The following is a 57671-nucleotide window of genomic DNA, read 5'->3' on the forward strand; positions in this document are numbered from 1 at the left end:
GTTATTATGGTTCATTTAAAGATATGTTTGTTAATGCTCATTTAGCTCAGAATATCAAGCATGATGTTACTTCTCAAAGAGACTACTCTAATAGATTCCTACTTCAAGCTGGGTGGGTGTTTTAATAAATAAAAATAAACTAAAAAGCGAGCCTAATCGCTTGCCTTTTTTAGTTTTACTTCAATTTAGATAGAATTCCAAATAAAAATTAGGACAAAAAAATTGAATAACCCAAAAATACTATTTCCACTAGCTTTAATAGGAATCCTTAGCACATACTTTTTTGTATTTGGACAAGAAAAAACATTAGAAATAATAAAAGGTGAATATCTTTTTATCTTAGGCTTAATCCCATTATCACTTGCTTTCATATTTTTTAAAATTAAATTAAAAGATTATGAGTTAATAGACTTTAATAAAAACTCAAACTTATCTTTTAAATCTATTGTTATGTTTTTCCTTATCTTTCAAGTAGTTGACTACTTTAGTGAAGGAAGTTTTGAAGGTATGATTTCATTATGGTTTTTATATTGGGTTATGGGTGTAATTGCTCTACTTTTAATGGAAAATATAAACTTCTATAAAAACTACAAAATGATTTTTAAAAAAGTTTAGTAATAGTTAGAAAAATCACTATTGATAAAACTATCACAATAAAAAGAATCAAATACTCAAAAGCCTTTAACTTAGTAGAAATTAGCTCATCGATGAAGACACGAATATAGTGGTGAACTATCGCAAGTAAAGAGATAAAAAAGAACTTTGTATATATCCAATATCCACTTTGTAATAAAGCACTATTTTGTGCAATTAATACAACCCCTAAAATCACAGCAAAAACAAAAGAAAAAGAGGAAACATATCTATAAATAAAAATCTCTTTTTGCTTTAGTTTTTTTATTATTTGCAACTCTTTTATCTCAAGTAAACTTTTATGAAAAAAAAGCGTTTTTAGTAGGTAAATACTACTTGAAAACCAAATGATAATACTGATTAAATGAAATGCCTTTATTAACTCATAATAGTGCATTTTAAATCCTTTTTGTTTAATTTTTTTATTGTACAATCAAAACTAAATATAGTTTATATCATTTCACGAACAAAGGCACTTTTTGAATGCAAACTTTCCTTTAATGCTTTTTAACCTAATTTCTAATCTTTTAGAATCAAAATTTAACTTTGATAAAGAAAAATATTTAAAAGAAAATAATCTAAATAAAATAGATATCAAAGAGCTTAATGATTTATTAGATTTTTGTATTCAAGAATATAAAAGCTATGAAATCTTGATAGAATTATCAAAACAGGCAAAACCAAAAGATTTAGGAATTTTAGGATACTTAGTATTAAATTCATCCTCAATAGCTCATTGTTTAAAACTTCTTAGTACGTACTATTGTCTAATAGGAAATAGCATAAAACCTACTCTTTTAGAAACTAATGAATACTATAAGTTAAGTATTTATTCAAACTCGAAAGAAGAAGGTCTTTTAAATATTGAACACAATAAAATATTTATTCATCTATTTGCTTTTTTACACTTACTTAATGAGTTAAGTTCTAAAGAGATAGTTCCCAGATATATAAATCTAATGCAAGGTAAACTATTTGATACAAAGTACATTTCAAATATAAAAATCAACTTTTCACAAGATGAAAATGCAATTTATTTTGATAAGGATATTATAAATATCAATCTAATTTCAGCAAATAAAAATAGATTTGAATACTACAAAAATGAAGTAGAACAGCTACTAAATTTAAATCTAAACAAAGAAAGCTATGAAACAAAGGTCTCTGCTCTTGTTTTTTCTTCTATTATAGAACTTGATATATCTTTAGAGACTATTTCTAAAAAACTTGATTTACACCCAAGGGTTTTACAAAAAAGATTAAAAAAAGAAAATATAAGCTACTCTCAAATAGTTGAAGATATTAGAAAAAAACTTTGCTTGTATTACTTAAAAAAGGGACTTGATACAACTACTATCGCTATATATTTATGTTATAAAGAAACAAACTCTTTTTTTAGAAGTTTCAAGAAATGGTTCAATCAAACACCTAAGCAATATAGGAAAAAGTTATTGAAAAATAGATAACAATATCCAAGCTTTTGATTTAAATTTATTTAATTTTAATTGGAAGTAAAGATAAAAAGCTAAGTGCTTCAGGTAAAGAGAAACTTGCATCTTTTAAATCATTTGATTTAGGATCTATAAAATAGTTTCTTGATGTCTCAAAGTTTGCTTTTATTAAACTATTACTTATAAATGAAGAAAGCTCCAAGTCACAGTTATCAAAAATAGAACCTTCTAGGTTACATTCCTCAAAACCACTATCTTTAATAAGAGAGTTTTTAAATACTATTTTTCTTAAGTCTAAAAGATGAAAAGAGTTTTGTGAAATATTACAAGAGTCAAAACTAATATCAAAAGGTTCTTGACAAGAACTCCATGAAACACCTATAAGTTTTGAATTCTCAAACTTTACATCATTGAAAGTTGAAGACTTTAAAGTAATTAAAGATAAATCACAATTTATAAAAGTACATTCTGTAAATTTACAAGAGTGAATAAGTGCTTTGGAGAAGTCGCATTCTATAAAGGTACAATTATCAAAATAGATTTTGTACATCTCTTTTGATTTATATTCAATAAACTCTTCTTCCCAATAATCGTCAGTTTTAAACATGTTTTTCTTTTTAATTTAGATTTTATCATCATTATATTGAAAAATAAATTTTACTTTAAGATTAAATAATAGAAAAGTACAGTATAATGCACGCAATTAAAAAAGATGGTTCGAGTTACATCTTTAGTCTGCGTTATATTGATAGCCTTCGTTATACAGTACATCCAACCTATAGAGAACCTCATATTATGCTTTTAGAAATGATTTAAACAAAAAGGAATTACAATGGCAACATTAGTAAACGGAACAGTAAAATGGTTCAACAGTGAAAAAGGTTTCGGTTTTATCGAACAAAAAGATGGTGGAAAAGACGTATTTGTTCACTTTAGACAAATCAACAACCCAGGATATGGAAGAGTTTCTTTAGAAGAAGGTCAAGAAGTTTCATTTGAAATCGGTGAATCTGATAAAGGTCTTCAAGCAGAAAACGTTACTATTTTATAGTAATACTTTATAAAGTAGCAAATGCTACTTTATAAAACTTACTTTTTACTAATTAAAATTCCCCCAACTACAATCAAAACAATACCAATAAACGTAAAAGAATCAGGAAACTTATCTCCTAACATAACCCCAAAACCTAATGCAAATGGAATATTTGTGTAACTAACAACCCCAATAATACTAGCCTTGCTTAAACTATATGCCTTTGTTAAAAACCATTGTGAGCCTGTAGATATAATTGCCATAAAACCAATTAATGACCAAATAAAAGGGTCTGTATGTATTTGAAACTGTACATATGGAGTAAATAAAAACAATCCTAAAGGAATAAGCATACCAATTAACATGAATGAAAGCATGATTATTCTTGCATCATAGATATCTTTTACTTTTTTTATTGTGGCATATGCAGCAGCTGAGAAAAATCCACTTAAAACACCAAAGATATGGTCTATTGATATTTCTATTCCAAAAGGTTTCATAATAAATATAACTCCTACAAAACCTATAATAAGAGCAAAAAAAGTAGGTAAATTAACTTTTTCTTTCATAAGATAGTATGCAAGAATAGTTACAAAAAATGGCGATGTCTTATTTAAAACAACTGCTTCACCTAAAGGAATTGTAGAAATAGTATAAAAGAAAAGAACCATTGCGGTCCCACCAAATAGTCCTCTTAAGAAAAGTAGGTGAATTTTTGAAGGATTAAAAGATACTTTTATTTTCTGTAAACTATATAAAACAATCAATCCTCCTAGTAAGTTTCTATAAAAAACCACCTCTACAGGATCCATAGAATCAGATAATATTTTTGCGATTGCACCATTAAGTGCTCCAAAAAGAGAACTTAAAAGCATAAACAAAATACCTCTATCTATAGATTTCAATTTTTCTGACATTTAATTCCTTGATTATATTCTAAGCTTATAAACCACAATTTACATATTTGATTATAGATATTCTTGTAACAATCAAGTTTTTTTATATCTTTTTTTACTATTTTTCTAAAATAAGTTTTAAGTAAAATTCTTTCTTCTTTTTTAGTTAAATCAAATTCACAACAGATAGTTGCTAAATCAAAAAAACAATCACTAATTGAAGTATATTCCCAATCAATAAATTTGATTCTGTTTTTATTAAAAATTATGTTTTTGGGATTTAAATCATGGTGAGAGCAAACTAGCTGTTTTTTATAAGCTGTTAAATTTTTTATCTCTTTATTTAAGGCTAATATACTCTTTTTAGCTTTTTTACTGCTTAGATGATTATATTTTTTTAACTCTTCTTTCAAGTTAAGCTTTTTTGTTTGTACTTTTATACTGTGTAACTTTTTTATTGTTTTTACTAAATTTTTTAATTCTTTTTTTGATAACTTATATTTATGAACACCATTTAAATACTCACACACCATAAAAGTTTTATTGTTATCTAAAAATTGTGGCCTTCCTGCTATACCTTTTTTAAAAGCTTTTTTTTGAACTTTAAACTCAAACTCTCTACTTATATTTACTGTAGAGTCATTTTTAAAAACTCTTACTAAGTATCTCTTTTTTGAAGTTTTTAGTAGATAGTTTATATTACAAAAGCCTTGATTTTTAAGAAGTTTAAAACTTAAAAGCTTTTCATTTTCAAAGATATTATGCTGTTGTAGTTGCTTTTTTGTCATACTCTTCTTTCCACTTTTTAAAAGCTACAAAAGCTAAAACTGTATAAATTACAAATAAGATAGCCGTAAGATTAAGTCCTTTTTGAATATAGATATAAATAGAAACTACATCAATAACTATCCAATAAACCCAGTTTTCTAAAATCTTTTTTGCAAGCATATATGTTGCAAATACAGCAAATACAGTTGTAAAAGAGTCAATATATGCAAAATCTGCACTTGTATAATTTGCCATTACATAACCAAAAGATAAAGATATCAAAGTTAATACAAATATGATTTTTATATTTTTTATTAAACCGTAACTTGATACTTCAAGCTCTTGTTCTTTTAGTTTTCCACCATATTTCCAAGAGTACCAACCATAAACTGCCATGATAAGATAATATGCATTTAAAGCTGAGTCCATAAGTAAAGAGACATCAAAAAATAGTATTGTATAAATAAGTGTTGATATAAATGCAGCAGGCCAACACCAAAGGTTTTGTCTTACAGCAAGTAGTATATAAGCTATTGCTAAAAGCATGGCTATAGCTTCATAGGTACTCATCACATTTAGTGAATCAATAATTGTTTGTAAAAACTCTAAGATAACTTATCCTTCATATTCTTTTTAGTTTTATTTGTAGCAATTGCTTCAAAAGGATTATCAGGCCAATAGTGTTTTTTATACTTTGAAAACAACTCTTTTTTAACCTCAGCATATGAGTTTTCCCAAAAGCTTTTCAAATCATAAGTTATTTGAATAGGTCTTAATGCAGGACTTAAAAGATGAACTTGCAGAGCTATTTTATTGTTAAGTATCTTTGGAGTTTCATGCATCCCAAACATCTCTTGTATCTTTACTGCTAAAACAGGTGTAGCACTATCACTATAGTCTATTTTGATATTTGAACCACTAGGCACTTTTATATGAGTTGGAACAAGTGTGTCTAAAAGCTGTTGTTTATCCCAAGGAATGTATCCAAGTAGTATAGAGTATGTATCTAAAGACTCTAACTCTTTTACTGTTTTGATATCATGTAAATATGGCTCTAACCATGTAGAGATATCTTCTCTTAAATCCTCTTCTTTGAAACTTGGAAACTCTAAATCACTATTTTTATTTATAAAGTTTACTCTTTGTCTTAAGGCTTTTGCTTTTTTACTCCATGGTAAAAGCTCTAATCCCTCCTTTTTCAAAAGAGAACAAAGTAAAGTTGAAAAGTCTTGCTTTTCATCATTTATAGGTTTTGAAAAGAGTTCTAATTCGTAAAAGAAGTATTGCTCTTTTATATCAAACTTTTTATTCTCTTTATTATAAGTGATACTCTTTTTTATATTTATATCATCTTCAAACTCTTTTAAAATAGTATCTAAAGATATTCTTGATGCAAGACTTATATATGAATCTTTGTTCTTTGCATTTAGACTTGGTACTACTAAAAAGCTTTCATTAAATAGTGTATCTTCACTATTTAAAATTGCTCCCTTACCATTGCTTAGTTTGTATCTATTGTCATTTTTGCCTCTTTGCTCTGCAAGTCTATCTGGATATGCAAAAAGAGTTAAAACAGCTACAATCTGCTCATCTATTTTTTTATTTGGCTTTTCTATACTCTGTACTGCTTTTAACTTGCTAAACAGAAACTTTGCCCCTGCTAGAATATTTTTTGCTCTATGTTTATTTATAAAAGAGCTATCTATATCATTTTCATGTAAGTGTACGAACCTTGAATAGATATTTGTATCTTGGAAACTGCTTTTAAAAATATCTTTTTCAATTAAAAGTGAAGCTAAAAGACAAGCTTCATAGGCAAAGCCTATTTTATTTGCTCTTAAAATCATATATGCAAACCTAGGATGAACTCTTAAAGCAAGTGCTTTTTTACCTATAGTTGTTATCTCACTTTTCTCATCTAACATCTTTAGTTCTTGTAAAACTATTCTTGTACTATCTAAAACTTCTTTTGAAGGAGTATCTAATAGTTTTAGTTCACTAATATCTTCGCCCCAAAGAGCAACCTCAAGTAAAAATGAACTCAAATCAGTCCTTAATATCTCAGGTTTAGTTGACTCTTGCAGTATCTTACCCTTATGCCATAACTTATAGCACTTTCCATTACTTAGTCTTCCTGCTCTACCTGCTCTTTGAGTAGCTGAGTCTTGTGAGATAAAAACCTGTTCTAAATGGTTCATTGCATTTGAGTAGTTATAAAAAGATTGCTTTTCTAAGCCTGTATCTATTACTACTTTTACACCCTCTATTGTTAAAGAGGTTTGAGCAATATTTGTTGAAAGGATGATTTTTCTTTTATTTGATTTTAACTTTAGTATAGCCTTATCTTGTTTCTCTTTACTCAAACTTGAATATAAAGGTAATACTTCTATTTCTCTATCTTTTAGTTTTTCATTTAAAAGCTCTTGTAAACTATTTATCTCTTTAGCTCCTGATAGAAAAACTAAAATATCTCCTTCATCTTCATTTACTGCTTTTTGTACAGTATTTAATAAAACAGTGTTTATAGTTTTAAAATCAGGCTGTTTGATATTTGCATCTAAAAACACCTCTTCTACTTCATAAGATTTACCCTTTGAGCTTACAACTGGAACATCATCACCTAATAGTTTTGTTAGCTCCTTAGAGTTTAAAGTTGCAGACATAATAAGAAGTTTTAAATCCTCTCTTAGTAGCTCCTGTACTTGCAAGGATAGAGCAAGGGATAAATCACTATGAATACTTCTTTCATGGAACTCATCAAAGATGATTAAACCTACATCTTCTAAAGCTTGGTCACTTTGTAGTTTTCGTACCAATATTGCTTCTGTTACAACTAGAAGTTTAGTTTGCTTTGATTTACAACTATCCATCCTAACTTGATAACCAACAGTTTGCCCTACTTCTTCTCCTAGTAGTCTTGCCATTTGCTGGGCTACCATTCTTGCAGCTACTCGTCTTGGTTCTAACATGATTATCATTCTATCTTCAAGCCAAGACTCTTTTAAAAGTGAGATTGGCACAACTGTACTTTTTCCAGCTCCTGGTGGTGCTTGTAGTATAAGTGTTGAGTTTTGATTTAGTGTTTGTTTGATGTCATTTAAAACATCATAGATAGGCAAGTTCAATAAATCACTCACCATTTAATACAGACATAACAGTAGCTCTACTTGTCTTTAGTTCTTGTGTTATCTTACTTATATTTATATCGCCATTTTCTGTGTAGTACTCTTCATCATCTAGCATTCGTAAGATTTCATCTTTTTTATCAAGTATCTCTTGGGGAGTTTGTCTTTTTTGAAAAGTGAAATCCTCTTCACTCATAGTCTCCATAGCCGCTAAGTCTCTTTTGATAGTAGGAACTGTTACCTTAAGCTCTTTTGCTAAATCCTTTGGGTCTTCAATTCCTCTTTCAAGTAGTTCTCGTAAGGCTATTCTTCTAGTTTTCATTTTACGTCTACGGTGATATGAGATTTTCACTATTTTTCTTATCTATAATTTATTGTTTATACAAACTTTGAAGATAGTTCATTTAAAATCTTAGTTGACTCAAAAGAATCACCATTGTATTTTACAAGTTTTATTCCTTCACTTGTAAATGATTTTGCAGTATTTTTACAAGCTTTTTTAACTACAATATAATCACACTCTTTTAAAGCTCTTCCCATTTTATTGTGTTGCTCAATATGTTCAGCATCATCATGTGAATGGTCACAGGCATGGTCTTCTTCTGGATTACTATGGTCGATATCACTTCTAGGGTTTTGTTTTATTTCATCTAGATTAAAAGATTTGAACATTCCTGAGCCACTCATTGTATATACAGCAAACTTAGGAGTATGTCCTGCATTTGGGAAAAAGCTTAAATTTTCATCTTTTACTGGTATTGCTATTTTCATTTTATTCCTTGAAATTTTTATTTTTAAATTATTCTTCTATATATTGAAGTAAATCAGGTCTTTCTTTTGAACCCCATTTACACATCTCATCTAAAATAGGTATTAAAGACTCTCCTTTTTTTGTCAAGCTATATTCAACTTTAGGAGGTATGGAAGGATACTCTTTTCTATTTATTAACTTACTTGTTTCTAACTCTTTCAATTGAGAACTTAGCATTTTATAAGTAATTGAACCTATTTTTCTTTGTAATTCATTGTATCTTATGACCTTATATTCATCTAATAAATACAAAATTACCATTTTCCATTTCCCTGATATTAGAGATAATGTATAGCCAAAAGGTGTGTCTATTAGGGGCTTAAAGTCTGATTGTTTCATTTTTCTACTATCCTTTTGTATAGTATACTACAAAAAAGTACATACTTACATTTTGTTTTATTTTACAATACAATTCGCTCAAATTATATTAAAAGGTTTAAAATGAAGAAAATATTAGTAAATGTAGTACATCCAGATATTGAAAAATCAATAGTAAATAAAAGATTAATTGAAGGTATTCAAGATATGAAGAACATAACAATTAATAACTTATATGAAAAATATCTTGATTTTAAAATAGATGTAAAAGAAGAACAAAAACTACTTTTAGAACATGATACTATTCTTTTTCAGTTTCCGATGTATTGGTTTAGTTCTCCTTCTCTTTTAAAAGAATGGTTTGATGCAGTATTAGCGCCAGGTTTCGCCCATGCAGGAGCATCTATGCTAAAAGACAAAACTTTCGCAGTTGCCGTTTCTTGTGGTGGAGCTAAAAAAGCATTTTCTGCAACAGGAAAAGATAAAAAAACAGTTGAAGAATTTTTATATCCTTTTGAGATTACAGCAGAATATGTAAAAATGAATTATAAAAAAGCTTATATTACTTATGATACAGAAACAGTTTTAAGTGAAGAGACTCTTAATAAATATACACAAGATTATATTACTTATGTAAAAGAGTTATAAAAAGGGTTTATTCCCTTTTTAGTAACCCTTTTTTGTATCTATAAAAGGTGGAATAATACCTTTTTCAAAGTATTCTAAAATATTTTTTGAAGCTATCCTTGAAGCTGTTTTCATATTTGTAGGAGCTGAGATATGAGGTAGTACTGTTATATTTTCATTTTCCCAAAGAGAAGAACTACTAGGTAATGGCTCTATATCAAATACATCTAAAACAGCATGGCAAAGCTCTTTGTTATCTAATTTTTTAGATAAATATTCATAATCAATAATTGCCCCTCTAGCAAAGTTTATGATAGAAGCTTTATTATGTAGTAAGTCTAGCTTTGACTTATCAAGTAAGTTTTTTGTTTCATCTGTAAGAGGTAAAAGGCAAACTACGATATCAGCACTTTTTAAAGCTTGTGTTAAACCGTCATTTCCATAAAAAGTTTCAACACCTTTGATTTCTTTTTTACTTCTTGCCCACCCTGATACACTAAAACCATTCTCTTTTAGTTTTTTTGCACTTTTCTCTCCTAGATTACCTAAACCAAGAACTAAGATATTTCTCTCTTCTGGCAAAGTTTCTATATGCTGTTTCCATTGCTTTTGTTTTTGTTGTTTTAAATATAGTGGCATATTCTTATGCAAATATAAAGTCCATGCTAAAACTGATTCAGCCATAGTATTTGCAAGTTGTGGGTCAGTCATACGAACTATTTTAAAAGAAGAGTTAGGAAGGTCTTGAAGAAGTTTTTCAACTCCAGCCCAAAAGCTTTGTATCCATTTTAAGTTTTTTAGTTGAGCAATGTCTTTTGGATTTGGGTTTGCTACTATTGCTACAGTAGAAGATAGTTTTTGTTCTTCTGATAGCTTTTCAAAAAGTACTATTTCGTATTCACTCATTTGTCCTTGTAAATGCTCTAACCATAAATTTGTAGTCTCTTCATCACAACCACTTACAAAAGGTACTATCTTTTTCATGAATACTCCTACTTTATAAAATCTTTTCTATATCTTCTTTTAGTTTCTTTGAACTTTCATCTAATACTTTATCACTATTTTTAGAGATAAACTCTTCTAAGCCAGTTGTTTTTATAGGAAACTGTTTTGAATACTTTATAATCTCTTCTTCTAGTGTACTAACCCCTGCTTTTGTTTGTATTAAATAGATAGAAAAAGTGTTATCTTCTATACTAAATTTTACATGATTGAAATACACTTTTGCGTCTTTGAATATATAATCTAAAGTCAAAGTATCTTTTCTAAAGAAAGGAAATGCCTGTTTAGCCTCGCCTAAAATCTCAGTTATTAGAAAGTATCCTAAAGTATCAGCTGCCAAGTTATCACAAGAGATTCTTTTATCTTCTTTTTTAAAGTATTCATCAACTAATCTTACAAAAAAACTAGGAGACATAACTCCTATATCTTTTAGTAGTTCTTTATTTGTGTACTCAAATATTAAGTGTGAGTTTTGCTTTATAAAAGCTTTTAGTTCATTTTCTTGCATATAAGTACTCCTTTTAATCTTTTTTAGGAGCAAATGCCCCAGTTAAACTATCCAAGGCTACTACTTCAGTTGGTTGAAGGTTTTCGATATGTATATTTCCTATTCGCACTCTTACAAGTCTTAAAGTAGGAAATCCAGCGGATGCTGTCATCTTTCGTACTTGTCTGTTTTTGCCTTCGTTGATTGTGATTGATGCCCAAGAAGTTGGTCCGTGTCTTGACTTACGAATATTACGAGCACGTTCTGGCAAAGGTGGTTCACCTTCTATTTTTCTTACTTTACAAGGAAGAGTCATATATGTATTGCCTTTTACTACAATTTCAAGACCATTTTGCATTTTTTCTATTGCTTCATCTGTAATGATTCCATCTACTTGCACATAGTACTCTTTTTCAACACTTTTATCTCGTACTTTGTAACTTGCCATACCATCAGTAGTAAGTAATAGTAAACCTTCTGAATCCATATCTAACCTACCAATAGCCATAGTATCTTGCGGAAAATCATAATAATCACCCAATAGGGTTTTACTCTTTTTGGGTTTTGGTCTAAACTGACTTACACAGCCCCATGGTTTAAACATTTTGAAGTGGTGGTGTTTTTGAGATGATTGATATTGTTTTGTTAAGTTTTCTTTATTAATTGTAGTCATTTATAAATCTTTTAGTTCTTTTATCAAATATTATATTTTTGTATTAAAGTAGTGACAGGGGAGTGATGAATTCCCCCTATCGTTAATATGCTCTTACTACAAGAATAAAAAACAATATCAACAGTATCACTACAAACTTTTTTGACAATGTAGGCTCCTTTTAAGAACACTCCCACCCAGCACTACCCGCATTTTTTACAAAAAAAAAGGCAGAGCTTAAAAGCTCCACCTTCTCAGTGCCTTTAATCAGGTCATCACTCCTGATAGAGGTACATTGTCATTAAGTTGTAAAAGTATTTTAACAAGAAAGCTATTTTTTGTCAAATAATTAAATTTTTGTAATATTATAAATATTTAATACTTACTTGATTTAAAATATATTCTGTAAAATCTTTAGATTTTGCAATATTTATTAAATTTTTATCAGGATTTTGCTCTAAATAAGAATCAATAACTAGTATTAAGAACTCAATTGTTTTATTAAAAAGTTCTTCATTTATTTCCTCTATATTTAAATTTGATATTTCATTAAAGTTCACTTCCCTTTTCTGATAATACTCTTTTAAAATTGTACAACCTAAATGTAACTTAAAATTTGCAGTCTTTAGTTTAATCTCAGAATTATTATATTTACTCCAATAATAATGACATTTTTTATTAATTAAACAACAATTTAAATATCCTTTAAAATCTTTTTCTGGATTAAAAATCTTATTATATGTATTCTCTTTTTTAAATAATGAAGTAGGTGAAGCCCTTGCAGTATGGGGCTCATTATAAATAATAGATTCTATTGACTGAGCTGCATATTGAATACTAAATATTTTAGAAGAAGGCTTACCTAGATTTTTATAATAATTTTTTCTTCTATCATAGTAATATCCTTTATTTTCAAAGAATAATTCTAAATTACGCTGAATAGGTTCTGTTGCTCTTAAAATAGTTGCAGAAACTGGATTTTGACTATTAGTTGATGCAATAATATTATCAGTTGTTGCTTTATTATTGTTTATTACTACCTTAACCAAAACAGATCTATTATCATCTTCATTTGAATTATAATTATTAAAAATTGTATATGAAGTCTGCAAACCATTTACTATTTGGATATTTTCAATTGATAATTGTTTACCAACTTCATTTGGATTTTCTGCAATAATTGTTATACCATTATTAAGCCACCAAAAGTCTTCATCAGTTATATTTTCAATTGTTTTTTTTATCTTTTTATTTACATCTACTGCTCCTTGGAAATGTCTTATATTACTTTCAAATAAGTCATCTCTAATTTCACCACTTTCTGAAGTTAAAAATTCTTTATACTTAGATAATCTTACAGTACCAATATAACCTATACCTTGATTATTATAATCAGTAGATAATGGTCTATCTTTAAACTCAAGAAGAAGTCTATTTACTCTCTGTTTCTGATATAAAGAAAGTAGCTCTGCACTACTAAAATTATAAAAGGCAATTCTTGGTGAAGATAAACAGGCTTTTGTTACCTCTTTTAATTGAATTACCTTCTCTTCATAAACATTATTAATCTCTACTCTTGGTGCATTTGTAGCATACATATAATCTACAGATATTTGACCACCACCGATAGCAGTTTTTTTCCAAGTCTCAGTTAAAAGTATAACTTGGTTAACTAAATCTGAATTAAATCTACTCAATAATGCTTCTTCATTTTTTTCTAAATCCAAAATTACAGGCATTGTTGTAATTAGTTTATCTAAAGAACTTTCTTTAAATGAATTCTCTTTTTTACACTGTGTAATTATAAATTTACTTTTTGTTTTATTTGAAAATTCGAAGCTCTCCAAATTATCTAAATTTTCTATATATTCATCATCAATAAAAATCATTACGGAATCAATTCCACCATCATTACTACCGTCAACGATTGACTGTTCAATATTCTCAAATGTAATGTTTCTACTCTTATGAATTTGTGATAATGCAAATAATTCAAAAACTTCACTTTGATTTAAGTCAAGTTCATTCAACTCTGCGAAAGTATTAATACAGCCTTCTAATATAATTTTATTATTACTCATAAAATAAACTCCTTATAAAAAGGATATCATAATTATGTCACATATATGTCACAATTCAAAAATAAAATAAGTTAATAAAATCAATTATTAATATATTTTTATTCGGATTATATATTGATATTCTAATTCTTTAACTTACGATATAAATTTTGATTACGCAAAATTCGTCCAACGCAGTCCTGAAACCCCATCATAATGTGATAAGCATTATGATTATGGTACTGAATCATTTCTTTATGATTTGCATACTTAACTAAAAAGCCAACAAAAGTGGGGAACTTAACTTCAATTTGATTAAATGATTCATCATGCATTAATGAGTGTTTATATCCATTAAAAAGATTATTTAAAATTTCAAGGAATTTCGTTCTATCTTTTTCATATATGTCATTTCCTATAATAATATCTTTTATAATCGAACTCTTTAACTTTGGAGAAAATATTGAACCAATAGATTCACAACTAAGTTTTTTAGTTTTTTCAAAAGATGCGAAGTTTACCATTAAATCTGTTAACTGAACTAAGGAATCAAGTACTCTACGCATAATAAAGATTATTGTTTCCATCTCAGTTTTAAACTCATATATAAGAGAAGGCTCAAATATATTAGATTCTTTAATTGGTGAAAATAAAATATTATTTCCATTGCCTTGAAATATTGAACGATGCATTTCAATGCATTGAGAAAACTTTTTATTGATAACTATAAGAGATTGATAAATTCTTGTACCTACTAAAGCTGAACTACATAATTGAGGCATACTTGGGTAATGCATAAAATCATAGATATTTGGTTCTAAAAACACAAATGTATTCATTTTACGACCTGCATCATAATTAATTTCTATCCAAGTAGGTCGCCAAAATCCATCTTTTACTATTTTCCATTGATTATTTTCAAAAATAGGGATTTCATCATCCTTACACTGTTCTAAAGGTGGCTTTTTTATAGTTGATCCAAATGGAATTTCTAGCCCTTTTTCAGCTTTTTCTTTATGCATATCATTGCTATCTTCAGAATAAAGATAAAATTTATAATATGGATCATAATGATGAAGTTGCATTTTTACTCCAATCTAAAACACATGTTTTATATAGTCTTGTTTTTATTAATTATTAACTTTAAGTTGCTTCTATTATATAAATTAATAAGAAATCTTACTTAATTTTGGTATAACAGTAGATTTTTAATTTAGATAAAGAAGAGAAGAAAATTAGCGAGGGAGTTTACAATTAGTAAATGACCGACGCTAATTTTATTTTATGATGCAGTATTAATTAAAAAGATACTGTTTTATTTTATTCCCACTCGATAGTTGCTGGTGGCTTAGAAGAGATATCATAAACAACTCTATTAATCCCATCAACTTCATTGATAATTCTTCTAGAAATAGTTTCTAAAATATCATGTGGAATATGTGCAAATGTAGCAGTCATACCATCAGTAGCTTCTACGATTCTAACACATACAGTGTTGTCATAAGTTCTGTTATCACCCATAACACCTACAGATTTTACGTTTAATAGTACTGTAAATGCTTGCCAAGTTTTATCATATAATCCAGTTGCATGTAATACATCTAACATGATAGTATCAGCTTTTCTAAGTAGCTCTAAATCAGGCTTATTAACATCACCCATAACTCTAATAGCTAGTCCTGGTCCAGGGAAAGGATGTCTTCCAATCATATCTTTTGGTAATCCAAGCTCTAATCCTAAAAGTCTTACTTCATCTTTGAAGATTTCTCTTAATGGCTCGATTAATTCAAATGTCATCCAATCAGGTAATCCACCTACATTGTGGTGAGATTTGATAGTTTTTGAAGGTCCTTTTACAGAAACTGACTCAATAACATCTGTATAAAGTGTACCTTGAGCTAAGAACTCGATTCCATCGTGTTTTTTAGCTTCTTCATCAAATACTTTGATGAAAGTTTCACCGATGATTTTTCTTTTTGTTTCAGGGTCTGTAACACCTGCTAATTTTGAAAGGAACTCTTCAGATGCATCAACAGTGATTAAATCTACACCTCTAGATTTAAACATAGCTTCAACTTGTTCTCTTTCATTTGCTCTTAATAATCCATTATCAACAAATACTGGAATTAGTTGGTCACCGATTGCTTCAGCTAAAAGTGTAGCAACAACAGAAGAATCAACTCCTCCTGATACACCACATAGTACTTTTTTGCTTCCTACAGTATCTTGGATTTTTTTGATTTGCTCTTTAGCAAATGAACCCATATTCCAAGTTGATTCACAACCACAAATGTGTTTTGCGAAGTTTTTAAGGATTTTTGCACCTTGCTCTGAGTGGTAAACTTCTGGGTGGAATTGGAATGCATAAATTCTTTCTTCTAAATTTGCAATTGCTGCAAATGGAGAGTTTTCAGATGTACCAATAACTTCAAAACCATCAGCTAGTTGGTCAACTTTGTCACCGTGAGACATCCATACAGTTTGTCCATCAGTAGTATCTTTGAAAATATCACTTTGACTTTCAAAAGTTAATTTTGCTTTTCCATATTCATGATGATCAGCTGGAATTACACTTCCACCAAAGAATTGAGAAATAAGCTGCATACCGTAACAGATTCCTAAAATAGGAAGACCTAGATTAAAAATCTCTTCATCTGGGTGATATGCATCGTTTGCGTAAACTGAAGCTGGTCCACCTGAAAGGATAATACCCTTTGGTGTTCTTGCTAGAATATCTTCAATTCTTTCATTGTAAGGTACAATTTCAGAATAAACACCTGCTTCTCTAAGTTTTCTTGCAATAATTTGTGTATATTGACTACCAAAATCTAATACAACTATTGGTACATGTTTCATTAAACAGATTCCTTTGTTTTTAAAGTATCCGCGATTATATCTAAAGTGTGATTTGAAATTAATTAATAGAAGAGAAAAAAATAAAGAGAAAACTGTATGAAGGGAAAACCTTCATACAATTATATTTGGTAGTTATCCGATGTGATAGAAACCTAAAACTTCGTATTGTAAGTACCAAACTGCAACAGATACAAAGTATCCAATTACAATAGTCCACGCTAATTTCATGTGTGAACCGAAAGTATAAATTCCATGTAATTTACCCATTACACCAACACCTGCTGCTGAACCAAATGAAATCATAGAACCACCAACACCTGCTGTAAGTGTTACAAGCATCCATTGGTCAAGTCCCATTTCTGGGCTAGCTTTAAGTACTGCTGACATAACTGGTACGTTATCAACGATAGCTGATAAGAAACCTACACCGATATTTGACCAAGTTGGACCTAATACATCTGGTTGGTAAACAACAACTGCCAAACCTAACCATCCGATGAAATATAAAGCACCAACTGCTGCTAAAATACCAAAGAAGAACATTAATGTATTGTTTTCAATTTTAGCCATTGAGTGGAAAATATTGAAGTGATCAGTACCATATTTTCTTTTTAAACCATAAGAATAAACTTTAAGTAAAGAAAGACCGAACATCATACCCCACATTGCTGGTAAATGTAATACTTGGTGAGACATTACAGCACAAAAGATTGTAAATACACCAAGTCCCATAACTACTTTAGCACCTTCAGCCATTTCTGGTTTTTTCTCTTTAGATGCATCAAATTGAGGCTTATCATCAGGAACAAACTTAGCTAATAAATAAGCTGTTACTAAATAACCAGTTACTGAAGCCGGGAATAAGAATAAAAAGTCTGTAAATGTTCCCTTACCTGCAGTCCAAGCCATAAGTGTAGTAATATCACCAAATGGAGACCAAGCACCACCAGCATTTGCTGCAACAACAATATTAATAGCACCTGGAACTAAGAAATCTTTTCTTGTTTTTTCAATTGTAATTAATACTGTAGAAAGAATTAATGCAGTAGTTAAGTTATCTGCAATAGGAGATAAGAAGAATGCGATAAAACCAGTTACCCAGAACATTTTCTTATAACTATAACCTTTAGATACAAGATTATATTTTAATCTATCAAATACACCCATATGAATTAATGACTCAATATAAGTCATAGCAACAAATAGGAAGAAGAAAATTCCTGCAATTTCTAAAATTAAGTGTTGTGCTTCAATGTGTACAAGACCTAAGTCTAGACCATTTAGCGCATAATATAAAGCAACTAACATAAACATAAAAGTACCAATAAATAAAGCAGGTTTCGCTTTATCAATCTCATACTTTTCTTCAGCTGCTACAAAATAATAACCGACAACAAAAATAAATAAACACGCAAACCCAACCCATGTCATAGTTAAGTCAGGTGCAACTGCTCCTGCTCCCGAAGGACCACTTGCAGCAAATAATGTTATAGATGACAGAACCAACACCATCAACAATTTCAACATTGTTACTCCTTAATAAAATGAGCTCCAATCGAGACTTGTCTCTCAATTGCAGCTTTTAAAATAGATTTTGCCGTAAGTAGTCTTAAATATAGCAGTCTTCCTACATTTTCTTCTAAAAATTTATCTATTTTTTCAAGTGTAATTTTAAGTGAATCTCTGTCTCTTACTATTGCAGCGTTATCCCACATTAGTTTTCTTAAAGAGTTTTTGATTTCTTTATCTATCTCTTTGTTTCTTGTATATTTTTTCATATTTTTTGTATATTTTGTTTCATCAATTTTAAACTCTTCTTCTAAACTCAATTCAACTGCAATTTTAGAAAATACAATTCCTTCAAGTAAAGAGTTTGATGCAAGTCTATTTGCTCCATGAATTCCATTGCAAGCTACTTCACCAACTGCATATAGGTTTTTCATACCTAGAACTTTTGCATTTATGTCTGTTTCAACTCCTCCCATTGCATAATGGAAAGCAGGAGAAATAGGAACTTTCTCAAAAGGAAGTTCAAAACCTAAATCTTTTAGGTTTGAGTAGATATTTGGAAATCTTTTTTTGAAGAAGTTTTTTTCAAACTTATCAAATGATAAATATATAGAAGAGTTTGTTTTTTTATGATAATCAAAAATTGACCTACTAACTACATCTCTTGGAGCTAGTTCACCATCTTTATGATAATCAAATAAAAATCTTCTATCATTTTCATCAACAATATAAGCACCCTCACCTCTTAAAGCTTCACTTAAAAGTGGTTTTCTAGCAAAGTGAGTTCCTTTTACAACTGTTGGATGAAACTGCATCATCTCCATATCTTTTAATTTAAGTCCTTTTTCAACACATAAACCTTGAATCTCCCCTGCAATAGCAGTAGAGTTTGTATGGTATTTATATATTGAACCAACACCACCACTTGCAATGATAGTATTGTGAGCATAAACTATTTCTTGGTCTGTTTCATTGGTGAAAAATTGAACTCCATAACAAATATCATCTTCAATAAGTAAATCATTTACTACGATATTTGTTCTTATTTCATGGTCACACGTTGAAAGTAAAAATAGGTGAACCATTCTACCTGTAGCATCACCATCTGCATGTAAAATTCTATTTCTACTATGTGCTGCTTCTTTTGTAAAAGCTAGTTCACCATTGTCATCTAAATCAAACTGTAATCCTGCATTGATTAAATCATCAATACAAGCCCTTGAGTTTTCACTTAAAACCCTAACGGCTTCTTTACTGTTTTGATTAACTCCTGCGGTAAGAGTATCTTTTATATGTGGTTCTATATCATCTTTATCGACAGCAGTTGCAACACCACCTTGAGCCCAAAATGTATTGCAGTTCCAAGGGGATTTTTTACAAAGTACTAAAACTTTTTTGTCTTTGGGAATCAGTCTTGCAGCATTTAATCCTGCAACTCCTGTTCCTATAATAATATAGTCATAAACCATTATTTTGATACTTCTTGTTTATTGTCTTCAACATAAGTTGGAGGTGCTTTATAACCACACCCACTAAAAGATAATAAAACTCCTGCTATAATTAGCGTATGAAAAAAATTAACGAAATACTTAGTCATCTTAAGAAAAGTCCTGAATTCAGAAAGATTAATACACAAAAAACTATTCAAGATTTTATTGATTTATTACCACCAAGTTTAAAAAAAGGTGTTAAATTTGCTTATGTAAAAGCTAATATCTTGTATTTTGTATTAACCCATCCTGTTTATAAAATGGAGTTTGAGTATAACAAAGATTTAATAAATACACTATTAAAAAAATATCCCCTAATTGAAGTGAGTCAATTAAAGTTTTTCGTTACAAATAAAAGAGAGAAAAAAGAAGTAAAAAAGGAAGAAAAGTCTTTTTTTACAGAGCGTTCACATGGGATTTTTACAAACTATATTACTGATGAAAAACTTCATGAAAAAGTAGAAGAGATAAGAGCTATTATAAAAAACTCTTGAGAAGCTTTTCTCTTTGCTTATAATCCTTGCAATATCTTTTAACTAAAGCCCAAAAAGCTTTTGAATGATTTTTATGTTCTATATGAGCTAATTCATGTATTACTACATATTCAATTACTTCAAGGGGAAACTGCGTAAGTAAGATATTAAAATTTAATCCATTTTTATAATTACAAGAGCCCCAAGTTCTTTTGTTTTTTCTATATTTTATTGAAGTTGGATAAAGACTCATCTTATTTGCAAACTCTTCTACTAGTTTTGGAATTATTTTTTGAGCTTTTTCTTTATATAATTTATCTAACTCTTCTTCTTTGATATCTTCTAAAGAGTATCTTTCTCCAAGCAATAAATAACTGTTTTTATTTTTTTCTTTTCGTAAAAAAACATCTCTTCTATTTACTATCCACTCTTTTTGTCTATTTATTAAATCAACTGCATCTAATTTTGAAAAATATTTATTAGATGATATCTCTAATAGATTTTTATCTTTAAGTCTGAGATATACGTGTTTATTGGATATTTTCTTCTTGACTATAACATTATAAATTTCATAATTAATTTTAACTTTAAACTCTTCTATCACCTTAAACTGACCACTTTCTAAGTAAACTGTAGTTATAATCATACTTTAAATTTACTAAAGGACAAACATAAAATGAAAATTGCAAGTAGAATGGAAAACCTATCGCCATCAGTTACAATGGCAATTACAGCTTTAGCAAGAGAGCTTAAAGCACAAGGTAAAGACATTTTAAGTTTTAGTGCGGGTGAGCCAGATTTCGACACACCTGAAGTTATCAAAGAAGCTGCTATCAAAGCAATCAAAGACGGTCACACAAAATACACTGCTGTAGAAGGTACCATTGAAACGAAAAAAGCAATTATCAAGAAGTTAAAAAAGGACCACGGATTAGATTACGAGCTAGATGAAATCATCGTATCTAATGGAGCGAAACACTCTTTATTTAACCTATTTCAATGTCTTATCGAAGAAGGTGATGAAGTAATTATTCCAGCTCCTTACTGGGTTACTTATCCTGAGCAAGTAAAATTCTCTGATGGGGTTCCTGTATTTATTGAAACAGACGACTCAACAGAGTTCAAAATCACTGCTGAACAATTAAAAGCAGCAATTACAGATAAAACAAAAATCTTACTTTTAAATACTCCATCTAATCCAACTGGTGCAGTATATTCAAAAGAAGAGTTATTATCTTTAGCAGAAGTACTTAAAGGTACTGATATTTTAGTATTTACTGATGAAATGTATGAAAAAATCATGTATGATGGAAAAGAGTTCACAGCAGTAGCTTCTGTAAGTGATGATATGTTCCAAAGAACAGTAACTATTAATGGTATTAGTAAAGCTGTTGCTATGACAGGTTGGAGATACGGATATATCGCAACTCCACATAAAGCATTAGTAAAAGCTATGACTAAACTTCAAGGTCAAGTAACTTCAAATGTTAACTCAGTAACTTTAGAAGCAGCCGTAGCAGCTTTAGATGGAAGTGCAGATGCTGATATCGAAGTTATGAGAAAAGAGTTTGAAAAAAGAAGAAATGTTGCAGTTGAATCTTTCAATGCAATCAATGGAATCTCTTGTGTTGTACCACAAGGGGCATTCTATCTTTTTGTAAACATTAAAGATATTGGTGGAGACTCAATGAAATTCTCTGCTGATTTATTAGAAAAAGAAGGTGTAGCAGTTGTTCCAGGTCTTGCATTTGGAACAGAAGGTTACTTTAGATTCTCTTTTGCAACTGATTTAGCTACTATCGAAGAAGGTATTAGAAGAATTAAAAAGTTTGTAGAGGAAAATTACTCTTAATATGACCCCACAAAAAAAAGCAACGGTTGTATCAAGTAGCGTTGCAGCAATTCTTACACTAATCAAATTAGTAGTAGGAATTGCAAGTGGTTCAGTTGCTGTTCTTGCTTCTGCCATTGACTCTGTACTTGATATGTTTGTATCTATCTTCAACTATTTTGCGATTAGTAACTCTGAAAAACCTGCCGATAAACACTTTAACTATGGAAGAGGAAAAATTGAAGCCTTAGCTTCTGTTATTGAAGGTACGATTATTTGTATCTCTGGTCTATTTTTACTTTACCAAGCAATTAAAAAAGCAATCAATGGGGAAACTTCACAATACTTAGAGATGTCATTAATTGTAATGACTATTTCAATTGTTATTACAGTAAGTTTAGTTATCTATTTAAATCGTGTAGCAAAACAAACTGGAAGTATGGTTATCAAAGCTGATGCCCTACACTATAAAACAGATGTCTATACAAATGCAGCTGTTTTTGTATCTCTTATTTTAGTAAACTTCACAGGAATTGAACTAATTGACGTAATTGTTGGTGGAGGTATTTCACTTTTTATTATCTATTCTGCTTATGAACTAATCCAAGATGGTGTCTTAGTTTTACTTGATAGAGCTGTTGATGAAGAAATAGTAAAAGAGATAGTTCAAATCATTAAAAATGAAGAGAAAGTAAATACACACCATTTACTTAAAACAAGAGAAGCAGGAAGCCAAACTTTCGTAGAGGTTCATTTAGTATTTGATTGTGTCATTACTCTTATGGATGCCCATAGAGTTTCTGATAAAATAGAAGAGAATATAAAAAGACTGGACCCAAAAAAAGACTGGATTATAAATATTCATATGGATCCTTATGATGACTTTGAAATCAATGAAGAAAAATAGTATACTTATAAAATAAAAAAGTAAATGACTTCTTCATTCATAAGGATTTTAAATGAACTACTTAAAAATACTTGGAGCAAGTGGTAGTAAAACAAAACTTAAAGGAACTACCTCTTTTCAAGTTTTTAAAAGTATTGTAGTTGATGCAGGAAATGTAATCAACTCATTAAGCGATGAAACTCTTTTAATAAATCACATTTTTATTACTCACTCTCACTCTGACCACATAACTGATTTACCTTTTATTATAGAAAGCTTTTATGAAAAAAGAGAAGAGACACTAAAAATATATGCTTCAAAAGAGACATTAAACTCTTTAAAAAAGCATACTTTTAATGATAAAATCTGGCCAGACTTTACAAAAATCAATCTACTTAACAGTGATAAAAAAGCTTTAGAGTTTATTGAAATCCATGAAGAGGAAACAATAAAAATAGAAAACTATGAAATAACTGCAATAAAAGCTAATCATATAGCTGGTGCATATGGATATCAAATTATAAAAGATGATGATACAGGATATCTAATAAGTGGGGATACTTATTCAAACCCTAAAATGTGGGAAATTATAAATAATAACACTAAGATTAAATGTCTTATTGTAGAGTGTTCATTTCCTTCTTATTTAGAACAACTAGCTCAAACAAGTATGCATCTAACTCCAAAGCTATTAAAAGAGGATTTAAAAAATCTAAAAAGAGATGATGTACAAATATTCTTATATCACATTAAACCCTCATATTTTGAAAAGATGGTTGAAGAAATCAATGAGTATGAAATATTAAAAAATGGAGGAAAGATATTAAATGAAGGTGACATAATTCATATTGATACAAAACAAATTGAGTCTGATATTATAAGCCAAAATAAATTTGAAAGAATTATGGATATAAACCTTCAACTTTCAAGTGAACTTGATAAAAGTGTACTTTTTGAAATGATTCTTACTCTTACAAGAGAACTAACTCACTGTGAAGCAGGTACACTATATATTCTATCAAGGGATAAAAAATCCTTAGAGTTTAAAGTAGTTCAAAATGATCCATTAAATATTTTTATGGGAGGAACAAAAGATAATCTAACATGGGATTCTCTACCCTTATATTTAAATGATGGCTCAAAAAACAAAAGTATGGTTGCAGTGGTTGCAGCTTTAGAAAATAGAATTATTAATATTCCAGATGTTTACAATAATGAAGAGTATAACTTCCAAGGAACTAAAGATTTTGATAAAACAACTGGTTATGAATCAAAATCGATGCTTGTAATTCCATTAGTAAATCATGAAGAAGATGTAATTGGAGTACTTCAACTTATAAACAAAACAAAAATCTCAAAATCAAAAATTCCTTTTAATGAGGAAGATGAAAAAGTAATTAAAGCCTTAGCTTCACAAGCAGCAATGGCTTTAACAAATAGTTTTCTAATAAATAGTTTAGAAGACTTTTTAAATGCTTTTGTGGCAACTATTGCCCATGCAATTGATGCAAAATCGAAACATACGAGAAATCATATTGGAAGAGTTGCGAAAGTTGCAAACTATCTTGCTCAAGCAATACATGAAGATAAAACTATCTATAAAGATGTTAGTTATAGTGAAAATGATTTTAGACAAATTGAACTTGCAGCATGGATGCATGATATTGGTAAAATCTCTATGCCTGAATCTGTTATTGACAAATCAACAAAACTAGAAAAAATGATAGATAGAATTGAATTTATAGAAGAAAGAATTGAGATTTTAAAAAGAGATGAAGAGATAAAACTTCTTAAAAATGAAATTACACAAGAAGAGTATGATAAAAATATCAAGAACTTCGATGATGATATTAAGTTTCTAAAAAAAGCTAATATTGGTGGTGAGTTCATGAAAGATGAAGATGTTCAAAGAGTTAAACTAATAGCTCAATATAAATACCAAAAAGAAGGAAAAGAGATAAACTTCTTATCTGAAGATGAAGAGTTTAACCTATGTATAAAAAAAGGAACTCTTACAAATGATGAAAAATCAATAATGAACTATCATGCCCAGCTTTCACTTGATATGCTGTCATCTTTACCTTTCCCAAAAAAATATAAAGATGTATTAAATATAGCTGCAAACCACCATGAAAAACTAAATGGAAAAGGATATCCAAGAGGATTAGATGAATCTCAATTAGCCTTAGAAGATAGAATTATGATTTTAGCTGATATCTTTGAAGCATTAACATCTAATGATAGACCTTATAAAGATGCTAAAAAACTATCTGAAGTATTTAAAATACTCTCTTTTATGGCAAAAGATGGAGAAATAGATGGAGAGCTTTTAAAATTCTTCCATGAAAATAGTGTTTTACTAAAATATGCAAAAGAAGAACTATTTGATTATCAAGTTGATGAAAGTAAACTTTTATTTTAATGAATAAACATAGAAGAAAAGCAATAAAGAAATTTTTACTATACTTTTTTGTATCAATTATTATTGCAGTTTTTTCTTCTTCAATTTATATCTTCTTGCCTAAACTACCTGATTCTATTGATAATAGATTACGAGATACTCTTTTTAATATAAGAGGTGAAATTCCAAATACAGATAATGTAATTATCATAGACATAGATGAAAAATCATTGAGTAAACTAGGTCAGTGGCCTTGGCAAAGAAATAAAATCACTAAAATATTAGAAAACCTAACAGAAAATGAAATAGGACTAATAGCCTTTGATATTGTTTTTGCAGAAGAAGACAATAGTTCTCCCCACAAAATATTTGAAGAGTACAATATTAAAAAAGAAAATATTCCAAACTATGATTTAGAGTTTGCAAAAACAGTTGCTACAACTCCAACAATACTTGGATATATTTTTGAATTAGAAGAGAAAGAACACTTAGCTCAAGGTTCACCTGAAATACCAGCCATAATTGTTGAAAGAAATAAACAACTAGGAGTTGAGTCTTTAATTAAAGCCCATGGAACAATCTTAAATATTCCAATTTTACAAAACAACTCTTATAGTAGTGGCTTTTTTAATAATATCCCTGATAACTCAGGAATTGTAAGAAGTGTACCCCTTGTTATCTCTTATGATGATGTAATCTATCCTTCATTATCCTTAGAAATTTTAAGAGTAATAACTCAAACAAATAAAGTAGTTGTTAATTATGATGAGCAAGGAATTGAAAATATCTCTTTAGGCGATTTACAAATTCCAACTGACAGGCATGGAAGAATTTTAGTTAACTTTAGAGGGAAAGAAGGTAATTTTAAATACTACTCTGCAATTGATATTTATGAAAATAAAATTGATAAAAAAGAGTTAGAAGGTAAAATTGCACTTATAGGAACTTCTGCAGCAGGATTGCTTGATTTAAGAGCAACTCCTTTTGAATCTATTTACCCAGGGGTTGAAGTTCATGCAAACGTTATTGACAATATTATAAAAGGTGATTTTATTTATAAAGCTTCTTGGATAGATGGGGCAAATATCACTTTAATATTTTTCCTTTCTATTATCACTGTGCTTATGATTACTTATACTGCTTTTTGGTTTAAACCTATAGGTACTATTTTTTTACTATGTGGTTTTGGAGTATTTAGTTATTATGTTCTATTCACCCAAGGAATTGTTCTAAATATATTTTTTCCATTGGCTACAATTATTTTTGCAGCTATTATTAGTACCTTGTTTGACTACTTTTATGAGATAAAGCAAGAGGAAGCTATAAAAAAGAAATTTGCATCAAAAGTATCAAAAGAGGTAATGGACAACCTTCTTAAAAATATTGATAGCAATGAGTTTCAAGCTATGGAAAAAGAAGTAACGGTCTTTTTTAGTGATGTAAGAGGCTTTACAAATATCTCAGAACAAATGAATGATGCTAAAAAACTTATTTCATATCTAAATCAGTATATGGAACCTATGAGTAATATAATTACAAAATATGAAGGAACTATTGATAAATATATTGGTGATGCAATTATGGCTTATTGGAATGCTCCAGCAGAGGTAAAAAACCATGCTGACAAAGCTGTTAGTGCATCTTTATATCAAATAAAAGAGCTTGAACCATTAAATAAAAAACTACAAGAAGAGAATAAACCTTTAGTAGATATTGGTATTGGGTTAAATACTGGTCTTGCTATCGTTGGAGAAATGGGAAGTTCTTTAAGAAGTGACTATACTGTTATTGGAGATACAATTAATCTAGGTGCAAGATTAGAGTCACTTTGTAAATATTATGATTCAAAACTAAATATTTCAAACTTTACAAAAGAAAAACTAAAAGAAAAGTATATCTTTAGATTCTTAGATTATGTAAAAGTAAAAGGTAAAAACAAACCTGTAGAGATTTGGCAAGTTATTGATTTTGGAAATGCAGATAAAGTATTACAAGAAGAGTTAGACTTACACTACAAAGCAATAGAACTATATAAAAACTCAAACTTTAAAGAAGCACTAAAGATATTTGAAAAGTTAGAAAATAATGAAAATAAGACAAACAAAAAGATATATAAAATATATATAAAAAGATGTAAAGAGTTTATATTAACTCCACCAAAAGATTTTGATGGAGTTTATAAACACAATACCAAAGCTTAAAAGCTATAAGACAAGTTTGTATTTAAGATATATTTATCATATTCGTATGAATCATGATTTGAGTTAAGGTCTATTATTTTTCCACCCACTTTTAAAGATAAACTTTCAGAAATAGGTTTATGAAACGCTACAGAATAGTTGTAGCTTTTATTTTCTCTTTTTGATTGATAATTTATATCATCATCTAAGTAATCAGTTTTTTTATACGAGATTGATGTTCTAAGAATTGAGTCATCAAAAATATTATAACTATTTTGAAGAGATAAAGAATAAAATTCTCTAGATACATCTGTTCTTTCAGTATATAACCTTAACTCTTTTCCTAAAAGAAGACTAAAGTTAAAAATACCAAATTGTTCACTTGAATATCTTAATGAGTTTAAAAAAGAGTAATGATTGGAACTTCTCTCTTTTTCACCCGTATAGTTAACTTTACCTAGTTTTAAAGAGGTAGTATAAAGTAGGTCTTCAGATAAAATCTTTTTGTAGCTAGGATTTAAGTAATAATTACTTTGGTATTTTTCATGTCCAGAATAAACTAAATCATATAAAACACCTAATGAATAACTATAATCACTTTTATAAACTGTTGGGCTAACATTTAAAGATAATACATGTAAATCTTTTTCTTTAAAATTGTTATACTTCATAAATAAAGGAACTATAGTTGTGTTTAATATAAAATCATCTGATACTCTATATCTATGTAATATAGGTGCTGCAACTTGAAAAATAGTAGCAGACTGCTCTTTTGAATTATTGTCAACTGTGATATTTGTATCTAAAATAGGACTATAGATATCAAAAGTTTTTGAATCTGAACTTGAATTTACATTTGAGTCATACATAATTCCAAATAGAAGAGAAGTATTTAAAGTAGAGTTTTTATTAGTTGATTCAAGGGATTTTATCTTTTCGTTTACTACTTCTTTAAGATTAAGAGGTATATCTTCATTAGATACAGACTTGAACTCATTTAAAGCCTGTTCATATAACTTCATCTTTAAATATGTTTGTGCTAACTCAATTTTAACCTCAGCATTATTTGGTTCATTAAATAAAATTCTTTCATAAACACTTGATGCATACTCATAGTTACCAAGTTCATAAGCACTTCTTCCTAAATAAAAGTTAACAAGAGTATTATTTGATTTTTCATAAGCTAAAGAATCTAATATTTCATAAGCTTTTTGATAATTTCCTTCTTTAAAACTTTTTAATGCACTATCATAACTTTGGTTTGTATTTGCATTTACAAAAGTAAAAAGAAGGGAACTTATAATTAATATTTTTTTCAATATATTTCCTTAATTAATTTTAACATTCTTGACTATATGGATCAGTACATTCATTCTCTTGAATCTCTTCAACTTTATCATCGATGTTTAGATCTAAAAGTTCTCTATTATCTTCAAAATTTTGTTGCTCTGCTATATCTTGAATAGGTATTGTATTATCAAATAAAGGTACTACTGTTTCTCTTTTTATTTTATTAGTTGGATTAGCTTTTAAAAGCTGCTCTCCTTCTAGTTTAAAGCCTTCATCTAATCTATCAAGAGCGTCTTCATTAAATGGTTTTACTTCTAATTTAGTAACTGAATTACCTTTATCAAGTAGTTCTACAAAATGACCTTGAGGAACAAATACACTTTCACCTGTTCTATTGCTAGTTATTATAATCTCATTTCTTAGACAACTTATAATCTCTTCATTACCCAAAATAATAGTTCCTCGAATACCAATTGTTGCATTTTTTGTTCTTAGTTTAAACTTCTCTCTATTTATTTTCCCTATATTTCCAGAGATTGTTTTAAATGCACCCTTAAAAAAATTCAAGTCTGTTTTTGAGTTTTTTGGATTATTTGTATCATAGACATATTCATTTATATCTAATGCAGAGTTCTTACCAATAGTAACAACTGTTTTATCATTAAAAACAATTTGTACTTTTGCATTTTTCTGAGTATAGATAATGTCTTTTTCTTCCAAGACTACGCCCACTTTTGCCGTTATACTATCATTTCCTCTTTTAACATTGGCATCTCCAACAACTGCTGAGATTTTACCAATATTTGCAAAAGCTGAAATAAATAGTAACATCAGTCCTATTATAATTTTCAATTTGTACCCTTTTTAAATAAATACATTATTTTATCTAATTTTTTCAAAAAATAAAAATTTCATAGGTTATTTTATAATTAGTTTAATAATTATTCTTAAAATAGTATATTATGAAGCTTTACAATAATATACAATTTTAACTACTTTTTAGATATTATATCTACCTTTAAATAGATTATTAAACAGACTTAAAACTTAAAAAGTCTTAGGAGAAATATAAGCTTATGGCGTTAATAGACTTACAAAACATTTCAAAGCAATATGATGTAAAAACAATACTTAAAGATGCAAACTTCACTTTACTAGAAGGTCAAAGAATAGCTGTAATTGGTCAAAATGGACAAGGGAAATCAACACTTTTTAAAATCATTATGAATCAAGTTGAACCTGACCATGGCGAAATATCTATTGACAAGTCTTTAAAAATAGAGATGCTTGACCAACAACCGAAATTTAAAACAGGTCTTAAAGTAAGAGATGCCATTGAAGCACAACTTGCAGAGATAAAAGATGCAAAAAAAGAGTATGAAGAATTAACTTTAAAACTAGCAACAGATTATGAAAATCAAGAATTAATAAAAAGACAAAGTCAACTTGCTACTTTTATTGACTTCCACAACGCTTGGGATTTAGATAATACAATTGAAAGAGTGTTAAAAGAGTTTCAGTTAAAACAGTATGAACACAAAGATGTAAATCTTTTAAGTGGAGGAGAACAAAGAAGAGTAAGTTTAGCTGGTTTACTTCTTAAAAAACCTGATATTTTACTTCTTGATGAGCCTACAAACCACCTTGATGTTTATATGGTTGAGTTCTTAGAAAGTCTTCTTTTAAAAAACAACTTTACTCTACTTTTCATTTCACACGATAGATATTTTATTGATAATATTGCAACTTCAGTTGTAGAAGTTGAAGGTGGAAATCTAAAAAGATTTGATGGTGGGTACTCTTCATATTTAGAACAAAAGCAACAAATGCTTGAGAATATGCAAAAAGACCATGAAAACCTTCTTCGACTTGTAAAAAGAGAAGCTCACTGGATGCAAAGAGGTGTTACTGCTAGAAGAAAAAGAAATGAAAGAAGAAAAGCGGAATACTTTGATTTAAAGAAAAAAGCGAAATCAAATCCTGCAGCTATTAAAAAGATGAGCCTAGAACTACAAAGGGAACAAAAAGCATTTAACAACGAAGAGAAACAAAGAAATAAAAAGAAAATGCTTTATGAGTTAGATAATATCTATAAAACTTTAGGTGATAAAGAGTTAATAAAAGACTTTACTACAAGAATCTTACAAAAAGATACTATTGCAATTGTTGGACCAAATGGAAGTGGAAAATCAACTCTACTTAAAATCTTTATGGAAAAACTTGAAATTGATAGTGGAAGACTTAAAAAAGGTGATTTCAATATTGGCTACTTTGACCAACAAAGAGATATGTTAGATGACTCTAAGAACCTTATGGAAACTTTCTGTCCAAATGGTGGGGATAGAGTTGTTTTAGATGATGGAAGAACTATGCATGTATTCGGATATTTAAAAAACTTCCTTTTCCCAAGAGAGTATTTAGACAAAAAAATTGGTGTTTTAAGTGGTGGAGAAAAAAATAGAGTTGCCTTAGCACTTTTATTTACTAAAAATGTAGATTGTTTAATCCTTGATGAGCCAACTAATGATTTAGATATCCCTACAATCAACATCTTAGAAGAGTATTTACAAAACTTTCAAGGAGCACTTATCTTTGTATCTCATGATAGATATTTTGTGGATAAAATTGCTAAAAAACTATTTGTATTTAAAGGAGATGGATTAGTTGAAGAAAGCTACCAACCTTATACTGAATACTTAGAGATAGAAAAAGAATTAAGAGAGTTAGAGTCTTTAGAAAAAGAGAACTCAAAAGAAGAAAGTAACACAAATACAAAATTAACAAACAAAGAGAAAAAGCAAACAAAACTATCATATAAAGACCAAAGAGATTATGACTCTTTGCCAAAAGAGATAGAAGAGTTAGAAGAGCAAATAGAAAAGATAAATGAATGTCTTGCAACTCCTTCTTGTTATGAACAAAAAGGAATAGTAACTGTTTCAAAAGAGCTAGAAGAAGCAGAAGAGATATATGAACAAAAAGTTGAAAGGTTCTTAGAGCTTGAAGAACTTGTTGAAAGTTTTAACAAATAGTTTAAAATAGTTAAGATATAATGAAATATAAATAATTGATAAGGGAATTTTTATGAGTTTAAAACAAAAATTAAAAGATGATTTAAAATTAGCTATGAGAGAAAAAAACATAGTAAAAAGAGACTCTATTAGATCTATTAATACAATGATAAAACAAATTGAAGTAGATGAAAGAAAAGAGTTAAATGATGAAGATATTTTAAAACTTATTCAAAAGGGTATTAAACAAAGAGAAGAAGCAATTACTCAGTATAAAGAAGCATCAAGAGAAGATTTAGTTGAAAAAGAGCAAGAACAAGTAGATGTTTTCAAAGAGTATATGCCACAACAATTATCAGATGAAGACTTAGAAACAGCGATGAAAGAGATTATTGCTGAAGTAGGAGCAACTACAATTAAAGACATGGGTAAAGTTATGGGAACTGCATCTAAAAAACTTGCTGGCGTTGCTGATGGAAAAAGAATTAATGAAATGACAAAGAAACTATTAGGGTAAAACTGTAGTAAAAATTTTTAGGAATAGTACTTATGGAAAAAAATATAAACAGCATTGTAAAAGACACATTAATTAACCTAAAGAAAAAAGGTATTGATGCTACTCCAAATGAGTATCATAAAGAGTTTTGCAAGGTTTCTAAAACTTATAACCTGTCAGTTGCAGAGTGCGAACAGTTTAAAGAATTAATTAGTAAACTTAGCAAAAATGAACAAATCGAGATTGAAGCAAAAGGTATTCAAACTTTTGAAGATATGATTCCTATTTTATTAAATAGAGTTTCAAAGGACAATGTAAATACATTAGCCAAACTATTCCAAGAAGCAGTTACACCATCAATTAGTATTGATGTTGATGAAAACCTAAAAAACTTCTCTATAAAAATAGGAAACTCTCCTGCTTTACTATTTGAAGAAGATATTCAAAAAGAGATGCAAAAGTTTATTACAAAAAGATTTGAGGCTGACAAAAAAGTAGTTAAACAAAAGACTTCTGATATAGCTAAACTACTTACTCTTATGGGGCAGTACTTCAATGATGCTATTCATAGTAGTGGAAAAGGTTCACAAGAAGTTTCTAATATCAAAACTCAAATTGAATCAATTGATATGCAAAAATCAACTGGATTTGAAGAACTTTCTGAACTTCAAACAAAACTTATTGATGCAGCACTAACTATTGAAAGTGAAATGTCTAATGTTGGAGAAAAACTGTCTTCTGGTAAATCAGAAGTTGAGTCCCTAGAGCAAAAAGTTAAAAAACTAGAAGAAGAGCTTAATAAAACAAGAGAACAAAGTGCAAAAGACCATTTAACAGGTGTTTTAACTAGAGGTGCATATGAAGAAGCTATCAAAAAAATAGAGAGTGAATTTGATAGAAATAATACACAATATGCAATTATCTTCTTTGATTTAGACCACTTTAAAAAAATAAATGATACATATGGACATCAAGCAGGAGATATTATACTTTCTACTTTTGCAAAGGTTTTAAATAAAAACACAAGAGAGTTTGATATTGTAGGAAGATATGGTGGTGAAGAGTTTGTTGCAATTGTTCACTTTAACCTAAAAAGAGAACTTCTTAAATATTTAAAAAGAATAAAAACAATCATCAATGACAACGACTTTATCTATAAAAAAGATAAAATCCATGTAACTTTCTCTGCTGGAGTTGCTATTAGAAATAATCATTCCTCATATGAAAATGCTATACAAAAAGCTGATATGCTACTTTATGAAGCAAAAGAAAGTGGAAGAAATAAGATTATAATTGAAGATGGTACAGTTATTTAAACTTCTTTTTGTACTCTCTTTTTTATTCTCTTTTTTAGTTGCAAAAGAAAACTATAAAGATGAAGAGATAAAAAAACTTATAGGAAGAACTATCATTTTAGGTTTTGATAGTTTTTCTTTAAATACTCAATTAAAAAATGATATTAAAAAATATAATCTCGGTGGAGTAATTTTATTTAGTAAAAATTACAAAACTAATGAAATTAAAAATATACAAAACCCCACCCAACTTAAAGCTTTAACTTCAAGTATTCAAAAATATTCAGACTATAAAATATTTATTTCTATTGATCAAGAAGGTGGCAAGGTTCAAAGACTAAATAAAAATAATGGTTTTACTTCTTATCCTACTGCAAAAGTGATTGCTAAAAAATCAAAAGATGAAATAAGAACTATTTACTCAAACCTAGCAGGTGAGTTAAAAGAGTATGGCTTTAATCTAAACTTTGCACCAGTAGTTGATTTAAATATTAACAAAGCAAACTATGTAATAAACAAACTTGAAAGGTCATACTCAAAAGATAGTAAAGAAGTTGTAGATATAGCACAAATATTTATAGAAGAGCAAAAGAAAAATGATATTTATTCTGTTTTAAAACACTTTCCAGGACATGGTTCTTCAAAGGCTGATTCACACAAAGGGTTTGTAGATATTTCAAATACTTGGAGCAAAAAAGAGTTAACTCCATATAAAGAATTAATAGCTAAAAAGAAAGCTGATTTTATAATGACTGCCCACGTTTTTAACAAGCATCTTGATAAAGATTATCCTGGGACTTTATCTCATAATATAAATACTAAACTTCTAAGAAAAAAACTTAACTTTAAAGGTATTATTGTAAGTGATGATTTACAAATGAAAGCAATAGCTAATCACTATACTTTAAAACAAACATTAGAACTAGCTATTAACTCAGGAGTAAATATTTTAGTCTTTGGAAATCAGCTTGGAAATACAAAGCTTGAAACAATAGTTAATACAACTTATGAGTTAATAAAAGAGAAAAAAGTACCTCTTTCAAAGATTATTGAATCAAATAGACTAATCAATAATCTTTTCTTGCCCAATCCTGTATAAAGCAAAATCATATTTTATAGGATCAAAATTATCAAACTCTCTTAACTTTTCAGTGATTAAAATAGCTGATTTTAAATCATAAGTTTTCCTATCAAGTAACCTAAGTTTTTGAGATACTTTAAAAGTATGTGTATCAAGGGGAAGAATTAAATCTTTTTTATCTATACCTTTCCATAAACCTAAGTCAAGATTATCATTTCTAACCATCCATCTTAAGTACATCATCCATCTTTTATATGGAGCATTTCCTATCTCTTTTATCTGTCCTTGTTTATCTCTTTTTAATGGACTTGATACTAAAAAAGTGAAACCTTGAGAACTATAATCTGCTATTTTATGTATTTTTGAAATAAGAATATCAAGAGCTTCTAATATATTATTCTCTTTTTTGTAACTTTGAAAGAATATATCATTTAAACTATCTTCTTGTCTCATACGTCTAAAAGTTTTAAAAATAGTTTTTACATCTTCACTATTTTGAAATCTATAATAAAAACTTTCAAGCTCTTTATCAATAACTTCTTCTTTTTCATTTAGTAAGTCAAAGTTTAAACTATCTAAAAACTTTACTATCAATGAAGCTTTTCCATACCCAAATAAGGCACATAAAAGTATTATATATTCATCTTTATATCTACTTGCAACTAAAAGTGGATCTGGTCTTTCATAAGAAAGCTCACAATTATTATTTCTACTACAAACTTCTTTATCTAAAAGTTCTTTTATATTTTGCATTTTTTTCCTATATTTTAACTTTTGGTATAATACCATCTTAAAAAAAATAAGAAATAAATTGGACAATAAATGCAAAATATTTTTATAACAGGATGTTCCACTGGAATAGGATTTCAAACAGCACTTACTTTAAAAGAAAATGGCTACAAAGTTTATGCAAGTGCTAGAAAAGAAGAAGATGTACAAAAACTAAAAGAGCTAGGCTTTGATGCACTTAAAGTTGATGTGACTATCAAAGAAGATATAACAAAAGCTTTAGAATATATTTTAGAAAAAGATGAAAAACTAGATGCTATCTTTAATAATGCTGGATATGGACAACCAGGAGCTGTTGAAGATATCACAACTGAAACTTTAAAAGAGCAGTTTGAAACAAACCTTTTTGGATTATATGAAGCTACTATCCAAGCTATGAAAATCTTTAGAAAACAAGGCTTCGGAAAGGTTATTCAGCACTCTTCTGTGCTAGGTATTATTTCACTAAAATTTAGAGGTGCATACAATGCTTCTAAATATGCTATTGAAGGACTTGCTGACACTATGAGACAAGAAGTTAGTGCTAGCAATATTTATATCTCTACAATAAACACAGGACCAGTAACTTCAAAATTTAGAGAAAATGCTCTTAAAAAGTTTAATCAAAATGTAGATATAGAAGATAGCTTCTTTACTCCTATATATAAAAAAGAGTTAAAAGATAGGCTTGAAAATGATAAAGATACAACACCTTTTAATCTTCCAGCAACTTCAGTTGCAAATGTTGTATTAAAAATTATGCAGACACAAAAACCAAAACCAAGATACTATGTTACAAAGGCTACTTATATTTTAGGTTTTGCAAAAAGAGTATTAAGTACAAACTTACTTGATAAGCTTTTAAATAGAATATAAAAAAGAGGTTTCCCTCTTTTTTATTAGTTGTTCATATAAGGTTTTCCGTAGAATCTTATTACTAAATAAATGATTGCTAATCCAAGAGGAAGCAATACATAAACAGACACACCAAATGCTGCTGGTAAATACCCACAAACAATCGCTACAAAACCTACAAATAACGCATATGGTAACTGTGTAGAGATGTGGTCCATATGATTACAAGAAGATGCCATAGATGATAAAATAGATGTATCAGAGATTGGAGAACAATGGTCTCCAAAAATAGCACCTGTTAATACAGCCCCAACATTTAATACAATATAACTATGTAAATCAGTTCCCTCTAATCCAGTATGAATTCCGATTGCACTTGCTAATGGAATAGTTAAAGGCATTAAAATACCCATTGTTCCATATGAAGTTCCAGTTGAGAAAGAGATAATAGAACCAAGTACAAAAATAATAGTTGGTAAAATAAACTGTGGAGTAGAATCAGATAACATTGTTACAAGATACTGTGCAGTTCCTAATTCTTTCATAACAGCAGATAAAGACCAAGCAAGGATTAAAATTACAGCTGTAATTACAAGTGCTTTTGCACCATAAACCCAAGTTTCAATTGCTTCATGTAAAGAGAATACTTTTTGTTGTAATCCCATACCAATAGCAACTAAAGAAGCTAATAATGCTGCCTCAAAAATAACAATAGATGCATCAGCTGCACCAAAAGCTTCTCTAATTGAAACAAAAGAGTATGGATCAGCTTGAACAGCTTTTAACGTATCACCTTCTAATCCACTTACACCATTGATATAGAAACCAACAATTGCAACTACGATTAAAACTGCAATTGGAATAATTGCATTGAAAATCGAGTATTTAACTCCCTCTTTTGGCATCATGAAAGAGTTTTCTTGATTCATAAGTGTTGAGTCAGTTTTTGGATTTGTTACTTCACCTTTTTCATAAGCTCTTTTAGCTGCTGTATGCATAGGACCAAACTCTCTTAATGATAATGCAGATATAAATACAAATGCTAACATTAAGATGTTATAGAACCGGTAAGGAAGAGTTTCAACAAAAACTGCAAAAGCATTTACTTCAGGCTGACCAATTGTTTCATAAGCATCCTTGATTAAAGAAAGCTCATATCCAACCCAAGTTGAAATTAATGCTAATCCTGCAATAGGAGCAGCAGTAGAGTCAATAATAAATGCTAATTTTTCTCTAGCAATTTTTAATTTATCAGTTACTGGTCTCATAATTGGACCTACAACTAAAGAGTTTGCATAATCATCAAAGAAGATAAAAAATCCCATTACCCAAGTATAAAACTGTGCTGTTGCAGGAGTTTTAGCTTTTTCGGCTAATTTTTCAGCAATTGCTCTTGGTCCACCCATTTTAGTAATAACAGCAATCATACCACCAATAGTAAGTACTTGCATGATAATACCTGCATTCCAAGAATCTGCCATAGAACCAACCATTTTTCCAGACATATCAACAAATGCATTAAAGAAACTTGCAAAGATATTTGCACCACCAATATTTACCATAAATGTTCCAGTAAATATACCCATAAAAAGGGAGAAGATAACATTTCTAGTAACAAAGGCTAAAACAATTGCAACCAATGGTGGAAGCAGTGTTAAAGCACCATAAGTCACAGCATTATCTTTTCCTTCAGCAAAGAGAGCTATCGGTAAAATAGCTAATATTAATAATGATTTTATAGTACTACTCAAAGTAATCCTTTAGTAAAAAAGTCGGGAATTATAGCATTAATTATTTGAAAGTTACAAAAAAGTTTCAAAAATTATTACAATAATCTACAAAAAACTATTTTATGTACTTTGTATCTCTTTTGTATTAAATTTTTGTTGTAAGTAATCAGATATTTGCATTAAACAAAAAGTTATCAAAAATATCATAAGTCCAGGGAAAAAACTAACCCACCAAGCAATATCCATAACAGCTTTTCCATCACTTAATAAACTACCCCAAGACATTTGTGGAGGATTTACACCAAGCCCTAAAAAAGATAGTCCTGACTCAGCTAAAATTGCACCACCTACTCCAAAAGTAAATGAGATAAGAAAAATAGGTGCTAAAAGTGGAGCAAAGTATTTAAATATAATCTTTGTCTTAGGTACATTTGCAAGTTTCAAAATCTTGATAAAAGGTTGATTTCCTATAGCAAAACTCTCACTTCTGATAAGTCTTGCCATTCCCATCCAGCCAGTTATTGAAATAACTATTACTAAAACTAAAATAGAAGCTTGAATATAAGCAACCAATGCAAGAAGTAAAAAGAAAGTTGGAAAAGTTAGAAAAAGGTCTATTAGAATAATTATTGCCTTATCAACTTTACCTTTGAAAAAAGCTGCATTTATACCAATGAAAAGTCCTATAAGTGAAGCAATACTTGCACTTAAAAAACCTATTATAAGTGAAGTTTGTCCACCTTGTAAAACCCTTGCAAAAATATCTCTTCCTAATCTATCCGTTCCCATAATATGTTCAAAAGAAGGAGCAAGTAGTATTTTTGAAGGGTTTAATTCATATGCAGATACAGTGTAAAAAAATGGCAAAAAGAATACTAGTAAAACTAAAGAGATAAGTAATCCAAATGCCACCTTTGCCATAATCTAAGCTTCGCTACTTTCAAAATAAGATAAAGAGCTTTTACCAAATTTTTTAGTTCTTTGAAGAGTAAATTTACCTAAAGTCTCTGGAATCTCAAGAGTTGAAACATGCTCAATTACTATTAAATAGATATTTTCATTTTCAATATTTCTAATCATATCAAAAGATTTTTCATAAATCTCTTCCATTCCATCTCTGTAATCAAAGGGAGGGTCAACATATAATACAATCTCATCTTCACTGTTTTTTAGACTATCTAAAATAGCAGGAGTTTGAGAAAATGTATCTCCAAAAAAAGTTTGACACTTTTGAGGTTCTACTGCTTTACAATTGTTTGTTAAGCATCTATATGAATTTTTGTCAAGCTCTACAAAATAAGCTTTTTTAGCATCTCTACTAATGGCTTCAAGTCCAATACTTCCACTTCCTGCGAAGCTTTCAACAAATACTTTATCGATAATATCAAATTGTAAAACATTAAAAAGTGACTCTTTTAATCTTGCCTTAGAACTTCTTGTAACATTAAGAGAAGGTAGTTCTAACACTTTTCCTTTATATTTTCCCGCAATAATTTTTGTAGTTGGTTTATTGTTTTTCATAATACTCTTATTTTTTAAATTTTTTTTTGTATTATAGTAAAAGTTAATTAAGTATTTGTTTTATTATGTTTTTAATATTAATTTTATTATAATTATCTATATTATTTAAGGAAAAATTATGATTGTAGTACCTGCAACACAAAGTAATTATTATTTTACTAACAATGAATCTAAAAAAGAAACTTCAACTGAAAATAGTATCTTTGAGGATGAACTTTCAAATACACAATCAAAAGAAGAAGAGATAAAACCACTAAAAGTTGAAAAATCAACAAGAGAACTTGTAGAAGATATTATTTCACTATTAAAAACTGGTTTCACAAAAGATGAACTAGAAATGATTGAAAAGTTAAAAGAAGCTATTCTTGAAAAAATCAAAGAAGAGCAAGAAAATGGAACTGGTGATGTAAAAGCTATTGAAAACTTACTAGATGAACTTGAAAAAATGATTGCCGAGTTTAAGAAGTCTGTAAATGGCTCTGATATAAAAGATGCAGATGAAATCAAAGAAGAAAAAGATAATTTAGGTAAAGGTAGTGAATTATCAGGGGCTCTTAAAGAATCAATTTTAAAATTAGAAGAGTTATCAGCTGAAATAGTAGAACTTAAAAAACTAAAAAAAGATGATACTCAACATATCAATACTCAAGAAGAACTACTTTTAATACAAGAGCTAAAAAAAGCATAAAATACCTTACTGTTAAACTTAGGTTTAACTTCTAATAATATAATTCCAAAAAATATTTTTTTGGAGTTATTATGAAAAAGAAAAAAAAGCTTTCCACTATATTTAGAAATTGGCATAGAGACTTAGGTTATTTAGTTATTGGTATAACAATTGTTTATTCAATTTCAGGAATTATTCTTTCAGTTAGGGATTTACACCTTTTTGAAAAAGAGTATATTTTAAATGCAACTATTGAAAAGAACATTCAAGAAAAAGAGTTACAAAGTGAAATAGTTCTTGCTTTTAGTGAAAATGAACAAAAGAAAAACCTTCCTGCTCATATTATTAAAAAATCTGTATTAAATAAATTTGAACTACTAGAAAACAACAATGAGTTTATCAAGTATCAAATTTCAAGAAAAAAAGATATGAAGTTTATCACTTACTATAAAAATTCTGGAGAAATTATATATTCAATTAGTGGCTACCCTACTTTTATAAATAGTTTAGTAAAAGCTCACAAATCATCAAGTCAAGATAAATGGTCATATTTAGCACTTGCATATTCTGTAATCTTACTATTTCTTGCTATTTCTGCAATTTTTATGGTTAAAGGAAAGTATGGATTCAAAGAAAGAGGCATATATTTAACACTATTTGGAATAGCCCTTGTAGTACTGTTTTTATACCTTTAATTTATATAAACCTAGGATTTTAATAGTTTATATAATGTAAAAAATACAATTACTTTGATAAAATTCACCAAATATTATAATTAAGGATTTCTTTGCCAAGAAAGAAATTAAAAAAAGTACTTCCTACACACGAAAAAATAAAAGAACAAAAATTCTTAAAAATATTTGGTAATTTTTTACATAAAAGAGAATTATGGAGTCTATCTAGAAGAAAAGTTGTAGGTGGAGTTCTAATAGGTATTTTTGTAGCTTGCTTACCAATGCCCTTACAAATGGTATTATCAACTTTTTTAGCTATCTATTTTAGTGTAAACTTGCCTATTAGTTTTGCTCTTATATTTATTAGTAATCCCTTTACAATGCCACCACTTTTCTATTTTGAATATAAACTTGGAAATTTAATTTTAGGAAATACAAACCCTGTAGAGTTTAACTTTGATTCTATGTATGATAATTTTGAACAAATTGCTTTATCCCTTTGGACAGGAGCTTTAGTTCTTGGAGTATTTTCAAGTATTATTTGTGCAATATTTGTAAACTATTTTTGGATTATGAGTGTTAAAAAACAAAGAAAGAAATAGAAAAGAGTAAACTCTTTCCTATCTTGCGTAAGAAGAGGCTCTAAGCTCTCTAATTACATTTACTTTTATTTCTCCAGGATATTGAACTTTTTCTTCAATCTCTTGTGCTATTTCAGTTGCAAGTAAAATTGCTTCATCATCATTTACTAACTCAGCTTTTACTATAACTCTTACTTCACGTCCAGCATTAATTGCATAAGCATTAATAACACCTGTTTTAGAAGTAGAGATATTTTCAACCTCTTCTACTCTTTTTAAGAAGCTTTCTAATACTTCTCTTCTAGCACCTGGTCTAGCTGCACTTAGCGCATCAGCAGCACATACAGCAGCAGATTCTACATTGATAGGTTCTTCATGTCCATGGTGAGCATAAATACCATTAATAACTGTATCTGGCTCATCATATCTTCTACAGATTTCAGCACCTAAATCAACATGACTACCTGGCATATCATGAGTTAAAGCTTTTCCAATGTCATGTAAAAGTCCAGCACGTCTTGCTAAAATTGCATCTCCACCCATTTGTGCAGCTACTAATCCAGCTAAATTTGCAACTTCTAATGTATGCTTTAATGCATTTTGACCATATGAAGCTCTATATCTTAATCTTCCAACAAGTTTGATAAGCTCTGGATGCATTGATTTAATTCCAAGCTCCATTACTACATCTTCACCCTCTTTTAGGATGTTATTATCAAACTCTGTTTTTACTTTATTATAAATCTCTTCGATTCTTGCAGGTTGAATTCTTCCATCTTCTAATAACTCTTCAATAGTTTTTGTAGCAATTGCTCTTCTATAAAGATTAAAAGATGAAATTGTAATTGTATTTGGTGTATCATCAATAATAATATCAACACCTAATAACATTTCAAGAGCTTTAATATTTCGCCCTTCTTTACCAATAATCTTTCCTTTTGTTTCTTCATCATTAATAGGGATATTATTGATAAGCCTCTCAGCTGCAAACTCACCTGCATATCTTGTAACAGCTTGAGAGAACATATTGTTAATCTCATCTTTACTATTTTGCTCTGCAAGTTTATATCTTTTTCTAAAAATAGAAGCAATTTCAGCTCTGCTATCTTCTTTTACTTTTTCAAGCATAAGTTCTTTTGCTTCATCAACAGTTAAACCAGAAGCATTTTCTAAAACTTTAATAGCCTTAGTAATTTTTTCATCATAAGTTTTTTGTTGTCTTTTTAGACCATCTTTAATAGTTGTGATCTTCTCATTTTTCTCAACTATTTGAGCCTTTTCTTCTTTTATAGCCTTAAGCTCACTCTCTAAATGATGATTTAACTCTTTCTCTTTTCTTTCAATCTGAGAAAGCATATCGTCATACTCTCTTTTAGCAGCTTTGAACTCTCTATCATAATCTCTTTTTGCCTTAATTTGGGCATCCTTTAAGATTACTTTAGCCTCGTGCTCAATAACTTTAGCTTTTGCCTTTGCTTGTTCAATATAAATATCAAATTTTGCTTTATTTATTTTTTTTACTACGAATATCGTAATCGCAACACTAATAATTGCAACTACAATACCTACTACTACTAATTCCATATCAAAACCTTAATTTGTAATTACAAAATCAGCTTGAATATCGTATTTATTACTTAGTGTTTTATTCGCTTTACAAAGTGTTAGTTGAGTAAAAACAATAGTAGGTTTATAATCTAACCTATAAAAAAACTTGTCATACATTCCTTTACCAAAACCAATTCTTTTCCACTCTTTATCCATTCCCACAACTGGGACAATGGCTAAATCTATTTTTGGATGAACACAAAAAGAGTTATTTGGTTCCCTAATACCAAACCTCTTCTTTTGTAATGGCAATCTATACTTTACTAATTTAAAACTGTCCTTGTACATGAAAGGAACAAAAACATTAATTTGTTTCTTTCTTAACTTATTAATCAAAGGAAGTACATTTACTTCCATATCCATTGGAATATATAACAATATATTTTTGAAATTATATAATTCTATAAATTTTTCTAATTTCTCTACTGTCTTTTTATCTTTATATAACTTTAAAAAGCGGCTTGAAAACTCTAATCTTTTAATACATGATTTTCTGAAATCACTTTTGTGATTTTCTTTCATATTTAAGCCTTACTTGGGTAAAATTCTTACCTTAAATATTCTACCAATAAGGAATTAAAATGCAGTTTAAAAAAATAGCATTTTTAATAATTTCTGTTACACTTTTGTTTACTGGTTGTGGTTCAAAAGATGAAAAAAAAGAAATTATAAAAGAAAAGCAAACAAAATTTACACTACAAACAAATGATTTAAATAGTTTAAACATTGACGTAAAAGATAAACAAGTTTCAATACAAGAGTTACAAGGTAAAGCTGTTTTATTAAACTTTTGGGCTACTTGGTGTCCTCCATGTAGAGCTGAAATTCCGCACTTAAATAATTTAAAGAAGAAGTATAAAGGGCAACTTGAAATCGTTGGTTTTAACTTAGGGAAGAAAGATGGTACTTTATTAAGCCAAGAAGAATTAAATAGATTTATTGAAGAGTATGAAATAGGATATCCTATTACAAACAGTGAAGACAACTTCAAAATTGCAAACTTAGTTGGTCCAATACAGAGTATTCCTACAATGTTTCTAATCGACCCAAGTGGTAAAGTAGTACAAAAATATGTTGGTGTAGTTCCAGAAGAGATGATGGAATTAGATATTGATAATGCACTTGGAAAATAGTTAATGTTTAGTTTTTTTAAAAAGAAAAAAGAAAAAAAAAAAGTTGAAGAAGAAGTAGTTCTTCAAGAACAAGAAAAGGAAACTCCTTTAGAAGAAAACCCTAAAGAAGTTATTGAAGAAAAAGTTGAAGAAGAGACTTCATCAAAAGGTTTCTTTAGTAAAGCCTTATCAAAAACATTTGAAAACATTAAATCAGTTGTTCCTCAAAGAAAAGAGAAAATTGCCTTTGAAGATATTGAAGAGATGTTAATCGAAGCTGATATGGAATACGAAATCATTGAAAAAGCAATGGATGGTCTTCCTGAAGAGATTACAAGAAAGCAGTTAAGACATAGACTTGTAATGCTTTTTGAACATGCACCAGATGTTGACCTTTCAAATCTTCCTAAACCCTTTGTAAGACTTATCATTGGAGTTAATGGAGCAGGAAAAACAACAACTATTGCAAAACTTGCTAATAGGGCTAAAAATGAAGGAAAATCAGTTATCTTAGGAGCAGGAGATACATTTAGGGCTGCTGCTATTGAACAACTTGCAACTTGGGCACAAAAAATTGATGTTCCAATTATCAAAACAAAACAAGGTCACGATGCTAGTGCAGTTGCATATGATACTATTTCATCTGCTGTTGCAAAAGATATTGATAATGTTATTATTGATACAGCTGGACGTCTTCAAACACAAACTAACTTAAGTAATGAGCTTAAGAAGATTGTAAAAGTATGTGGTAAAGCACAAGAAGGTGCTCCTCACCAAAAACTTATGATTTTAGATGGAACGCAAGGTAATACTGCAATTGCACAAGCAAAAGCCTTTAATGAAATGGTTGGTGTTGATGGAATTATTGTAACAAAACTTGATGGTACTGCAAAAGGTGGTGCACTATTCTCAATCTCAAATCAATTAGAACTTCCAATTTTCTTTGTTGGAGTTGGAGAAAAACAAAATGACTTAATCGAGTTCAGCCCAGATGATTTTGTAGACTCTTTATTAGATGAAATCTACACTACTGAACAATAATTAATACTCTTTAAAGAGGTGAACCTTGAGAGCTTTAAACTCAAAACCTAATAAGTATTTATTTATAATACTTTTTATCACCTCTTTTTTTATTATCTTAATCTTTTATTTTCTAAACAATATAAACAATAGTAATAATCTTTTAAATAATCTTGAAAACTCTTTAACAACTACAAAAAACCTTTTTGAAGAGCAAAAAAGATATGCCCTATCTTTGGCTATTTTATTATCTGAAGATAAAGAGATAATAAATAGTTTTCAAAGTCAAAACAGAGAAGAGAGTTTTGAAGTTGTAAATAGAAAAATAAAAAGTTTAAAACAGCTACAAGATAGTAATTTTGAAGTACAAATCCATAATGAGAACTTAACTACATATTTAAGAAGTTGGGATATAGATATAAAAGATGTTCCACTAGCCTCATTCAGGCAAGGGTTAGTAAAAGTAAAAGAGCTAAAACAACCAATTGTTTCAATTGAACTAGGGAAAAGACTTAATATAAAAGCAATCTCACCTATTATAGAAAACAATAAATATATTGGTTCAATTGAGGCAATAATTAACTTTGAGTATTTAAGTAAAGAACTAAAGAAAAAAGGCTATAAACTATTTGTTTTATTAAATAAAAAATATTTAAATATTGCAAATGAACTTAAGAATAATGATGAAATATCAAACTATGTTTTAGTAAATAATACAAATATCAACTACCTAGAAGAGTTAAATCTTGATAGCCTAAAAGACTATGGATATATATCAAATAAAAATTTCTCTTTTGCATATTTTTCTTATTATGATTTACAAAACAATCATTTAGGATATATTCTAACTGGGATAAAAAACAACAAACACATAAATATCAACAATAGTTTTGACTATGAAACTGTGAATATTAACTCTGAGGTGAAGATAAGATGAGACTTTTATTACTTGAAGATGATTTAGATTATAGACAAAGTATCAAAGAGTATTTACAGACTTTAAACTACCATATTGATGACTTTGAAGATGGAGAAGAAGCATTAAGTGCAATCCATGAGAACAAATACCACCTTCTAATTCTTGATATTAGAGTTCCTACTTTAAGTGGATATGAACTAGTTAAAACAATAAGAGAAAATGGTGACAATACACCTGTTATTTATATAACTTCTTTAACAGACATAAATAATCTAAGCTTAGGATATGAGCTTGGTTGTAATGATTATATTAAAAAACCTTTTTCACCAAAAGAGTTAAAATATAGAATTGAACAACTTATAAAACTTTTTTATACAAATGAGACAAAAGAACAGATAAAACTAAAACCAAACTTCACCTATGACATTTTAAAAAAAGAACTTAAAAGAGATGATGAAATTATAAACCTTACAAAAAAAGAGAGTGATGTAGTTTTTTGTTTAGTTTCAAACAAAAATCAATACATAAGTATAGAAACTCTTCGAAGTGAAGTATGGGATGATAAATATATTTGTGAAGCAGATATTAGAGTTTGTATTAAAAAAATCAGAGATAAAACCTCTAAAGAGTTTATTGTCAATCAAAGAGGTATAGGATATAAAATTGATAGAGAAGAGTAAAAACTTTATATTAAAAATATCTCTTTTTTATACTGCGATATTCTTTATCTTTATTGCTATTCCCACATATTTTTACACAAACTTAGAACTTGAAAGTTATAAAAACAATCAAAATAGAGTTCTTATTGAGTATGCTCAAAAAGTACAAAGAACTATCTATGACTTTTCAAATTCAAAAAGTGATACTTTTATTTTCCCAAAATCTTTTAAATATGAAGCAACTTTATTAACAGATAAAAAACAAATTATTTACAAAACAAGAAATCTAAATCTAGATGAAAAATCAAAGCTTTTAAGTCTAGAAGTTGAATTATCAAGTAATAGATTAAAGGCAAAATATTTAAAGGTTTCAAAGAAAATCTCCTATGAAGAGGTTTATTTAAAAATACTTATCTTATCTATTTGCATTGGTCTTTTTATATTTATATCTATTTATTTGATCATAAAAGCAAGTATTGAACCATATAAAAAAGCAAATGAATATTTAGATGCTTTTTTTAATGATGCAATGCATGAACTTAAAACACCCCTTGGAATTATCCAACTAAATTTAGAGATGTTAGAAAGTAAAGAAGAAAATAAGAGTTCAAAAGAGCTTCAAAGGTCAATAAATGCCACAAAAAATCTATTTTTAGTATATGAAGATATTGAATACTTAATAAAAGAAAAAACAGTTAAATACAATAAAGAGCAAATAGACTTTTCATATCTTTTAAAACAAAGAGTAGACCAATTTGAAAGTCTAGCAAATCCTAAAAACATAAATTTAAAATTAAATATAGAAGATAACTTAACACTTTTAATAAATAGAACGCATTTATTAAGAATAATAGATAATACTCTTTCCAATGCAATCAAATATTCATTTAATGACACTGATATAACTATTAACTTACTTAAAGAAAATGAACAAATAGTATTTAGTGTAAGAAACTTTGCAGCACCTATAAAAAACAAGAAAAATATCTTTGATAGATACCAAAAAGAGAACCATATAAAGGGAGGTTTTGGTATTGGACTAAATATTGTAAAGAATATTTGTAAAATAAATAATATAGACATTTTCTTAGAATCTACAAAAGAAGATGGAACAATATTCAAATACAATTTCTTTAATTAAACTTAAACTATATTATTAAAAGTAAACATAAAAGTAACTTTATATTTGTACAATTATGCAGATTTAAAAAGGAGTTACTTATGAAACTTAACAACAAAAAACTTATTCTTGTTTCAACACTGATTGCAACACTGTTTTCTTCAAATGCTTTGGCTTTTGATAAAAAAGAGTTACAAAAAAGAAGTGATAGAGGTTTTGACAAACCAAAGATGGAATACAAAGTTCCAGATATAGACAAACTACCAGACAATGATTATGGTAAATTAGTAAGATACGGTAAAGAGCTTATTGTTCATACATATAAATATATCGGACCTGAAGTAGAAGATATGAGTATGAGATTTGCTGGAAATAATAACTCATGTCAAAACTGCCACTTAGATGCTGGTACAAAAAAATATTCAGCTCCTTTTATTGGAACTTATGGTGAGTTTCCACAATATAGACCAAGAGAGGATGGAATTGGTACTTTAACTGCTAGAATCAATGGTTGTATGCAAAGAAGTATGAATGGATACCCTCTTCCTGCTGAAGGTAAAGAGATGAAAGCTATGAAAGCTTATATGCACTTCCTAAGTCAAGGTTACCCTGTAGGTGGAGCTAAAGTTGATGGAAGAAGACTTACTAAAGTAGATAGAAAAATGGTTAAAACAACTAAAGCAGATGTAGAAAACGGTAAAAAAGTTTATACAAAACACTGTGCTTCTTGTCATGGTGCAGATGGTTTAGGTGTTAAAAATGAAGGTTTAGCAAATGGATATATGTTCCCTGCATTATGGGGTACAGATGATACATATAATAAAGGTGCTGGAATGTATAGAATCCTAAAAGCAGCAGATTTTATTAAAGCAAATATGCCATTAGGTGCAACAAAAGAGAACCCAATCTTAACAGATAAAGAGTCTTATGATGTAGCAGCATATATGAACCAAGATAGTCATTATAGACCTGAGAAAATCAACAGAACTTCTGATTTCCCAGATGATGTTGTTAAAGCTCCAGATGTTTATAGACCAAATATAGAAAACTTTGACCATAAATTTGGACCATATGGAAAAATTATAAAATAAATACTCCAAAAGAGTTAAGAGGTTTTAACTTCTTAACTACTTTTGATAAAAACTAATCTTACTCTATCGTAGATATAATTATAAATAACAGTAAATACTAAGACAAATGCCACAAAACCTATATCTAAAATAAATGCTTCGATAATTCCTATCTTCAAAGAATATGCAATTACAGGAATTGTAGGGAACAATAATCCAAATTCAAAAAGAATTGCATGGATACATCTTGTTTTAAAACTTCTATCTTCCCTTGGTCCAGTAACAAACTTATCAAAAATCCAGTTATAAATAAAGTTCCATATCACAGCTATTGCTGTAAGAGAAATAGTTAAAGTAAAAACTGTTGTAATATTATCTTTTGTAATAAATTTGAGAATAAGAGTAAAAATTATAACTAACAAAATCTCAAACAATATAGAGTGAATCAACCTCTCTTTAAAACTCATACTATTATTCTAACTATCTAAAAAAGAATATATCTTTCTAAAATAACTCTCTATATTTTCAAAAGAGTGATTTCCACCCTCTTCTATTACAAGTTCTGACTCTGATAATTTTTCAGCTGCTTCACTATAATCTAATACTTCATCTTCTGTTTGTAATAAAGTCATAAAATTTTCTTGTGTTTGTATCTCTTGAACTTCTAAACCTTTTAGTGTTTGAATGTGTTCATTTGTTACTTCAAAAGAAGAACCATCATAATAGTTCATTGTCATACCAACTTTATCTAAAGTTTTGTATGGATAGATTGCTGGATTAATTAATACAGCTTTTAAATCATATTTGTTAGCTAAATATATTGAGTAATATCCACCTAAAGAAGAACCTACTAAACCTACAGTTTCATCTTTTTCTAATAGTACTTCTATTAACTGCTCTAAAGTATCAATTGCAAGTTTTGGAATATGAGATAATGATGGAGCAATCAACTCTTCTTCAAAATACTCTCTAAATAAAGATGCTTTTCCTCCTTGTCCACTACTTGCAAAGCCATGGATATAAATAATTGTCATTCTTGTTCTCCTAATTTTAACTGTTTAGCTGCTAATGCATAACCACCATTTGAACCATCTACAAAGTGAACATGTTTTCCATGTCTTTCAAAGATTAAGCAAGTCATCAAAGATGAGTCAGATTTATGTATTCCATAAACTAGCTTTTTCTTTTCTTGCTCTTTTTGTAAATACTCTTCTAAAAGTTTTGTTTGTTTAAAACTTGTAGAAACTACCATTCTTAGCATATCATCAAACTTTTCATTATCTGTTGTGGAAACTATTCTTTGTTTGTAGCTTCCCCACTTATCAATATCAAATCTCATTAAAAGTTTTCCAATAAGATTTAGTAACTTCAACTTTTGTCTTATTAAGAACTTACCTAAAAAACTTTGTGAAAATAACGAAGCTTCAATATCAAGATTTTTATCTTGAAAACTTAAAATCAAGCCCTCTTTTAAAATAGGGTTTCTCTTTTCATTAGAACCTAAAATCTCATCAAGTTTTTCTAAAACCGTATCATATAAACTTTCATCAAAAGCTTTGATTAAAATTGTTAAATTTTCATCTTTGGGTGTTTTTATAGCTTCCCATCTACACTCTAAGCCAGATATATCTAAAATAAATTTTTCATCTTTTTTATCTTTTATATAAAAATCTTCATTTTGCTTAAGAAGTTTATCACTTAAATCTAAACCTCCGCCTTTTATTATTGCTTGAGAATAATCCTTTGAAACTTCATATTTTGCAATATATAAACTCTTTTCTAGTTCATATATCTTTTTTACAGGAACAACACCTACTCTTAAATCTAAACCATAAGAAGTTTTTGCTAAATCTTTTACAGCTAAAAGTGCTTGCTTTGATTCGTCTAATAAAGATTTTGGAATAAGTAAAAAAGAGCCATCCCCACCAAAAATATAAGGAATATCAAGATTCTCTCTTAGGTTTAATATTGAGATAATGGTTAAGGCTCCAACCATGTTTATCTGCTTATATTTACCTTCTTGAATCTGTTTTGTTGAGTTTGTTACATCACTTACGAGAACATACCAAGAATCAGGGAGTTTTTTATAAACAGAAGTGTCGGAGATTTTAGAAAAATCTTTTAGTAGTTTTAAATCTTTGTAAAAGTTATCATTCATAATTTACTTCTTTTAATTAATATAATATTTTACAAGAATATCAATTATAAAGAAGTATCAAAAGAAAAGGAAAGTCCTTTTCTTTTAGAATTTAGATCGTCTAACCTCTTCTACAACTTCAGTTGCCATCTGTTTAACATTTTTAACAACATCGTTTGTTTCTGAAGCAATTTCTGCATTCTCTTGTGTAGTTTTATCAAGTTGTGAAACTGCACTATTAATTTGCTCAATTCCAAGCATTTGCTCTTTTGAGTTAGTTGTAACTGTATCAACAATACTTGTTGTATTTAAAATATTGCTGTTAAGTTGCTCATAACCTTCGTACATAGACTGAACAATTTTTCTTCCATCGTTTGTACTTGCAGTTGCACTTTCAACTAAATCTTTAATCTCTTTAGCTGCTTCAGCAGATCTATTTGCTAGATTTCTTACTTCACCTGCAACAACTGCAAAGCCTTTTCCAGCTTCACCAGCAGTTGCAGCTTCAACAGCTGCATTAAGTGAAAGAATATTTGTTTGGAAAGCAATCTGGTCAATAATAGTAATTGATTCAATAATAGCTTCAACTTGTGAGTTAATAGACTCCATAGAAGAACTAGTTTGTTTAGATAACTCTTTACCTTTATTTACTTCATTTCTTAGAGAAACTGAGTTTGCTGATAACTCATTTATATTATTTGTATTTTCTCTCATAGTTTGAGTAATTTCTTCTAATGCTGCGGCACTCTCTTCTAAAGAAGCTGCTTGTTGATTTGCACTTACAGTTAATCTTTCCATATTTGAAGTTAGATTATCAGAACTACTATTTAACATATTTGCTGTATCTAGATTTTCTTGTAACATATGTGAAATCTCTTTACCAAGATTATCAACTCCACTCATAAGTGAACATAACTGCCCTTTACATGATAAAGAAGTTTGCTTAGTAAAGTCTCTTTTTTCATATGCTTTTAATACATCAATTGTATGAGAAATTGTACTATTTAAACTTGCAATCATTTCATTTAAATTGTTTGTTAACTCACTTATTACTGTATTTGAAGTTTTTGCCTCAACTCTTTTTGTTAACATTCCAGCACTAACTTCACTTACGATTCTTGAAACATCTTCAATTACTCTTTCATCTTGTTTGATTGTTTCTCTAATCTTTTTGATGTTTTCATTGATTTTTACAGTCATTTTTCCTATTTCATCTTTTGTTGTAACTTCTATAAGTTCAACATCATCTTTCTCTTTATTTAAGAATGATAAAAATGATAATAGCCCTCTCTCAAAAGTTTCTAGTGGGTCAACAATAGAGATTTTTGAAATATACGAAACAACTGCAATTAAAATAAGTACAATAACAATGATAATACTAACAAGAGTATAAATTAAAGAGTTTACATCATCATCAATCCCCTTTTCTATTCTTGCAATCTTCTTTTCAATGTCATCTACGTAAATACCTGTAACAATAGTCCAATTTAATTCTTCAATATATTTAGAAAATGCCATTTTCTTTAGTACTTCATCAGTCTTTGGCTTTTTATAATAGTATTCAACAAATTTTGAATCATCTTTACCTGTGTCAATTAAAGCTTTTCTAAATGCAAAACCTTTGATATCTGGTTTCATTACATCTGTTTTTTTACCGTTTAACTCAGGCTTTGTTCCATGAAAACCAAAATAGTAATCATTACCAATTTTTTCATAAGCAAAAAAGTACCCACTACCATTTAAAAATCTAGCTTTTGAAATAACATCAATAACTTTTGCTTTTGCCTCTTCTTTATCTGTAGAGTTCTTTACAATAGAATCAATTATTGTGTATGCAGTCAATATTTGATTCTTTAATAGTTCTTTCTTTTCCCCAACAATAGAACTATCAAACTCTTGAATTGTTTTACCACTATTCTTATACGTTAAGTTAATAGTAATAACTGTAGTAATTAATATTGCTATTGTTACTGGAAGAATAACTAGCGCCATTAATTTCAACTTAATACTTTTAAACATCATCACTCCTTCTTATACGTAACATAATATAAACAAATTTTTTAAAAGTAAATAAAATTTTACTTAATTTTTCAATAATAATTTGATTTATAAGTTTACAAAAAATTACAATTTTATTACATATTTATTTTAATAACAATTTTGTTTAATTAATAATATTAATACTTTTTTTATTACAGTTTGAAATATTTATTGAAGATATATAAAATAAATTCTAAAATGACCTAATTTATTGAATTAGTTTTTCTTCTCTTAATTTTATTAAATGATATAAATTCCATATAGCAAAAGGAAAAAGATAAAAAGATAAAATAAAAAATAAAATTACATAAATAAAATTAAGAACTAAAGTTCCTTTTTCGGGGAAAGCATGTACCTCTTTTATTGAATAAAAGGGAATAATTACTAGCACTGAAGAAAAAGCTAAAAAAGTTAGACTTGAAGCTAGTAAGAAATCAAAAAAATCTGAACTTGGAGAAGCTGTTGCCATAGTACCTACTGTCATTGAAATAAACCCACTTATTAAAACACCAATAAACAACTCAACTTTTAACCCTAAAACCAAATATTTAATTCTTTTTTCCATTAAAACTCCTATTTAAATGAAGGTGTACCTAAAATCTGAAATTTATTAATTATTAACTAAAACCTTATCTTTTATCTAGATACTTAGTAACATAATTGGAGTTTATGGACAAGTAAAAAGTCTAGAATCACATACTTTTACAGTCTTTAAATATTCAACACTTTTATTCTCTTGTTCTTTATTTGTTTTTCCTGTAAATGCCTTTTGGACAGCATAAAAACTATCTGCACCTTTAATAGCTTTAAGATACATAGTTTCTTCTTTTTTTGTAACCTTACTCAATTTACAATTCATCATAACTGTTTTAGTCTTATAACCATTTTGGAAAGATTCATTAATATCATTAAATGAAGGTTTTTCACAACTTTTTGACCAACTTTTTTTCATTATTTCAATATATTCATTAACTGAATACCTTAAGTTTTTATGATAAATATTTGTTGTAATCATTTCTGTCCAGTTTTCTAGCTCTTCACTTTTAGGAATAAATTCATAAAATGAAGTTCCATTCTGCTTTTTTTTATATGCCAATTTATAATCTTTTGGAAAACTTTGTAATAAGTTTTCATATTTCAATTTACTTGAAAACAAAGATACCGATATAAAAATAAGTAATAATAAAATTTTCATGCTGCTCCAATAAAATAATAAATTACATAATATAGTATAAAAAATAAATTTTATATTAAAACCTTGCATTTTGAAATATTTTTTCTTTTCTTAAAAAAACTTAACTATAATTGCATTTAGATTTAAGAAGGAATTACTAATGGCAAAAAAGAAAACATCACTTTTTGAGTGTCAAGCATGTGGAGAACAAAGTACAAAGTGGCTTGGTAAATGCCCCAACTGTGGCTCTTGGGATAGTTTTATGGAATTAAACCAAGAACAACAAGAAGTTTTAAAACAAACTTCTAAAGTTATAAATACAAGTTCTAAAGCAACTCCTATTACAGATATTAAACAAGATGATGTTGTAAGATTTTCTTCAAATAACGATGAATTTGACTTAGTTTTAGGTGGAGGAATAGTTCCAGGAAGTTTAACTTTAATTGGAGGAAGTCCTGGAGTTGGAAAATCTACACTGTTACTAAAAGTGGCAGGTTCTATTGCAGCAAGTGGTAAAAAAGTTTTGTACGTTTCAGGAGAAGAGAGTTCAGGACAAATAAAACTTCGTGCAAATAGATTAGATGCAAATCATAAAGAGCTATTTTTATTAAGTGAAATTAAACTTGAAGAGATACAAGATGAACTATTAAGACAAAATTATGATGTAGTAATTATTGATTCAATTCAGACAATTTACTCTTCAAACTTAACAAGTGCACCAGGAAGTGTTTCGCAAGTTAGAGAAATCACTTTTGAGCTTATGAGAAAAGCAAAAGAGTCTGATATTGCTATGTTTATTATTGGACACATTACAAAAGATGGTTCTATTGCAGGTCCTAGAGTTTTAGAACATATGGTTGATACTGTTTTATATTTTGAAGGTGAAGCAAGTAAAGAATTACGTATGTTAAGAGGTTTTAAAAATAGATTTGGTTCAACCTCTGAAATAGGTATTTTTGAAATGACACAAGAGGGACTAATCTCTGCAAAAGATATTGCTTCAAAATTCTTTGATAAAACAAAAGCACAAGCAGGTTCAGCCTTAACTGTAACCATGGAAGGAACAAGAGCCTTAATCATAGAAGTTCAAGCTTTAGTTACTGAAAGTACTTATCCAAACCCTAAAAGAAGTGCTACAGGATTTGATGCAAATAGATTAAATATGCTTCTTGCACTCCTTGAAAAGAAAATTGATTTGCCATTAAATCACTATGATGTTTTTATAAATGTTTCTGGTGGAATAAAAATCAAAGAGAGTTCTGCTGATTTAGCTGTTATTGCAGCTATTATTTCTTCTTTTAGAGATAGACCCATTTCAAAAGAGTCTGTATTTATTGGTGAAGTTTCACTAACAGGTGAGATTAAAGATGTATATTCTATTGATTTAAGACTAAGAGAAGCCCAAGCTCAAGGTATTAAAAAAGCAGTAGTTGCACAAAAACCAAATTTAAAACTTGATTTAAAAGTTTTCCCAGTAGACGAAGTTCCTAAAATGATAGAATTATTTTAGATTGATATTTTGATTGAGCTTTTCTAAGCTCAATCAACTATTTCCCTACTCTTTTATTTGCCCCAGACATTAATCTATCTTTTGTAACAATTGCTCTAGTATGAGTACACTCTCCTACTTTTCCAGCACTATCAAAAGCCTCAACCTCAAACTTATAAAGTTTACCTTCCATTCCTACAAAAGTTGCAGTTGCTTTTACTGTATCACCTTTAAGTGTAGGTGCAAGATGTTTTAAATTAACTTCTACACCAACAGATAATTGCCCTTCTTCATATAAAGGTATTAATATTTTTGCAGATGCACACTCCATAAGTGCTGTAAGTCTAGCTGTTGCAAACACTTCTGGAAAGTCATCTTCCTTTGAAATTTCTAAATTTTTTGCTAAGTCTGAAGCTTTTACTTTAAACTCAATAGTAGCTTGTGTACCTATTTCTAATTCCATTTTTGCTCCTAAAAAATTTTATTCAAATATTGTAGCAAAATTTTTCAAAATATTTTTTATTGGCTACTTTATGATTTTTTGGGTATAATCCGCGAAAATTAAATGGATAAGAAATGATTGATTTAGATAATCAAACAGACATTACAGTCGACACTTCTTCTTTAGAAGAAATTGCAAAAGAAGTAACTTCAAAAGATATAGAACTATTAATTGTAAAAAATGAAGAGATTCAAGTTTTAAATAAAGAGCATAGAAATATTGATAAAGCAACTGATGTTTTATCTTTTCCATTAGAGTTTGATATGCCAAATATGCCATTAGGTTCAATTGTTATTTCTATAGATTTTGTAGATGAAAAATCAAAAGAGTACAAGCATAGTTTTGAAGATGAATTAAAACTTTTATTTATTCATGGATTACTTCATTTAGTAGGCTTTGACCATGAAGTTGATAATGGTGAGCATCGTCAAAAAGAAGAAGAGTTGATTAAGAAATTTAATTTACCAAATAGTTTAATAGTAAGGAACTCATAAATGGATTTTTTGATATTTGTAGTATCAATGGGAGCACTAATTTATGGTGCAGAGTTTATCATACAGCAAAGTGAAAAAATTGCACTTCACTATAATATTTCACACTTTGTTATAGGTGCAACTCTAATTGCTTTAGGTACAAGTTTACCAGAAATGGCTGTTTCAATGTCTGCTTCAATGAAAGGAAGTGGTGATATTGCTGTTGCAAATGTAATTGGAAGTACAATTTTTAATATTGCTATGGTTTTAGGTGCTGTTTTTCTTCTTGCTAAAAAAATCACTCCAGATAGAGATTTATTTGCAAAAGATTCAGCATGGTCACTATTCCCTATTTTAGTATTTATTCTTATGGCAATTGATGGGAAACTAAATGTTGTAGATGGTATTTTATTCCTTTGTTTAATGGGAGCATATTTATTATTCTTAATAGGTTCAAATCAAGTTGATGACATAGATGAGGAATTAGCAAAAGAGAAGTTTGCATGGACTAAAACTTTAGCTTTATTAACTGTTGGTTTTGTGTTTGTAGTAGTAGGTGCAGATTTTGCTATTGATAGTGCAGGAAATATTGCAAGATCATTTGGTATTAGTGAGTGGGTAATTGGATTATTCTTAGTTGCATTTGGTACATCTTTACCAGAACTTACTATCTCTATTAAATCAGCTTTAAATAATAATGCCGATTTAGCAATTGGAAATATTATCGGTTCAAACGTTGCAAACTTTACAATGGTATTAGGTGTGAGTTCAATAGTTAATACTTTAAATGTTGATTTAAGTAAAAACTTCTTTGATATTGCAGCTGCGTTTATAGTATCACTTATGTTAGTATTTATAACTGCTAATAAACTTTATAATAAAAGTGCTGG

The 57671-nt window shown here is 28.6% G+C and carries 58 protein-coding genes and 1 pseudogene (1 of these 59 running past the window's edge); 26 read left to right on the forward strand and 33 right to left on the reverse strand.

The genetic code is table 11. The annotated features are described in order from the left end of the window. Window positions 1-222: 222 nt before the first annotated feature. Entirely contained in the window at window positions 223-615 is a 393-nt protein-coding gene (locus tag CRV02_RS05910) for a hypothetical protein (RefSeq protein ID WP_129083300.1), read from the forward strand. Here CRV02_RS05910 and CRV02_RS05915 read toward each other — a convergent pair. After that, the gene (locus tag CRV02_RS05915) at window positions 602-1030 is read right to left on the reverse strand and encodes a CopD family protein (protein ID WP_129089553.1); all 429 of its coding nucleotides are present in this window, start codon (window positions 1028-1030) and stop codon (window positions 602-604) included. The genes CRV02_RS05910 and CRV02_RS05915 overlap by 14 nt on opposite strands. An 82-nt stretch (window positions 1031-1112) precedes the next feature. On the opposite strand from CRV02_RS05915, the gene CRV02_RS05920 reads away from it, so the two are divergent. Beyond that, on the forward strand, window positions 1113-2099 hold the full coding sequence (locus CRV02_RS05920; protein ID WP_129089554.1) for an AraC family transcriptional regulator: 987 nt from the start codon (window positions 1113-1115) through the stop codon (window positions 2097-2099). A gap of 25 nt (window positions 2100-2124) precedes the next feature. Here the strand turns inward: CRV02_RS05920 and CRV02_RS05925 are convergent, their stop codons facing one another. After that, a complete protein-coding gene (locus CRV02_RS05925; RefSeq protein ID WP_129089555.1) occupies window positions 2125-2691 on the reverse strand; it encodes a pentapeptide repeat-containing protein in 567 nt (188 codons plus the stop codon). A gap of 225 nt (window positions 2692-2916) precedes the next feature. Between CRV02_RS05925 and CRV02_RS05930 the strand changes: the two genes are divergently transcribed. Then, window positions 2917-3135: a cold-shock protein gene (locus CRV02_RS05930; protein WP_129089556.1), complete on the forward strand. Its 219-nt coding sequence runs from the start codon at window positions 2917-2919 to the stop codon at window positions 3133-3135. A gap of 38 nt (window positions 3136-3173) precedes the next feature. On the opposite strand, the gene CRV02_RS05935 is transcribed toward CRV02_RS05930, so the two are convergent. Genes CRV02_RS05935 through CRV02_RS05965 form a run of 7 tightly spaced genes read right to left on the reverse strand, consistent with a single transcriptional unit; the run spans window position 3174 to window position 9056 of the window. After that, on the reverse strand, window positions 3174-4034 hold the full coding sequence (locus tag CRV02_RS05935; protein ID WP_258239238.1) for a DMT family transporter: 861 nt from the start codon (window positions 4032-4034) through the stop codon (window positions 3174-3176). Continuing rightward, window positions 4019-4801, reverse strand: coding sequence for a choline/ethanolamine kinase family protein (locus CRV02_RS05940; protein ID WP_129089557.1), 783 nt, complete (start codon window positions 4799-4801; stop codon window positions 4019-4021). The genes CRV02_RS05935 and CRV02_RS05940 overlap by 16 nt, the downstream gene beginning before the upstream one ends. Then, the gene (gene pnuC, locus CRV02_RS05945) at window positions 4773-5351 is read right to left on the reverse strand and encodes a nicotinamide riboside transporter PnuC (protein ID WP_129089558.1); all 579 of its coding nucleotides are present in this window, start codon (window positions 5349-5351) and stop codon (window positions 4773-4775) included. Before pnuC ends, CRV02_RS05940 begins: the two co-directional genes overlap by 29 nt. A gap of 35 nt (window positions 5352-5386) precedes the next feature. Next, window positions 5387-7906 carry an ATP-dependent helicase HrpB gene (hrpB, locus tag CRV02_RS05950; RefSeq protein WP_164968966.1) on the reverse strand — a complete coding sequence of 840 codons (2520 nt, stop codon included), beginning with the start codon at window positions 7904-7906 and terminating at the stop codon, window positions 5387-5389. A 4-nt stretch (window positions 7907-7910) separates the two neighbouring features. Next, window positions 7911-8228 (reverse strand): hypothetical protein, encoded by a 318-nt coding sequence (locus CRV02_RS05955; RefSeq protein ID WP_258239239.1) that lies wholly within the window; start codon window positions 8226-8228, stop codon window positions 7911-7913. A 56-nt stretch (window positions 8229-8284) separates the two neighbouring features. Beyond that, window positions 8285-8677: a hypothetical protein gene (locus CRV02_RS05960; protein ID WP_129089561.1), complete on the reverse strand. Its 393-nt coding sequence runs from the start codon at window positions 8675-8677 to the stop codon at window positions 8285-8287. A gap of 28 nt (window positions 8678-8705) precedes the next feature. After that, complete coding sequence (locus CRV02_RS05965) at window positions 8706-9056, reverse strand: helix-turn-helix domain-containing protein (protein ID WP_129089562.1); 351 nt, start codon at window positions 9054-9056, stop codon at window positions 8706-8708. 102 nt (window positions 9057-9158) lie between these two features. Between CRV02_RS05965 and CRV02_RS05970 the strand changes: the two genes are divergently transcribed. After that, the gene (locus CRV02_RS05970; RefSeq protein WP_129089563.1) at window positions 9159-9683 is read left to right on the forward strand and encodes an NAD(P)H-dependent oxidoreductase; all 525 of its coding nucleotides are present in this window, start codon (window positions 9159-9161) and stop codon (window positions 9681-9683) included. Between the two features lie 18 nt (window positions 9684-9701). On the opposite strand, the gene CRV02_RS05975 is transcribed toward CRV02_RS05970, so the two are convergent. From CRV02_RS05975 to nadB, 8 genes are all read right to left on the reverse strand, one after another. Continuing rightward, window positions 9702-10646: an NAD(P)-dependent oxidoreductase gene (locus CRV02_RS05975; protein ID WP_129089564.1), complete on the reverse strand. Its 945-nt coding sequence runs from the start codon at window positions 10644-10646 to the stop codon at window positions 9702-9704. A 13-nt stretch (window positions 10647-10659) separates the two neighbouring features. Further along, window positions 10660-11172 carry a hypothetical protein gene (locus tag CRV02_RS05980; RefSeq protein ID WP_129089565.1) on the reverse strand — a complete coding sequence of 171 codons (513 nt, stop codon included), beginning with the start codon at window positions 11170-11172 and terminating at the stop codon, window positions 10660-10662. A 13-nt stretch (window positions 11173-11185) separates the two neighbouring features. Beyond that, complete coding sequence (locus CRV02_RS05985; RefSeq protein ID WP_129089566.1) at window positions 11186-11824, reverse strand: pseudouridine synthase; 639 nt, start codon at window positions 11822-11824, stop codon at window positions 11186-11188. A gap of 344 nt (window positions 11825-12168) precedes the next feature. Beyond that, complete coding sequence (locus CRV02_RS05990) at window positions 12169-13884, reverse strand: AIPR family protein (protein ID WP_129089567.1); 1716 nt, start codon at window positions 13882-13884, stop codon at window positions 12169-12171. Between the two features lie 122 nt (window positions 13885-14006). After that, a complete protein-coding gene (locus CRV02_RS05995; RefSeq protein ID WP_129089568.1) occupies window positions 14007-14948 on the reverse strand; it encodes a hypothetical protein in 942 nt (313 codons plus the stop codon). Window positions 14949-15183: 235 nt separating this feature from the next. Further along, on the reverse strand, window positions 15184-16719 hold the full coding sequence (gene guaA, locus CRV02_RS06000) for a glutamine-hydrolyzing GMP synthase (protein ID WP_129089569.1): 1536 nt from the start codon (window positions 16717-16719) through the stop codon (window positions 15184-15186). Between the two features lie 132 nt (window positions 16720-16851). After that, window positions 16852-18246, reverse strand: a complete 1395-nt coding sequence (nhaD, locus tag CRV02_RS06005; RefSeq protein ID WP_129089570.1) for a sodium:proton antiporter NhaD — start codon at window positions 18244-18246, stop codon at window positions 16852-16854. Between the two features lie 2 nt (window positions 18247-18248). After that, window positions 18249-19697, reverse strand: a complete 1449-nt coding sequence (gene nadB / locus CRV02_RS06010; protein ID WP_129089571.1) for an L-aspartate oxidase — start codon at window positions 19695-19697, stop codon at window positions 18249-18251. A gap of 98 nt (window positions 19698-19795) precedes the next feature. Here nadB and CRV02_RS06015 point away from each other — a divergent pair, with 98 nt between their 5' ends. After that, window positions 19796-20212 carry a DUF721 domain-containing protein gene (locus CRV02_RS06015; RefSeq protein ID WP_129089572.1) on the forward strand — a complete coding sequence of 139 codons (417 nt, stop codon included), beginning with the start codon at window positions 19796-19798 and terminating at the stop codon, window positions 20210-20212. On the opposite strand, the gene CRV02_RS06020 is transcribed toward CRV02_RS06015, so the two are convergent. Beyond that, window positions 20196-20837, reverse strand: coding sequence for a M48 family metallopeptidase (locus CRV02_RS06020; protein ID WP_129089573.1), 642 nt, complete (start codon window positions 20835-20837; stop codon window positions 20196-20198). The two genes, CRV02_RS06015 and CRV02_RS06020, sit on opposite strands and share 17 nt — an antisense overlap. Before the next feature lie 30 nt (window positions 20838-20867). Here CRV02_RS06020 and CRV02_RS06025 point away from each other — a divergent pair, with 30 nt between their 5' ends. Genes CRV02_RS06025 through CRV02_RS06040 form a run of 4 tightly spaced genes read left to right on the forward strand, consistent with a single transcriptional unit; the run spans window position 20868 to window position 27510 of the window. After that, window positions 20868-22043 (forward strand): pyridoxal phosphate-dependent aminotransferase, encoded by a 1176-nt coding sequence (locus CRV02_RS06025; RefSeq protein WP_129089574.1) that lies wholly within the window; start codon window positions 20868-20870, stop codon window positions 22041-22043. A gap of 1 nt (window position 22044) precedes the next feature. Next, complete coding sequence (locus CRV02_RS06030) at window positions 22045-22929, forward strand: cation diffusion facilitator family transporter (RefSeq protein ID WP_129089575.1); 885 nt, start codon at window positions 22045-22047, stop codon at window positions 22927-22929. A 52-nt stretch (window positions 22930-22981) separates the two neighbouring features. Then, window positions 22982-25330, forward strand: coding sequence for an HD domain-containing phosphohydrolase (locus tag CRV02_RS06035; protein WP_129089576.1), 2349 nt, complete (start codon window positions 22982-22984; stop codon window positions 25328-25330). Beyond that, window positions 25330-27510: a CHASE2 domain-containing protein gene (locus CRV02_RS06040; protein WP_258239240.1), complete on the forward strand. Its 2181-nt coding sequence runs from the start codon at window positions 25330-25332 to the stop codon at window positions 27508-27510. The genes CRV02_RS06035 and CRV02_RS06040 overlap by 1 nt, the downstream gene beginning before the upstream one ends. Here CRV02_RS06040 and CRV02_RS06045 read toward each other — a convergent pair. Together CRV02_RS06045 and CRV02_RS06050 are read right to left on the reverse strand one after the other, a co-directional pair. Further along, complete coding sequence (locus CRV02_RS06045; RefSeq protein ID WP_129089578.1) at window positions 27507-28808, reverse strand: tetratricopeptide repeat protein; 1302 nt, start codon at window positions 28806-28808, stop codon at window positions 27507-27509. The two genes, CRV02_RS06040 and CRV02_RS06045, sit on opposite strands and share 4 nt — an antisense overlap. A gap of 19 nt (window positions 28809-28827) precedes the next feature. Next, the gene (locus CRV02_RS06050; RefSeq protein WP_129089579.1) at window positions 28828-29631 is read right to left on the reverse strand and encodes a FecR domain-containing protein; all 804 of its coding nucleotides are present in this window, start codon (window positions 29629-29631) and stop codon (window positions 28828-28830) included. Between the two features lie 224 nt (window positions 29632-29855). Here CRV02_RS06050 and abc-f point away from each other — a divergent pair, with 224 nt between their 5' ends. From abc-f to CRV02_RS06070, 4 genes are read left to right on the forward strand one after another with little or no spacing between them, the layout of a single operon-like run. After that, window positions 29856-31811, forward strand: coding sequence for a ribosomal protection-like ABC-F family protein (abc-f, locus tag CRV02_RS06055; RefSeq protein ID WP_129089580.1), 1956 nt, complete (start codon window positions 29856-29858; stop codon window positions 31809-31811). A gap of 52 nt (window positions 31812-31863) precedes the next feature. Beyond that, on the forward strand, window positions 31864-32307 hold the full coding sequence (locus tag CRV02_RS06060; RefSeq protein ID WP_129089581.1) for a GatB/YqeY domain-containing protein: 444 nt from the start codon (window positions 31864-31866) through the stop codon (window positions 32305-32307). A gap of 32 nt (window positions 32308-32339) precedes the next feature. Then, window positions 32340-33602 (forward strand): GGDEF domain-containing protein, encoded by a 1263-nt coding sequence (locus tag CRV02_RS06065; protein ID WP_129089582.1) that lies wholly within the window; start codon window positions 32340-32342, stop codon window positions 33600-33602. Next, window positions 33586-34680 carry a glycoside hydrolase family 3 N-terminal domain-containing protein gene (locus CRV02_RS06070; RefSeq protein ID WP_129089717.1) on the forward strand — a complete coding sequence of 365 codons (1095 nt, stop codon included), beginning with the start codon at window positions 33586-33588 and terminating at the stop codon, window positions 34678-34680. Before CRV02_RS06065 ends, CRV02_RS06070 begins: the two co-directional genes overlap by 17 nt. Here CRV02_RS06070 and CRV02_RS06075 read toward each other — a convergent pair. After that, window positions 34645-35415: a TIGR02757 family protein gene (locus tag CRV02_RS06075; protein WP_258239241.1), complete on the reverse strand. Its 771-nt coding sequence runs from the start codon at window positions 35413-35415 to the stop codon at window positions 34645-34647. The two genes, CRV02_RS06070 and CRV02_RS06075, sit on opposite strands and share 36 nt — an antisense overlap. A 69-nt stretch (window positions 35416-35484) precedes the next feature. On the opposite strand from CRV02_RS06075, the gene CRV02_RS06080 reads away from it, so the two are divergent. Next, on the forward strand, window positions 35485-36306 hold the full coding sequence (locus CRV02_RS06080; protein ID WP_129089584.1) for an SDR family NAD(P)-dependent oxidoreductase: 822 nt from the start codon (window positions 35485-35487) through the stop codon (window positions 36304-36306). 23 nt (window positions 36307-36329) lie between these two features. Here the strand turns inward: CRV02_RS06080 and CRV02_RS06085 are convergent, their stop codons facing one another. The 3 genes from CRV02_RS06085 to rsmD all read right to left on the reverse strand — a co-directional run bounded on the left by CRV02_RS06085 (window position 36330) and on the right by rsmD (window position 39536). Beyond that, entirely contained in the window at window positions 36330-38036 is a 1707-nt protein-coding gene (locus CRV02_RS06085) for a Na+/H+ antiporter NhaC family protein (RefSeq protein ID WP_258239242.1), read from the reverse strand. Window positions 38037-38135: 99 nt separating this feature from the next. After that, window positions 38136-38936 carry an ABC transporter permease gene (locus CRV02_RS06090; RefSeq protein WP_129089586.1) on the reverse strand — a complete coding sequence of 267 codons (801 nt, stop codon included), beginning with the start codon at window positions 38934-38936 and terminating at the stop codon, window positions 38136-38138. A 3-nt stretch (window positions 38937-38939) separates the two neighbouring features. After that, the gene (gene rsmD / locus CRV02_RS06095; protein WP_129089587.1) at window positions 38940-39536 is read right to left on the reverse strand and encodes a 16S rRNA (guanine(966)-N(2))-methyltransferase RsmD; all 597 of its coding nucleotides are present in this window, start codon (window positions 39534-39536) and stop codon (window positions 38940-38942) included. Window positions 39537-39654: 118 nt separating this feature from the next. On the opposite strand from rsmD, the gene CRV02_RS06100 reads away from it, so the two are divergent. The 3 genes from CRV02_RS06100 (at window position 39655) to CRV02_RS06110 (ending at window position 41479) form a co-directional block, all read left to right on the forward strand. Further along, entirely contained in the window at window positions 39655-40224 is a 570-nt protein-coding gene (locus CRV02_RS06100) for a hypothetical protein (protein ID WP_129089588.1), read from the forward strand. 71 nt (window positions 40225-40295) lie between these two features. Next, entirely contained in the window at window positions 40296-40898 is a 603-nt protein-coding gene (locus tag CRV02_RS06105) for a hypothetical protein (RefSeq protein WP_129089589.1), read from the forward strand. A 92-nt stretch (window positions 40899-40990) separates the two neighbouring features. Further along, a complete protein-coding gene (locus CRV02_RS06110) occupies window positions 40991-41479 on the forward strand; it encodes a DUF2062 domain-containing protein (protein ID WP_164968589.1) in 489 nt (162 codons plus the stop codon). An 18-nt stretch (window positions 41480-41497) separates the two neighbouring features. On the opposite strand, the gene rny is transcribed toward CRV02_RS06110, so the two are convergent. Next, window positions 41498-43042, reverse strand: coding sequence for a ribonuclease Y (gene rny / locus CRV02_RS06115; protein ID WP_129089590.1), 1545 nt, complete (start codon window positions 43040-43042; stop codon window positions 41498-41500). Between the two features lie 9 nt (window positions 43043-43051). Continuing rightward, window positions 43052-43588, reverse strand: a complete 537-nt coding sequence (locus CRV02_RS06120) for a 5-formyltetrahydrofolate cyclo-ligase (protein ID WP_129089591.1) — start codon at window positions 43586-43588, stop codon at window positions 43052-43054. Window positions 43589-43647: 59 nt separating this feature from the next. On the opposite strand from CRV02_RS06120, the gene CRV02_RS06125 reads away from it, so the two are divergent. From CRV02_RS06125 to CRV02_RS06150, 6 genes are all read left to right on the forward strand, one after another. Next, window positions 43648-44199 (forward strand): TlpA disulfide reductase family protein, encoded by a 552-nt coding sequence (locus tag CRV02_RS06125; RefSeq protein WP_129089592.1) that lies wholly within the window; start codon window positions 43648-43650, stop codon window positions 44197-44199. Between the two features lie 3 nt (window positions 44200-44202). Further along, window positions 44203-45219 carry a signal recognition particle-docking protein FtsY gene (gene ftsY / locus CRV02_RS06130; RefSeq protein WP_129089593.1) on the forward strand — a complete coding sequence of 339 codons (1017 nt, stop codon included), beginning with the start codon at window positions 44203-44205 and terminating at the stop codon, window positions 45217-45219. Between the two features lie 25 nt (window positions 45220-45244). After that, window positions 45245-46135: a cache domain-containing protein gene (locus CRV02_RS06135; RefSeq protein WP_129089594.1), complete on the forward strand. Its 891-nt coding sequence runs from the start codon at window positions 45245-45247 to the stop codon at window positions 46133-46135. Then, window positions 46132-46797 (forward strand): response regulator transcription factor, encoded by a 666-nt coding sequence (locus CRV02_RS06140; protein ID WP_129089595.1) that lies wholly within the window; start codon window positions 46132-46134, stop codon window positions 46795-46797. Before CRV02_RS06135 ends, CRV02_RS06140 begins: the two co-directional genes overlap by 4 nt. Further along, window positions 46781-47917 carry a HAMP domain-containing sensor histidine kinase gene (locus CRV02_RS06145; RefSeq protein ID WP_129089596.1) on the forward strand — a complete coding sequence of 379 codons (1137 nt, stop codon included), beginning with the start codon at window positions 46781-46783 and terminating at the stop codon, window positions 47915-47917. The genes CRV02_RS06140 and CRV02_RS06145 overlap by 17 nt, the downstream gene beginning before the upstream one ends. 80 nt (window positions 47918-47997) lie before the next feature. Then, a complete protein-coding gene (locus CRV02_RS06150) occupies window positions 47998-48987 on the forward strand; it encodes a c-type cytochrome (RefSeq protein WP_129089597.1) in 990 nt (329 codons plus the stop codon). Window positions 48988-49019: 32 nt separating this feature from the next. Here CRV02_RS06150 and CRV02_RS06155 read toward each other — a convergent pair whose 3' ends face one another. The 6 genes and pseudogenes from CRV02_RS06155 to CRV02_RS06180 form a co-directional block, all read right to left on the reverse strand. Then, window positions 49020-49433 carry a PACE efflux transporter gene (locus CRV02_RS06155; protein ID WP_129089598.1) on the reverse strand — a complete coding sequence of 138 codons (414 nt, stop codon included), beginning with the start codon at window positions 49431-49433 and terminating at the stop codon, window positions 49020-49022. Between the two features lie 9 nt (window positions 49434-49442). After that, the gene (locus CRV02_RS06160; RefSeq protein WP_129089599.1) at window positions 49443-50000 is read right to left on the reverse strand and encodes a YqiA/YcfP family alpha/beta fold hydrolase; all 558 of its coding nucleotides are present in this window, start codon (window positions 49998-50000) and stop codon (window positions 49443-49445) included. Beyond that, window positions 49997-51124: a DUF3095 domain-containing protein gene (locus tag CRV02_RS06165; RefSeq protein ID WP_129089600.1), complete on the reverse strand. Its 1128-nt coding sequence runs from the start codon at window positions 51122-51124 to the stop codon at window positions 49997-49999. The genes CRV02_RS06160 and CRV02_RS06165 overlap by 4 nt, the downstream gene beginning before the upstream one ends. Before the next feature lie 84 nt (window positions 51125-51208). Continuing rightward, window positions 51209-52999 (reverse strand): annotated as a pseudogene (locus CRV02_RS06170) (methyl-accepting chemotaxis protein); the annotation flags it as partial. Window positions 53000-53351: 352 nt separating this feature from the next. Further along, window positions 53352-53708, reverse strand: coding sequence for a hypothetical protein (locus CRV02_RS06175; RefSeq protein WP_129089601.1), 357 nt, complete (start codon window positions 53706-53708; stop codon window positions 53352-53354). 102 nt (window positions 53709-53810) lie between these two features. Further along, a complete protein-coding gene (locus CRV02_RS06180; protein WP_129089602.1) occupies window positions 53811-54239 on the reverse strand; it encodes a hypothetical protein in 429 nt (142 codons plus the stop codon). Between the two features lie 238 nt (window positions 54240-54477). On the opposite strand from CRV02_RS06180, the gene radA reads away from it, so the two are divergent. Continuing rightward, window positions 54478-55827: a DNA repair protein RadA gene (radA, locus tag CRV02_RS06185; RefSeq protein WP_129089603.1), complete on the forward strand. Its 1350-nt coding sequence runs from the start codon at window positions 54478-54480 to the stop codon at window positions 55825-55827. A 37-nt stretch (window positions 55828-55864) separates the two neighbouring features. Here the strand turns inward: radA and CRV02_RS06190 are convergent, their stop codons facing one another. Further along, window positions 55865-56269 (reverse strand): thioesterase family protein, encoded by a 405-nt coding sequence (locus tag CRV02_RS06190; RefSeq protein ID WP_129089604.1) that lies wholly within the window; start codon window positions 56267-56269, stop codon window positions 55865-55867. A gap of 113 nt (window positions 56270-56382) precedes the next feature. Between CRV02_RS06190 and ybeY the strand changes: the two genes are divergently transcribed. Together ybeY and CRV02_RS06200 are read left to right on the forward strand one after the other, a co-directional pair. Then, window positions 56383-56802 carry an rRNA maturation RNase YbeY gene (gene ybeY, locus CRV02_RS06195; protein ID WP_129089605.1) on the forward strand — a complete coding sequence of 140 codons (420 nt, stop codon included), beginning with the start codon at window positions 56383-56385 and terminating at the stop codon, window positions 56800-56802. Continuing rightward, window positions 56803-57671, forward strand: partial view of a calcium/sodium antiporter gene (locus tag CRV02_RS06200; RefSeq protein ID WP_129089606.1) — the 5' portion only. 49 nt of this gene lie beyond the right edge of the window; the window shows 869 of its 918 coding nt (coding positions 1-869); it begins with the start codon at window positions 56803-56805; its stop codon lies beyond the right edge, outside the window.

It is taken from the genome of Arcobacter sp. CECT 8989, from assembly GCF_004116715.1.
GTDB lineage: Bacteria > Campylobacterota > Campylobacteria > Campylobacterales > Arcobacteraceae > Halarcobacter.

Bases quoted from the DNA above. Each gene is read 5' to 3' on its own strand.
- CRV02_RS05915 (WP_129089553.1), bottom strand. From the start codon at position 1,030: ATGCACTATTATGAGTTAATAAAGGCATTTCATTTAATCAGTATTATC.
- CRV02_RS05925 (WP_129089555.1), bottom strand. From the start codon at position 2,691: ATGTTTAAAACTGACGATTATTGGGAAGAAGAGTTTATTGAATATAAA.
- CRV02_RS05930 (WP_129089556.1), top strand. From the start codon at position 2,917: ATGGCAACATTAGTAAACGGAACAGTAAAATGGTTCAACAGTGAAAAA.
- CRV02_RS05935 (WP_258239238.1), bottom strand. From the start codon at position 4,034: ATGTCAGAAAAATTGAAATCTATAGATAGAGGTATTTTGTTTATGCTT.
- CRV02_RS05940 (WP_129089557.1), bottom strand. From the start codon at position 4,801: ATGACAAAAAAGCAACTACAACAGCATAATATCTTTGAAAATGAAAAG.
- pnuC (WP_129089558.1), bottom strand. From the start codon at position 5,351: ATGAGTACCTATGAAGCTATAGCCATGCTTTTAGCAATAGCTTATATA.
- CRV02_RS05955 (WP_258239239.1), bottom strand. From the start codon at position 8,228: ATGAAAACTAGAAGAATAGCCTTACGAGAACTACTTGAAAGAGGAATT.
- CRV02_RS05960 (WP_129089561.1), bottom strand. From the start codon at position 8,677: ATGAAAATAGCAATACCAGTAAAAGATGAAAATTTAAGCTTTTTCCCA.
- CRV02_RS05965 (WP_129089562.1), bottom strand. From the start codon at position 9,056: ATGAAACAATCAGACTTTAAGCCCCTAATAGACACACCTTTTGGCTAT.
- CRV02_RS05970 (WP_129089563.1), top strand. From the start codon at position 9,159: ATGAAGAAAATATTAGTAAATGTAGTACATCCAGATATTGAAAAATCA.
- CRV02_RS05975 (WP_129089564.1), bottom strand. From the start codon at position 10,646: ATGAAAAAGATAGTACCTTTTGTAAGTGGTTGTGATGAAGAGACTACA.
- CRV02_RS05980 (WP_129089565.1), bottom strand. From the start codon at position 11,172: ATGCAAGAAAATGAACTAAAAGCTTTTATAAAGCAAAACTCACACTTA.
- CRV02_RS05985 (WP_129089566.1), bottom strand. From the start codon at position 11,824: ATGACTACAATTAATAAAGAAAACTTAACAAAACAATATCAATCATCT.
- CRV02_RS05990 (WP_129089567.1), bottom strand. From the start codon at position 13,884: ATGAGTAATAATAAAATTATATTAGAAGGCTGTATTAATACTTTCGCA.
- CRV02_RS05995 (WP_129089568.1), bottom strand. From the start codon at position 14,948: ATGCAACTTCATCATTATGATCCATATTATAAATTTTATCTTTATTCT.
- guaA (WP_129089569.1), bottom strand. From the start codon at position 16,719: ATGAAACATGTACCAATAGTTGTATTAGATTTTGGTAGTCAATATACA.
- nhaD (WP_129089570.1), bottom strand. From the start codon at position 18,246: ATGTTGAAATTGTTGATGGTGTTGGTTCTGTCATCTATAACATTATTT.
- nadB (WP_129089571.1), bottom strand. From the start codon at position 19,697: ATGGTTTATGACTATATTATTATAGGAACAGGAGTTGCAGGATTAAAT.
- CRV02_RS06015 (WP_129089572.1), top strand. From the start codon at position 19,796: ATGAAAAAAATTAACGAAATACTTAGTCATCTTAAGAAAAGTCCTGAA.
- CRV02_RS06020 (WP_129089573.1), bottom strand. From the start codon at position 20,837: ATGATTATAACTACAGTTTACTTAGAAAGTGGTCAGTTTAAGGTGATA.
- CRV02_RS06025 (WP_129089574.1), top strand. From the start codon at position 20,868: ATGAAAATTGCAAGTAGAATGGAAAACCTATCGCCATCAGTTACAATG.
- CRV02_RS06030 (WP_129089575.1), top strand. From the start codon at position 22,045: ATGACCCCACAAAAAAAAGCAACGGTTGTATCAAGTAGCGTTGCAGCA.
- CRV02_RS06035 (WP_129089576.1), top strand. From the start codon at position 22,982: ATGAACTACTTAAAAATACTTGGAGCAAGTGGTAGTAAAACAAAACTT.
- CRV02_RS06040 (WP_258239240.1), top strand. From the start codon at position 25,330: ATGAATAAACATAGAAGAAAAGCAATAAAGAAATTTTTACTATACTTT.
- abc-f (WP_129089580.1), top strand. From the start codon at position 29,856: ATGGCGTTAATAGACTTACAAAACATTTCAAAGCAATATGATGTAAAA.
- CRV02_RS06060 (WP_129089581.1), top strand. From the start codon at position 31,864: ATGAGTTTAAAACAAAAATTAAAAGATGATTTAAAATTAGCTATGAGA.
- CRV02_RS06065 (WP_129089582.1), top strand. From the start codon at position 32,340: ATGGAAAAAAATATAAACAGCATTGTAAAAGACACATTAATTAACCTA.
- CRV02_RS06070 (WP_129089717.1), top strand. From the start codon at position 33,586: ATGGTACAGTTATTTAAACTTCTTTTTGTACTCTCTTTTTTATTCTCT.
- CRV02_RS06075 (WP_258239241.1), bottom strand. From the start codon at position 35,415: ATGCAAAATATAAAAGAACTTTTAGATAAAGAAGTTTGTAGTAGAAAT.
- CRV02_RS06080 (WP_129089584.1), top strand. From the start codon at position 35,485: ATGCAAAATATTTTTATAACAGGATGTTCCACTGGAATAGGATTTCAA.
- CRV02_RS06090 (WP_129089586.1), bottom strand. From the start codon at position 38,936: ATGGCAAAGGTGGCATTTGGATTACTTATCTCTTTAGTTTTACTAGTA.
- rsmD (WP_129089587.1), bottom strand. From the start codon at position 39,536: ATGAAAAACAATAAACCAACTACAAAAATTATTGCGGGAAAATATAAA.
- CRV02_RS06100 (WP_129089588.1), top strand. From the start codon at position 39,655: ATGATTGTAGTACCTGCAACACAAAGTAATTATTATTTTACTAACAAT.
- CRV02_RS06105 (WP_129089589.1), top strand. From the start codon at position 40,296: ATGAAAAAGAAAAAAAAGCTTTCCACTATATTTAGAAATTGGCATAGA.
- rny (WP_129089590.1), bottom strand. From the start codon at position 43,042: ATGGAATTAGTAGTAGTAGGTATTGTAGTTGCAATTATTAGTGTTGCG.
- CRV02_RS06120 (WP_129089591.1), bottom strand. From the start codon at position 43,588: ATGAAAGAAAATCACAAAAGTGATTTCAGAAAATCATGTATTAAAAGA.
- CRV02_RS06125 (WP_129089592.1), top strand. From the start codon at position 43,648: ATGCAGTTTAAAAAAATAGCATTTTTAATAATTTCTGTTACACTTTTG.
- ftsY (WP_129089593.1), top strand. From the start codon at position 44,203: ATGTTTAGTTTTTTTAAAAAGAAAAAAGAAAAAAAAAAAGTTGAAGAA.
- CRV02_RS06140 (WP_129089595.1), top strand. From the start codon at position 46,132: ATGAGACTTTTATTACTTGAAGATGATTTAGATTATAGACAAAGTATC.
- CRV02_RS06150 (WP_129089597.1), top strand. From the start codon at position 47,998: ATGAAACTTAACAACAAAAAACTTATTCTTGTTTCAACACTGATTGCA.
- CRV02_RS06155 (WP_129089598.1), bottom strand. From the start codon at position 49,433: ATGAGTTTTAAAGAGAGGTTGATTCACTCTATATTGTTTGAGATTTTG.
- CRV02_RS06160 (WP_129089599.1), bottom strand. From the start codon at position 50,000: ATGACAATTATTTATATCCATGGCTTTGCAAGTAGTGGACAAGGAGGA.
- CRV02_RS06165 (WP_129089600.1), bottom strand. From the start codon at position 51,124: ATGAATGATAACTTTTACAAAGATTTAAAACTACTAAAAGATTTTTCT.
- CRV02_RS06175 (WP_129089601.1), bottom strand. From the start codon at position 53,708: ATGGAAAAAAGAATTAAATATTTGGTTTTAGGGTTAAAAGTTGAGTTG.
- radA (WP_129089603.1), top strand. From the start codon at position 54,478: ATGGCAAAAAAGAAAACATCACTTTTTGAGTGTCAAGCATGTGGAGAA.
- CRV02_RS06190 (WP_129089604.1), bottom strand. From the start codon at position 56,269: ATGGAATTAGAAATAGGTACACAAGCTACTATTGAGTTTAAAGTAAAA.
- ybeY (WP_129089605.1), top strand. From the start codon at position 56,383: ATGATTGATTTAGATAATCAAACAGACATTACAGTCGACACTTCTTCT.